Below are 57671 nucleotides of genomic sequence, written 5' to 3'. Positions count from 1 at the left end.
AGGAAATCTTCCTGCGCGAGCTGATCTCGAACGCATCGGATGCGGCCGACAAGCTGCGCTTCGAAGCGATCGAAAACAGCGCGCTGTACGAAAGCGATCCGAACCTGCGCATCCGCGTGTCGTACGACAAGGAAGCGCGCACCGTCAGCATCGACGATAACGGCATCGGCATGAGCCGCGACGAGGCGATCGCGAACCTCGGCACGATCGCGCGTTCGGGCACGAAGGAATTCTTCGGCAAGCTCTCGGGCGACCAGCAGAAGGACGCGGCGCTGATCGGCCAGTTCGGCGTCGGCTTTTACTCGGGCTTCATCGTCGCGGACAAGATCACGGTCGAAACGCGCCGTGCCGGTGTGCCGGCATCGGAAGGCGTGCGCTGGGTGAGCGGCGGTGAGGGCGATTTCTCGGTCGAGACCATCGAGCGCGCGCAACGCGGCACCACGATCACGCTGCATCTGCGCGCCGAGGAAGACGAACTGCTGTCCACCTACAAGCTGAAGTCGATCATCCAGAAGTATTCGGATCACGTCGCGCTGCCCATCCTGATGCAAAAGGAAGAGTGGGACGCCGAAAAGAGCGAGATGGTCGCGAAGGACGAAGACGAGACCGTCAATCAGGCAAGCGCGCTGTGGACGCGCGCGAAGAGCGACATCACGGATGAGCAGTACAAGCAGTTCTATCAGCATCTGTCGCACGACCATCAGGATCCGCTGACGTGGACGCACAACCGCGTCGAAGGCCGCAGCGAGTACACGCAACTGCTGTACGTGCCGGCGCATGCGCCATTCGACATGTGGAATCGCGATCATCGCGGCGGCCTGAAGCTGTACGTGAAGCGCGTGTTCATCATGGACGACGCCGAGCAATTGCTGCCCACGTATCTGCGTTTCGTGAAGGGCGTAGTCGATTCCGCCGATCTGCCGCTGAATGTGTCGCGCGAACTGCTGCAGGAAAGCCGCGACGTGAAGGCGATCCGCGAAGGCGTGACCAAGCGCGCGCTGTCGATGCTCGAAGAACTGGCGAACTCGGACGACGCCGCTGAGAAGGAAAAGTACACGACGTTCTGGAAGGAATTCGGTCAGGTGCTGAAGGAAGGCATCGGCGAAGACTTCTCGAACAAGGAGCGTATTGCGAAGCTCGCGCGTTTTGCATCGACGCAGAACGACTCGTCGGAGCAGACGGTTGCGCTGGCGGACTACGTTGCGCGCATGAAGCCGGAGCAGTCGAAGATCTATTACGTCACGGCCGATACGTATCAGGCTGCGAAGAACAGCCCGCATCTCGAAGTGTTCCGCAAGAAGGGCGTCGAAGTGCTGCTACTGACGGATCGTGTCGATGAATGGATGCTGTCGTTCCTGAATGAATTCGACGGCAAGCCGTTGCAGAGCGTTGCGCGCGGCGACCTCGATCTCGGTCAGTTGAACGATGAAGAGAAGCAGGCGCAGGAGAAGGTTGGCGAAGAGTTCAAGCCGCTCGTCGAACGCATGAAGGAAGCGCTCAAGGACAAGGCGAAGGATGTGCGTCTGACTTTCCGCCTGACGGATTCGCCGTCGTGTCTCGTCGCGGATGAAGGTGACATGAGCGGCTATCTGCAGCGCATGCTGAAGGCTGCGGGGCAGAATGCGCCGACGTTCCATCCGATTCTCGAAGTGAATCCGGAACACGCACTGCTGAAGAACCTCAGCACGGATAACGCGAATTTCGATGACTGGTGTCATCTGTTGTTCGATCAGGCGTTGCTGGCGGAAGGCGGTTCGCTGGAAGATCCGGCGAGTTTCGTGAAGCGCACGAATGCGTTGTTGCTGGCGCGGTGATGTGCGCGGCTATATAGCCGGATTGTGATCGCGAAAAATGCGCTGCTTTGGCAGCGCATTTTTTTTCGACTACTGAGTGGAAAGGGTGAAAGCTCAACGCTCCATCGAAGCACGCTCGTGCTGCCGCACCTGAGCCAGCACTGAACCCGCCAGCTCCTTCGCCTCGTCGCACGCGTGTCGATCACCCAGCACGTGAGCTGCGACCTTGCCGATCTGGGCGCTCGTATGTTTGCTCGTGTGATGTTGCGCGAGCGCGGAGCCGGCGAGTTCCTTTTCCACCGCCGATGCGTTGGCTCGTCTGAGCACGATCGCGGCGAGATGCGCGATGCGGTCCGATGTCGATTTGTCGTGCACTGTCAATTTCAACTCCCGTGTGAATGGATGATGGTCGAGCGCGATGAATCGCGACACTCGCAGGTCATCTTCTTCGTTCTGGCTGCACATTGAACGTGGAAAGCACTGAAACGCGCAGCCGATCAATCCGCAAATCGATACGACATGTCCGCCTGAAGGCCCGCGTTTTCGGCGCGCCCTATAATGCGCCTCATGCCTATCCGTTTCGATGCTGCCGACGCGCACTGGCGCGTCGCGTCCCTTCCGGCTTTCTCGCCTGACCAAAAAGACTGGCTCACGCGCGGCGGTTCGCTGACTGCGCATTTGCGCACGCTCGGCGCGGTCGCGGTGCGGGTTACGCGCGAGTCCGTCGATTTGCCCTTCGACGACGAATACGCGGCGCTCGCCATCGCGCCGCGCACGCCCGTGTGGGTGCGTGAAGTGGTGCTGTCGGTCGACAACGTGCCGTTCGTCGCCGCACACAGCATCGTGCCGCTCGCGGCGAGCACAGGCGTGTGGCAGGCAATGCGGCGTCTGCGCACGCGGCCGCTTGCCGAACTGCTGTACAGCGACAGCAGCGTGTCGCGTTCGTCTCTCGTGAGCCGGCGCGTGACGGCGCGGCATCCGCTCTATCGAATGGCGTCGAAAGAAGCAGGCGAGCACACTCTGGCTGCACGACGCTCAGTCTTCGAGCGATACGGCGCGCCGCTGATGGTCACGGAAGTCATGTTGCCCGCGCTGTGGACGCATCTCGCGATGCGCGATCACACGCACGCGGTCGCGCATGCCGTACCGCGCGATCATGGTCAGGCGCTCGATCACACGGCATCGCGTGCCGATAGCAACGCGAAACGCGCCGGCAAACACAGCGAGGCACGTTGATGTTGCGCGGCTTTCCACCCGTCGTCGCCGAGAGCACGCACACGCTGATACTCGGGAGCTTTCCCGGCGAAGCATCGTTGCAGGCGACGCAGTACTACGCGCATCCGCGCAACCAGTTCTGGCGTCTGCTTGGCGCGGTGATCGGCGAGCCGTTGCCGGAGCTCGATTACCCGACGCGGCTCGAACGCGTGCTGAAACATGGCATCGGCGTGTGGGACGTGCTGGCCGCGTGCACGCGCGAGGGCAGTCTCGACGTAGCGATCCGCAATGCAACCCCAAACGACTTCGCGTCGTTCCGCGAGTACGCACCGAAGCTGAAAAAGGTGTGCTTCAACGGCAAGACGGCAGGGCGCTTTGCCCCCGTGATTGCCGAAGCGGGCTACGAAACGCTGGTGCTGCCGTCCTCCAGTCCCGCCAATGCTATGCTCTCGTTCGACCAAAAATTGCTTCTCTGGAACGACATCCTCACATGACGAAACTGATCAAGCGCGCTTCGGCCGAGGCGCGTGCTTTCCGCAACAGGCAGTCCGCTGCACCGAAGCACTCCATCTCGCGCGCAAAGACGCGTGCGTCGCGTGACGAAGACGACTTCAGCGACGTCGCGAAAGCATCGCTGATCGAAGCGCCGCGCAAGCCGCGCTTCGCGCCCGTGACGTTCTCGGAAGAAGGCGGCGTGCGCTATCTGCATTTCGGCACGGAGTGGGTGCAAGGCGCGATGCGTCTGTCGAAGCCCGATCACATCGAACTCGAATACGCGCAGCAGATGATGGCGTGGCTGCTGTTCCTCGAAACACCGGATCGCCTCGTGCAGCTCGGCCTCGGCACCGGCTCGCTCACCAAGTTCGCGCATCGCTTCCTGAAGCGCGCGCACGTCGAAGCGGTCGAACTGAATCCGGCTGTCGTGATCGCGGCGCGCACCATGTTCAGCCTGCCCGCCGACGACGCGCGCCTCACCATTCGCGAAACCGACGCCTGGGAATTCGTCAACGACGCCGCGAACCACGGCACGATCGGCGCATTGCAGATCGATCTGTACGACGCGACGGCGCGCGGTCCGGTGCTCGACAGCGTCGCGTTCTACCGCGCCGCGCGCGCGTGCCTGACGCAAGCGGGCATCGTCACGGTCAATCTGTTCGGCGATCATCCGAGCTTCGTGCGCAACATGAAGCGCCTGAACGAAGCGTTCGATGGCCGCGTGGTCGCGCTGCCCGAAGTGCATGACGGCAACCGCATCGCGATTGCGTTCTCGGGTCCGGCAATCGACGTGCCGTTCGCGCAGTTGCTGGAACGCGCGAAGCTGATCGAAGCCAAGCTCGCGCTGCCCGCGCGCAAATGGGTCAAAGGCTTGCAGGAAACGACCGGCCAGAAGGACACGTTCGCGATCTGACGCGCATCGGATCATAAGACTGATCCACAAGCAATAAGCCCCGCGCTGGTGCAACGCCCGCGCGTCCGCGCAACCGCCATGCCCCAGCCGGCATGGCGGCCTTGCGGAACGGCAGTCAACCCTCCATTCAGCCGGCATCGCGCCGCGCATCTCAACGAAGCAGCGGACCTCTCTGCTTTCGTGCCCGATCTCACACTCTGCGACGTTTCGCCTATTGACAACACTGTTGCGTCTAGGGTCAGCCCTGCTTGACCGGTCGTTCGCCGCTCCGATACTCTTTCGATGCTTTCGGGGCGCCCAGCCTGCTATCCGCAGCCGGGTCCATCTGCCCGCCAGACGCGGGGACACAATTCAATAAAAGGTAAGAGGAGACGTCATGGCTCACGACGCCGACGCCAACAAGGCCAGCAAGCACTGGCTGTGGCTGTTGCTGTTACCCTGGATCGCGATGATCTGGGTGCCGTCCTACAACAAGATCGAACCCGTGCTGTTCGACTTCCCGTTCTTCTACTGGTATCAGCTCCTGTGGGTGCTGATCAGCGCGGTGATCACGGCGCTCGTGTACTTCAAGACCAAGACCCGCTCGAAAGGGGGCGCACGATGAATGCAACTGCAACCTTCGTTTTTGTTCTGTTCTTCATCGGCGTCACGATTCTCGGCTTCATTGCTGCGCACTGGCGTAAAGGCGATCTCGCCCATCTCGAAGAGTGGGGCCTCGGCGGCCGCCGCTTTGGCACGATCGTCACGTGGTTCCTGCTGGGTGGCGACCTCTACACCGCGTACACGTTCATCGCCGTCCCCGCGCTCGTATTCGGTGCAGGCGCAACGGGTTTCTTCGCGCTGCCCTATACGATCCTGATCTATCCGTTCGCGTTCGTCGTGTTCCCGAAGCTGTGGAGCATCTCGAAGCGTCAAGGCTACGTCACGTCCGCCGACTTCGTCAGCGCGCGCTACGGCAGCCGCATGCTCGCGCTTGCCGTCGCCGTGACGGGCATCGTCGCGACGATGCCGTACATCGCGCTGCAACTGGTCGGTATCGAAGTGGTGATCGGTGCGCTCGGGTTCGACACGAAGGGTTTCGTCGGCGATCTGCCGCTGATCATCGCGTTCGCGATTCTCGCCGCCTACACGTACACGTCGGGTCTGCGCGCGCCGGCGATGATCGCGGTCGTCAAGGATGTGCTGATCTACATCACGATCGCCGCCGCGATCATCGTGATTCCGCCGCAACTGGGCGGCTTCGGCCATATCTTCAGCGCGGTGCCGCCTGCCAAGCTGCTGCTCAAGGCACCCGACGTATCGAGTCTGAACGGCTATAGCGCGTACGCGACGCTGGCGATGGGATCGGCGCTCGCGCTGTTCCTGTATCCGCACTCGATCACGGCGGTTCTGTCGTCGTCGTCGGGCAACACGATCCGTCGCAACATGGCGATGCTGCCCGCGTACTCGCTGGTGCTCGGTCTGCTCGCGCTGCTCGGCTTCATGGCGCTGGCGGCTGGCGTGAAGGACATGCCGGAATTCGCGCCGTACTTCAAGGCGTTCGGTCCGAACTTCGCGGTGCCCGCGCTGTTCCTGCACTTCTTCCCGTCGTGGTTCGTCGGCGTCGCGTTCGCGGCGATCGGCATCGGCGCGCTGGTGCCCGCCGCGATCATGTCGATTGCAGCAGCGAATCTGTACACGCGCAACATCCACAAGGAGTTCGTGAACCGCAACATGTCGCACGAGCAGGAGACGAACATCGCCAAGCTGGTGTCGCTGATCGTGAAGGTCGGCGCCGTCGCGTTCATTCTCGGCCTGCCGTTGACGTACGCGATCCAGCTGCAACTGCTCGGCGGTATCTGGATCATCCAGACGCTGCCTGCCATCGTGCTCGGTCTCTACACGCGCGTGCTCGACTATCGCGGTCTGCTGCTCGGCTGGGCGGTGGGTATTGCCGTCGGCACGTGGATGGCGATTTCGCTGAAGCTGGCCGGTTCGATCTACACGATCCATATCGGCGGCCTGGCGATTCCGGGTTACGCCGCCGTGTGGTCGCTGATCGTCAACCTGATCGTGTCGGTTGTCGCGAGCCTCGTGGTCCGCGCAGTCGGTATGAAGCACGCCGAAGACCGCACGCGTCCGGAAGATTATCTGGACGTGCACGAAGCCTGATTGCGTTCGACGGTTTGTGCCTGACACGAAAGCCCGCATTGACAGCTGCGGGCTTTTTTGTTGGCGCGGTGGTCTGCTGTCGGCGCTGAGGTCCTGACGGGACGGGCACGCTGCGTTCCTGTAGCGAGATCGTTTATGCTCGTGTGGTGGCTGTCTCTGCAAGCGCGCTCGCAACTCGCGCCGACCCAACCGGGGATAACCGATGGCTCTCGACGACCCGCAACCGAATCCGCCGAGCAACGGCACGAACGACGCCGTCGCCGCGCGTCTCGCACCGCGCCGCACGCGTATCGGCCGGCTCGTGCGCGCGGTCACGTCGCCGTACTACCGCTATCGCCACGCGAAGTTCTTCCACAGCCTGCGCGTCGGCCTCGCGATGCTCGTGTCGATTCTCGCGACCACGGGTATCGACATTCCGCATGGCATCTGGGCGTCGGTGACGCTGGTGGTGGTGATCGGCGGCTTGCAGCATCACGGCAATATCCGCAAGAAAGCGGCCGAACGCGCGGCGGGCACGCTGCTCGGCGCGGCGCTCGGGCTTGCGCTGATCCTGCAACAGAACCTGTTCGATTCGCTCGCGCTCACGTACGTGCTGATGTCGGTGATTGCGGCCATCTGCGCGTGGTTCGCGATCGGCGCCGCGGGTTACGTCGCGCTGCTGACGGCGATCACGATGTGCATCGTCGCGGGTCACGGCGACAACATGATCGACACCGGTCTCTGGCGCACGCTGAATGTGCTGATCGGTATCGTGATCGCACTGGCTTTTTCGTTCGCGCTGCCGTTGCATGCAACGTATTCGTGGCGCTATCTGCTCGCCGACAACCTGCGCGAATGCGCGCGCGTCTATACGCGAATGACGTCGGGCGTGCCGATCGGTTCCGACGAACAGGTTGCCACATTCATTCGCATGGGCAAGCGGCTCGTGCAGTTGCGCTCGCTGATGCCGTCGGTGGCGAAAGAGATCGATGTGCCCATTGCGAAGCTCGACGAGATCCAGCGTCTGCATCGTTCGATGCTGAGCGCGCTCGAAATGCTGTCGACAGGCACGCTTGCGCATCCCGAACTGCGCGACGATTTCGCACAGCAGTGCGGCGAGGACGCGAACGCGGTGCGCATGACGCTGCTCGGCGCGGCGCGGGCGTTGCGCTTCGCGGGCACGACGCAGTTCAGGATGCCGGATGCAGCGACGCAGCAGGCGGAGCAGGGCGCGCCGACGCCCTGCAAAGAAATGACCCCTGATTTACAGGGGCCGGTCTGGCTTTCGCAACGCTTCGCGGAGCAGGTGGAGCGTATGCGCGTACTGCTCGCGGCGAGCGAGCGGAACTGGAACATTGAAGGCGGTGCGCGCGAGTTGGCGAAAAGCGGGTGACGAATCAGCTCGGGTGCTTGTCGCCTTCGTGCGGATTGGTCACCATCCACAGCACGCCGAATTTGTCGACGACCATGCCGAAACCCGTGCTCCAGAACGTCGCCTGCCAGGGCATCACGACATTGCCGCCTTCCGAAATCGCGTTGAAAGTCTTCTCGCCTTGCGACGGATCGTCGACGGTGATCGACAGCCCATAGCCCGTGTGCGTGCCGGGCGTCGTATCGCAGTTGCCGTCGGACGCCATCAGTTCCGTCGCGCCAATGCGCACGCTCGCATGCATGATCTTGTCTTCGGTGCCGGGGCGAATGGGTTGTTGCGGGTTCGGCGGTGCATCCTTGAAGCGCATCTGGAACAGCACCTGCGCGCCGATCTTTTCGCCGTAGAACGTCAGCGCTTCCTCACAACGGCCATTGAAAAACAGATAGGGCTGAACTTGCATCGATGTCTCCTTTCGTTTGATCGATACGTCTCGATACCTCATTTCGCGCGAAATGCTCGCGTGTCAACGATTGTAGTCACGGCAAAAGCATCGAATGTGAAACTGTGTTGACCGAAGTAAAAGGTGCTGCGACGCTCGGGCAGGGCGGCAAAACTGACGCCTTAAACAAAAAGCGCGCGTGCCCTTGCGGGCCACGCGCGCTTTCTGCTCTTTCAGCGAGCCGCTTTAACGCAGCGCTTCGATCACCTTTTCCAGCTTGACTGCGTCCGCTGCGAACACGCGGATGCCTTCCGACAGCTTCTCGGTTGCCATCGCTTCGTCGTTGAGGAGGAAGCGGAACGACGCTTCGTCCGTCGGCACACGCGCGATATCGGCGTCCTTGCTGGCTTCCGGCGACAGCTTGCGCTCGACCGTGTCGGTGCTGTCCTGCAGCTTTTGCAGCAGGTCGGGGCTGATCGTCAGCAGATCGCAGCCGGCCAGTTCGAGAATCTGGCTGGTCGTGCGGAAGCTCGCGCCCATCACTTCCGTCTTGTAGCCGAACTTCTTGTAGTACGCGTAGATGCGGCGCACCGACTGCACGCCCGGATCGTTCGCGCCGCCGTCGCGCGCTTCGTCCCAGTTGCTGCCGGCGTTCTTCTTGTACCAGTCGTAGATGCGGCCGACGAACGGCGAAATCAGTTGCGCGCCCGCTTCCGCGCAGGCCACCGCTTGCGCCAGCGAGAACAGCAGCGTCATGTTGCAGCGGATGCCGTCCTTCTGCAGCACTTCGGCGGCGCGGATGCCTTCCCACGTCGACGCGAGCTTGATCAGCACGCGCTCGCGGCCGATGCCTTGCGACTCGTACATCTTGATGAGTTCACGGCCCTTTTCGATCGACGCCTTCGTGTCGAACGACAGACGCGCGTCGACTTCCGTCGATACGCGGCCCGGCACGATCTTCAGGATTTCGGTGCCGAAAGCGATCAGCAGGTTGTCGATGATCGCGCCGACCGGCTTCGATGCGTGATCGCGCACGGTCTTTTCGAGCAGCGGCTTGTATTCGTCCTTCTGCACGGCCTTCAGGACGAGCGACGGGTTGGTCGTCGCGTCCTGCGGCTTGTACTGCGCGAGTTGCTGGAAGTCGCCGGTATCCGCGACGACCGTGGTGTATTGCTTGAGTTGATCGAGTGCAGTAGTCATGTCGAGCCTTCGCTTCGAGGCGCACGCGCGCCATGGTCCAGGAAATGATGACGCCACGCAGGCGGCACAATGCGGCGTCATCCGCAGTGTCCACGTTGCAGCCGGAAATGTTACCGTGGATCGCTGCCCGATACTTCTATTCTATGGCGGATCGAGTGATGCTGGTTTGACAGGGGGCGTGCAATCCGTCGCCCGGCCGTCGGTTCGCGCCATGTCGCCAGGCGGTTTGCGCCGCTGGCTTTCGGCGCGTGGCTTTCAGGTTCATTCAGCCGCGCCGCGCGTTCAGCACGACGTGCGTGACCAGTCCCGCGACGAGTCCCCAGAACGCCGGGCCGATCGACAGCAGCGTCAGGCCCGACGCCGTCACCATGAACGTGACGAGCGCGGCTTCGCGCTGGCGTGCGTCCTGCATCGCGTTGGTGAGCCCGCTCATGATCGAGCCGAACAGCGCGAGCGCGGCCACCGACACCACCAGCGCCTTCGGCAGCGAGCCGAACAGCGCGGCGATCGTGGCGCCGAAAATGCCGGCGATCAGATAGAACACGCCGCACCAGACTGCCGCCATATAGCGTTTCGTCTTGTCTTCGTGTGCTTCGCGCCCCGTGCAGATCGCGGCGGTGATCGCCGCGAGATTCACGCCATGCGAGCCGAACGGCGCGAGCAACAGCGAAGCCACGCCCGTCGTCGAAATCAGCGGGGCGGACGGCGTGTCGTAGCCGTCTGCGCGCAGCACGGCGATGCCCGGCACGTTCTGCGACGCCATCGCCACCACGAACAGCGGAATTCCGATGCTGATCACCGCCGACAGCGAGAACGCCGGCACCGTCAGCACGGGCACGGCAAACGCGACGTGAAAGCGGCTGAAATCGAGCAGCCCAAGCGCACCCGCGACGACCGTGCCGACGACGAGCGTCGTGACGATCGCATAGCGCGATGCAACACGTTTGATGATCAGATAGGTGAAGAACATCGCCAGCACAAGGGCTGTCTGGAATTGCGCAGCGCGGAAAATCTCGATGCCGATCTCGAACAGGATGCCCGCCAGCAGCGCGGCGGCGATGCCCGACGGAATGCGCTTCATCAGCGTGTCGAACCAGCCGGTGAGGCCGACCAGCGTCAGCAGCAGCCCGCACACGACGAACGCGCCGATCGCTTCGGGATACGCGACGTGAGGCAGCGACGCAACCAGCAGCGCCGCGCCCGGCGTCGACCACGCGATCACGATGGGCGCGCGAAAGCGCAGCGACAGGCCGATCGTGCACAGCGCCATGCCCATCGACAGCGCCCAGATCCACGACGAAATCTGCGCGTCGCTCAGATGCGCGGCGCGGCCCGCCTGGAACATCAATACGAGCGAACTGGTGTAACCCGTCATCATCGCGACGAAACCGGCGACCACGGCGGACAGTGACGTATCGGCGAACGGCCGCAACGGCGTGCGCGCGGCCCGGGAGAGGTTGGGGGAAGAAGAGGTCATCCTGCGAGTCTCTGTGAAGCGTGTAGGTGTAATAGGGCGCTCGCCTGGCGGCGCGCGCAATGCCGCTGCGGCCACGGCGGCTGATGCGCCACGGCTCGTCAGGCAGGCGGGAAAACCTGAAATTTTACTTGCTTAGCATGCGCATCGCCGTTTCGAGGCCGGCGAGCGTGAGCGGATACATCCGGTGGCCAAGCACTTCACGTATAACCGACACCGACTGCCGATATTCCCACAAGCCTTCCGGCTCCGGGTTCAGCCACACGTGATGCGGGAAATGGTCGGCGATTCGCCGCAGCCACACGGCGCCCGCTTCGGCGTTGTTATATTCGACCGAGCCACCCGGTTGCAGCACTTCGTACGGGCTCATCGTCGCGTCGCCGACGAAGATCAGTTTGTAGTCAGGCGTGAACTTGTGAAGCATGTCCCACGTCGCCAGCCGCTCGACATGGCGGCGCCGGTTGTTCTTCCACAGGAAGTCGTAGACGCAGTTGTGGAAGTAGTAGAACTCGAGGTGTTTGAACTCGGCTTTGGCGGCGGAGAAAAGCTCTTCCGTGCGCCGGATGTGATCGTCCATCGATCCACCCACATCGAGCAGCATCAGCACCTTCACGTTGTTGTGCCGCTCGGGCACCATCTTCAGGTCGAGCCAGCCGGCGTTCGCGGCCGTGCTGCGGATCGTGTCGGGCAGGTCGAGTTCTTCGGCGGCGCCTTCGCGCGCAAAGCGTCGCAGACGCCGCAGTGCGACCTTGATATTGCGCGTGCCGATTTCGACCTGATCGTCGTAATCGCGGTATGCGCGCTGATCCCACACCTTGGTGGCCGTGCGGTTTCCCGACGATTCCCCGCCGATACGTATGCCTTCCGGGTTGTAGCCGCCGTTGCCGAACGGCGACGTGCCGCCCGTGCCGATCCATTTGTTGCCGCCTTCGTGGCGGCCTTTCTGCTCGTCGAGCAGTTCTTTCAGGCGCTCCATCAGCTTGTCGAGGCCGCCCATCTTTTCGATCTGGGCTTTCTCTTCCGCGCTGAGATCGCGTTGCAACTTCTTTTTCAGCCAGTCGAGCGGCACATCGAGCGCGAGATCGGCCTTCTGCGCGACGCCGTTGAAATACGCGCCGAACGCCTGATCGAACTTGTCGAAATACTGCTCGTCCTTCACGAGCGTCATGCGCGCGAGGTAGTAGAACTCGTCGAGCGACGGCGCGATCACGCTTTCCTTCAGCGCTTCGAGCAGCGTCAGATATTCCTTCACGGAAACGGGCAGCTTCGCGGCGCGCAGCGTGTAGAAAAAGTCGATCAGCATGCCGGTGTCTCCGATCCGTGTTCGCCTGACTTGAATGGCGCCAGTGGCGCGATCAGCGGTTGATCAGCGGTTGTTGCGATTCATGAACACGAGCCGCTCGAACAGGGCGACGTCCTGTTCGTTCTTCAGCAGCGCGCCATGCAGCGGCGGCACGATCTGCTTCTGATCCTTCGAGCGCAGCGCTTCGGGCGGAATGTCTTCGGCGAGCAGCAGCTTGAGCCAGTCGAGCAGCTCGGACGTGGACGGCTTCTTCTTCAGGCCCGACACGTTGCGCAACTCGAAGAAGCTTTCCATCGCGGCGCGCAGCAGGTCCTGCTTGATGCCGGGATAGTGGACTTCGACGATCTGCTGCATGGTCGACGGATCGGGAAACTTGATGTAGTGAAAGAAGCAGCGGCGCAGGAACGCGTCGGGCAGTTCTTTCTCGTTGTTCGACGTGATGATGACGAGTGGCCGATGCTTCGCCTTCACGAGTTCGCGCGTCTCGTACACGTAGAACTCCATGCGGTCGAGTTCGCGCAGCAGATCGTTCGGAAACTCGATGTCGGCCTTGTCGATTTCGTCAATCAGCAGCACGGATTGCTGCTCCGACTCGAACGCCTGCCACAGCACGCCCTTGACGATGTAGTTGCCAATGTCTTTCACGCGCTCGTCGCCGAGCTGCGAATCGCGCAGGCGCGACACGGCGTCGTATTCGTACAGACCCTGCTGCGCCTTCGTGGTGGACTTGATGTGCCACTGCAGCAGCGGCATGTTGAGCGCCGCCGCCACTTCTTCCGCGAGCATCGTCTTGCCCGTTCCCGGCTCGCCCTTGATGAGCAGCGGCCGCCTGAGCGTCATGGCGGCGTTGACGGCGAGTTTGAGGTCGTCGGTGGCGACGTATTGCGATGAGCCTTCGAAACGCATGACAGGACGCTCGTTCGGGAAAAATTCCAGTATAAGTCAGAAGCCCTGTTGTGCTCCCGCGGGCTCGCGTAAGGTGTCAGCCGCGTCGGATGGTGCGTGCGGTGAGTGCAAGAGGCGGATTTCCGCATGCGGCAATCCGCCGCGCCCGGGCGGGCGCCGGTGTGGCTATCCCGTTGCGGCATTTCGTGCGGCGGCTTCGTTTCGGCCTTGTGGCGCGGCGCTTTGCCGGGGCGGGGGTCGGGTCCCGTCCGGTGGACGTTTGGCGCGGCGTCGCGGTACAATTGGGCCGATTTTTTTGGCCTGCGTGGCAACCCAGACAAGTAAAACGGCGCAGGCCGTAGCCTTTTTGGGCGCCCGTTCCCCCTCAAGCCAGGTTAAAAGAGCTATGAACAAAATCGTCGGCAAACAGGTCGTGATCGCAGCGATGTCGTTGCTCGCGGGTTTTGCGGCAACTTCGGCAACTGCGCAGGTAGTGGATGTCGTGGGTAGTGCCAAGGCGGGCCAGGGCAAGGTCGCGATGTGTATCGGCTGTCACGGTATTCCAGACTATCGGACGGCCTATCCCGAGGTGTATCGGGTGCCGATGCTGGGCGGGCAGAACCAGACCTATCTGTCGAACGCGCTGCACGCGTACAAGAAGGGCGACCGCCATTTCGACACGATGCACGCGATCGCCGTGACGCTGTCGGATCAGGACATCGCCGATATCGCCGCGTACTACTCGGCGCAGACAGCCGCTTCCAAAAACAATCCGGACAAGTGATCGGCGACGTGCGACAGCACGTTATCGGCTGATCGACTTCGCAGCTGCAACCAGTTTGCATGGGACGGAGGTCAGCGCAACAGCGCAACTCCCGTCGACACAGGAGAATCCATGAACAAGCATCCCCACGCACTTCATACGGTGGTCAAGGCTGCATGCGCGGCGCTCGCGCTGGCCGGTTTTGTCGTCGCATCGAACGCGCACGCGGCGGATGCCGGCAACGGCAAGGTGCTCTCCGAGAGCCACAACTGCGCGGCCTGTCACGGCCCGAACCTGAACAAGCCCGTGAGCCCGGAATATCCGAAGCTGGCCGGCCAGCATGCCGACTACATCTACTGGGCGCTGCGCCAGTACCAGATGGGCACGGGCAACCCGCACCTCGGCCGCAACAACGCGATCATGCAGGCGCAGGTGCAGAGCCTGTCGCAGAGCGACATGAAGGATATTGCCGCTTACATCGAATCGCTGGATGGCGATCTCGTGCAGAAGAAGTAAGCTGCGCCACGCTCGCTGACGGATCACGACAAACACCCCGCAACTGCGGGGTGTTTGTTTTCGTGCGACGGTTGTTGCGTGAGAGACGTTCGCAGAAGTTCGCAGAACGACGTCGATCAGTCGCGCGATGCGCGGCGCTCGATGCGTTGCAGATAGGCGTCGGTATCGGGCGGCGTGTTGGTGCGCTGCGCTTCCCAGATCGTTTCGCCAAGGCATTCCATGATCGCGTGCTGCGCGTCGTGCGTCGAACCGAGGCGCGCGGCGAGCCGGTCATGTGCGGCGCGAATGCCGGGCGGCTGATCGATGGACAGTTGCTCGCTAATGGCGAGATGCATCGACAGATGCAGGAACGGGTTGGTCTGTCCGCGCTCGGGCGAGTAGTCCTGAGCCGTGGCTGCCTCGGCGTCCGTAAGCTCGGCGTGATACTCGGGATGCTCGATGATCCAGTCGGCGGCAATCGCTTCGAGCGGCGTCAGGATTTCACCCGCGCGCTGCTTGCGCCAGGTGTCGGTGAAAAAACGGCGGACTTCGTCGCGGCTGGGATTGAACATCGTGGACTTCGGATGGTGAAAGCGAGTGGGGTGCGCTCTGCCGGCTTGGGCGAACGTTTGGGCCATTTTACGCCGCGCCCGCGAGGCACGCAGACGGATGGCGCCGACGCCGCGCCACGCTAGAGGACGTCAAAGATCAGGCGGCGGCGTCTTCGGCTTGAACTCGCACAGCGGCTCGATCACGCAATGCCAGCACTCCGGCCGGCGCGCCTTGCACACATAGCGTCCGTGCAGGATCAGCCAGTGGTGCGCGTCCTGCAGAAACTCGGCCGGCGTGAACTTCTCAAGCGCGAGTTCGACGGCGCGCACGTCCTTGCCCGGCGCGAGCCCCGTTCGGTTGGCAACCCGAAAGATGTGCGTATCGACGGCAATGGTCGGCTGGCCGAATGCCGTGTTCAGCACCACATTCGCCGTCTTACGGCCGACGCCCGGCAGGCTTTCCAGCGCCTCTCTCCCGGCAGGCACTTCGCCGCCGTATTGATCGAGCAGGATGCGGCACGTCGCGATCACGTTCTTCGCTTTCGTGCGATACAGGCCGATGGTCTTGATGTAATCGGCGACGCCTTCCTCGCCGAGGTCGAATACCTTCTGCGGCGTATTCGCGACGGGGAACATCCGGCGCATCGCCTTGTTCACGGAGACGTCCGTTGCTTGCGCGGACAACATCACGGCGATCAGCAATTCGAACGGCGTCGAGTATTCGAGCTCCGTCGTCGGATGCGGATTCAGGCTCTGGAGCGTCTCGTAGATCGCACGTCGTTTGGTCGCGTTCATCCGGCGAGTCAGGACTTGTTAGGTTGATCGACGTCTTGCTTGGGTGTTGATTCGGAATGGTCAGTCGCAAGGCCCAGCCGGCGACGGCGCGCTTCAGCCTCGTCGATCTGTGCCTGGGTGTCTGCGCTGACATTCGTGGTGTTCTTCGGCCCCAGGCCTTGCGCGGCGTTTTCCTCTTTCTTCTTGCGGGCGCGTTCGAGCGCCGCCTGAATGATCGCGCGTTTCTTCGCTTCGGCGTCGCTGACGGGCGCGGCGGCCGCTTCGGCCGCCGCTGTTGGTGCGGACCCAACCACTGGCGCAGCCGGCGTTGCCGGGCCGGACGGGTTTGTCGCCGCTGCCCGCCTGGCTGCCGCGCGTGCTTCCGCAGCCTCGCGCTCTGCCGCGATGCGCGCGCGTCGCTGTTCGTGGCGCGTGCGTGCGCCTTCGGCCTGCGGCTCGCTCCACGCGTCCCAGCCGGTGTGATCGCCCGTGACGGGGATCATCTCGATGCAATCGACGGGGCAGGGGGGCACGCACAGATCGCAGCCCGTGCACAGATCGGCGACGATCGTGTGCATCTGCTTCGGCGCACCGACGATGGCTTCGACAGGACACGCCTGCATGCACAGCGTGCAACCGATGCACAGGCTTTCGTCGATGAACGCAACGGGCCGCGCGCGCTCGACGCCATTGTCGGGATTGAGCGGAATCACGGGCTTGCCGAGCAGCTTCGCGAGCCGCGCGACGCCTTCCGCGCCGCCCGGCGGGCACTGGTTGTAGCTGGCGCCGCCTTGCGCGATGGCTTCGGCGTAAGCGCGGCAGTCAGGGTAGCCGCACTTCGTGCATTGTGTCTGGGGCAGCAGATCTTCGATGAGATCCGCGAATGTTTTGGACTCTGTCACGGTCAAGACGTGGGGGACATGCTGTCGCCGTCTACAGGCGCGGCGAATGCTTGTGATGCAATGGATGCGGTTTCAACCGCACCGTCGATGTGCGCATCGGCCTATGCCAATGCGCTTGCGCAGAACGTCGCGCGGACCACGCGAGACACAGGGTGCCCTGGGGCAACCACTAGCGCGGCTCGGCAGATGCACGCGGCTATCGGTCAAATGCACGGTCAATTGCGTATTATCGCCGATTTCCCCAGTTGTTATTACCGAAGCATGTGCCATAATCGAAGCGCTTTTTTGTAAGACCGCAGGACGGTGATCCACCAACCAGCCCCGCTCAGCGCTGCCGTTGCAAGGCCAGGCAATCGGACGGCGAGCGATCCGGATAACGCGGCTCACGAAGGCACATGCCACCATGAATCAGCCGAAAATCAAAAGAGATCCTGAAGGCACCCGGCGCCGCATTCTGCTTGCGGCGGCCGAAGAGTTTGCGAATGGTGGGTTGTTCGGCGCACGCGTCGACCAGATTGCCCGCCGCGCGGAGACCAATGAGCGCATGCTCTATTACTACTTCGGTAGCAAGGAGCAGCTTTTCACGGCAGTACTCGAACACGCGTTCAGCGCACTGACGGAAGCCGAACGTACGCTCGATCTCGCGGGCGTCGCGCCTGTCGAGGCCGTGACACGGCTCGCGCATTTCGTGTGGGACTACTATCGCGATCACCCCGAACTGCTGAGACTCGTGAACAACGAGAATCTGCACGAGGCGCGCTACATGCAGAAGTCCACGCGCATCCGCGAAATGATCTCGCCCATCGTTGCCACACTCGGCTCGATTCTCGAGCGTGGTCAGCGCGCCGGTCTGTTTCGCACGAATGTCGATCCGCTGCGCTTCTATGTGACGCTGTCGGGGATGGGCTACTACATCGTGTCGAACCGCTTCACGCTCGAAGCGACGCTGGGCCGCGACTTCAGCGCGGCGGCAGAGCGCAGCGAAGTGATCCAGATGAACACGGAAATCCTGCTCGCGTATCTGATGCGGCGCTAAACCCGCCGAACACGCTCGCCAGACGAAAAAACGGCCTCGCAAGAGGCCGTTGTCATATCCGGGTCGATGCAGGCGCAACAATGGCTGCGCCTGCCGCGCGAAGCTTACGCTTCGACGCGTTCTTCTGTCTTGCTGCGCGTCGCCTTCGGCGTGTGTTCGAGGATGAAGTCGCGCAGTTGCGGATAGATGATGGTGCGCCAGCGGCGGCCCGAGAAAATGCCGTAGTGTCCGCACTTTTCCGCCGTGAAGTGGCGACGGTTCTTCTCCGGGATGCCCGTGCACAGCTCGTGCGCGGCACGCGTCTGGCCGCTTCCGGAGATGTCGTCGAGTTCGCCTTCGATCGTGAAGAGGGCGGTCTTCTTGATGTCCTGCGGGCGTACCAGCTCGCCGTTCACTTCCCACGTGCCTTCGGCCAGGCTGAATTCCTGGAACACGACGCGGATGGTCTGCAGATAGTATTCCGCGGCCATGTCGAGCACCGCGTTGTATTCGTCATAGAAACGGCGATGCGCTTCGGCATCTTCTTCGTCGCCGCGCAGCAGGCTTTGATAGAAATCCCAGTGCGACGCCGCGTGACGCTCCGGATTCATCGCGACGAAACCCGTGTGCTGCAGGAAGCCCGGATAGACCTTGCGGCCGAAGCCCGGATAGTTCGGCGGCACGTTGTAGATGACGTTGTTCTCGAACCATTCGATCGAATGTTGCGTCGCCAGCGAATTGACGGCCGTGGGGCTCTTACGCGCGTCGATCGGGCCGCCCATCATCGTCATCGTGCGCGGCGTGTCTTCGCCGCGGCTCGCCATCAGCGAAATGGCGGCGAGCACGGGTACGGTCGGCTGGCACACCGAAATCACGTGCAGGTTCTTCGCGCCGATATGGCGGATGAATTCCTGGATGTACGCGATGTAATCGTCGAGATCGAACGGACCGTCTTCGATCGGCACCATGCGCGCGTCGATCCAGTCCGTGATGTAGACCTTGTGATCCTGCAGCAGCGTCTTGACGGTGTCGCGCAGCAGCGTCGAATGGTGGCCCGACAGTGGCGCGCATACCAGCACCACGGGTTCTTCTTTCAACTGGGTGACGGCATCGCTGTCATCCGAATAGCGCTTGAAGCGCATCAGCCGGCAGAACGGCTTTTCCACGATCGTCTGCTCGACGATGGGAATGTTGTGGCCGTCCTTGATGATCTGGTGCAGGTTGAACTCGGGCTTCTCGTAATCCTTGCCGAGACGGTACAGCAACTCGTAGCCTGCGGACAGGCGCGTGGCGCCCGGCACATAGGCGAGCGGACTGGCCGGATTCGCAAACGATTTCGAGGCAGCCTGAGCCCAGGCGGTGAGCGGGCTCAAAAGTGCCCGCTGGAATTCGTGGATTTGATAGAGCATGGGTGCTCCAGCGTTATGCGGTTCGCGCAGGGCAGCGTGTGTTGGACGCGCCGCGACGAGGCTGGCCGGTTCTGGTTACGTGTGGAATTGTTGGTGGCGACGATTATCGGCCGTCTGGTTCGCTTGATGATATAGAAGGCATACGATTTGTGCAATGCAACAACAGTGCGTTTGCACACTCATCGCGTGTCATATCCAGGTCATCGACATTTCGTCCGCTTTCTTTAGATGACGGGTGACGCTGGCATATCAGCATCTGACATGCCAGCGGGCGGCTGACCGGGTTGTTCACCCTGGCCGTCGTGGGGCGGCTGGCCTGTCGCGTGGGCCATTTCCTGCTCGTGCTTCATCAGGTTCAGCCCAGTGTGAACAAGGGCCACATGGGAAAACCCCTGTGGGAAATTCCCGACAAGCCGCCCGCCCACGGGGTCGTATTCCTCCGCAAGCAGCCCGACATCGTTCGCCAGCGACAAAAGCCGTTCGTACATCTCGCGCGCGTCGTCGATACGGCCTTGCAGCGCGAGGTTGTCGACCATCCAGAAGCTGCAGGCGAGGAAGGTGCCTTCGCCGGGCGGCAGACCGTCGTCGAATTCGGTCGTGCGGTAGCGCATCACGAAGCCGTCGTGCATCAGATCCTTTTCGATCGCGTTGACGGTGCCGGCAATGCGCGGATCCGAAGGCGGCAGGAAGCCGAGCAGCGGCATCAGCAGCACGCTCGCGTCGAGTTCGTCGCCGCCGTAGGTCTGCGTGAACGCGTTGAGTTGCGCGTTCCAGCTTTTCGCGCAGACGTCCTCGTGAATCTGCGCGCGCACCGCGTACCAGTGTTCGAGCGGCGCGGGCAGATCGAATTTTTCCGCCGACTTGATCGCGCGGTCGAACGCGACCCACGCCATCACCTTGGAGAACGTGAAGTGCTGGCGCCCGCCGCGCGTCTCCCAGATGCCTTCGTCGCGTTCCTGCCAGATCGTTTCGAGGTGGCGCAGCATTTCGCACTGTACGTTCCATGCAGTCTCGTCGTTCTGCAGGCCACCGACGCGCGCCAGATGCAGCGCGTTCATCACTTCGCCATACACGTCGAGTTGCAATTGCCCGACCGCGTTATTGCCGATGCGCACGGGCGCCGAATTCTCATAGCCCGGCAACCAGTCGATTTCAAACTCCGGCAAACGCCGTTCGCCCGCGAGGCCGTACATGATCTGCAACTGCTCGGGCGAGCCCGCCATCACGCGGCCCAGCCACGAACGCCACGCGCGCGCTTCGTCGTAATAGCCGCCGCGCATCATCGCGAGCAGCGTGATGGTGGCGTCGCGCAGCCAAACGTAGCGGTAGTCCCAGTTGCGCGTGCCGCCGATCTGCTCAGGCAGCGACGTGGTCGGGGCGGCGACGATGCCGCCCGTCGGCTCGTAGGCGAGCGCCTTGAGCGTCAGCAGAGAGCGGCGGATCGGACCCGCGTATTTACCTTCGACGGTGCCGCGCGCCGACCATTCGAGCCAGTAGTTCTCGGTACGGGCGAGGGCGGAATGCGGATCGCGCACGGGCGGAATGCGCAGATGCGATTCCGAGTAGGTGAGCGAGAACGGCACGCGCTCGCCTTCCGTGACAGTGAATTCGGCGACCGTTTTCATGTTCTCGCCGCGCAGATCGACGGGCGTGCGCAGCGCGACGGTATCCGGCCCGACGATCGCCTTGACGCCGCTGTCGTCGGCGAGGCGGCTGACCCAAGGAATTGAAAAGCCATAGTCGAAGCGCAGCACGAGTTCCATGCGCATCTTCACGGTGCCGCGCTTGCCCACGACGATTCGCACCATCTCCGACCAGCCGTTGCCGGGCGGCATGAAGTCGATCAGCGTGACCGCGCCGTCGGGTGTCTCGAAGTCGGTTTCGAGGATCAGCGTTTCGCCGCGATAGCGGCGGCGCGTCGCGCGCGCAAAGCCGGGCTGAATCTTCGGTTCGCTGTCGGTACGCGTTTCCGTGCGGGCGGCTTCGGCTTGCGTGTCTGTTTCGGCCGCCTTTTCGCGCCGTGCCGGACGTGCGGCCGTTGCCGGCTTGTCGGCCTGGCGCGGCACCGGCTTGTCACAGGGCCTCGCGCGCCGATCGTCGCGCGTGCCGTCTTGCGGTTTCGCTTGATCGCCCCCGGTTTCGACGTCTTCAGCGGGCGCGATCAGCCAGCGGCCGTTGTCCTCCGTGCCGAGCAGCGCGGCGAAGCATGCGCCGGAGTCGAAACGCGGCCAGCACAGCCAGTCGACGGAGCCGTCGCGCGAAACCAGCGCGGCCGTGTGGCCGTCGCCGATGAGTGCATAGTCTTCGATAAGTGCGGGCATGGTAAAGCGGTCGGTCAGTGTGTAATAAGTACACTCCTGCACGGCGCCAAAACGGTACGCGAGCGTCGTAGTTACCTGACTTGCGCGATGCGTTCTGGTTCGCACGCCAGCGAGCATTCAGGGTATTGGCAATCCGATTTTTTGATGCTTACAATCGGTTTTTGAACGTGACACTTCTGACGAATCGCAGCCCACCGGCGGCCGCCGTTGCCACCCGCAGCTTAGGCCCCGTTTTCGAGGATAAGCCATGCTGAACCCGTCGAAATCTGACTGCATCACGATTCTCTCCGCCGCGAGCCAACTGCCTGACGACTCGCTTCTCCCACTCGACTTCCGCACGCTCGGCCTCTCACGCAACGGGATGGAAACGGCCGCAGCATTTCTGATCGAACGTGCCTGCTTCAAGCGCTATAGCGAAGCCGACGGACATTATGCCGTCGGCGGGCTGTCCTTGCAGGGGCGCTGGCGTCTCGAGCAACTGTCGAACGGCTGACACGCCTGAGGCAACGGGTTTCGTTCGAGACCGCCCGCGCTTCACGACATACACGCGCAGCACCGCACGGACCGCGAGAGCGGCCCGCGTGGTGCTGCGCGTCGTTTTTGCGCTCAGAAGTGCGCGGTGCCGCCGACACCGAACAGACCGATCAACCCGATAATGATCAGATACAGCGCGACGATGAAGTTGAGCAGGCGCGGCATGATCAGAATGAGAATGCCGGCGATCAGCGCGACGAGCGGACCGAGCGTGAGATGGATGTTCATGGCAACTCCTTTTGTTTGAATTCTTCGAATTGACGACGGTGAGAGACAACCTGCCGGTTAGCCTGCGTTCGCCGATGCGACTGGGCGAGCGCGGGCAACGCTCTTATACTTGCCGCAACTACGACATTGACGACCGGCCGCGAGGGCGCAGTGCGAAGGCCGCAGCCGTCAGGCATGAGACACACGACCACGGCACGCTTCGATCGAGCCGCGCGGCAGACCAGCGACACATACGAACCGAATAACCGTCTCGCCAGGAGGTCGTCATGCAGCGTCGTACACGAGCTTTAGCGTGTGCCGTGCCACAGTCTTTTAGTTCCCATCCGCAGTCCCGCTTGTCCGTCTGTTCGATCATGAGAGGTTTGACACTGATGGTATCGATTGCCGCCACGCAGGCTTTCGCCCAGGGCACGCCCGCTGCGCCCGCCGACGGCGTCTACGATCTGATCGTCGGTACTTACACCGGCCCGAAGAGCGAAGGCATCTACGTCTATCGTTTCGACACGAAGTCGGGCGACGCCACGCAGGTATCGTCGGCGAAGACCGATAACCCGTCGTATGTGATCGCGTCGCGCGACGGCCGCTACGTGTACTCCGTCAACGAGCAACCCGGCGACAACGGTCCGGCCGACCAGCGTGGCGGTATCAGCGCGTTCAGTTTAGATGCGAAAAGCGGGCAATTAACGTTCCTGAACCGCGTGTCGTCGGACGGCAACGATCCGTGCTATCTGAGCATTTCGCCCGACGGCAAATATCTGACGACGGCCAATTACTCGGTCGCCGCCAACCCCGGCGGCAGCTTCGCGGTGTTTCCATTGCAGGCGAACGGGCAGGTGGGCGCATCGGTGCTGACCGTGCATCACGACGGCGGCGGCCCGGTGAAGGGACGCCAGGATAATGCGCACGTCCATTCGACCGTTTTTTCGCCAGACGGCAAGTATCTGTTCGCACAGGATCTCGGCACCGACAAGCTGTACGCGTACCGCTACACGCCCGACGGCAGCCGCGGCCTGTTCGGTCCGACGGAGAAGCGCTACACGGACGTGAAGGCGGGCTCGGGTCCGCGTCATCTGGTGTTCAGCGCCGATGGCAGGCGCGCGTATCTGACGAGCGAACTGACGGCGACCGTCACCGCGTTCAGCTACGACGACGGCAAGCTCACGCAACTGCAGGTCGTGCCAATGACGAAGCCCGGCTTCAAGGGGCAGGTGGGCGCGGCCGCGATCCATCTGTCGCCGGATGGGCGCTTTCTGTACGCGAGCAATCGCGGCGACGCGAACGAGATCGTGATCTACGCGGTCGATCCCGCCAACGGCCATATCCGCGAAGTGGGCCGTCAGTCGAGTCTTGGGAAAGCGCCGAGAGAGTTCTCAATCGATCCGACCGGGAAATGGCTGATCGTCGGCAATCAGAACAGCGATACGGCTTACGTGTTCCGTCGCGATCCGCAAAGCGGACTGCTGGAAGCGAACCCGAAGCGCATCGATATCGGCTCGCCCGTGGACTTCAAGTGGGTGTCGCCGTCGTGACGGTCGCGGTTTGAGAAAGGGCGGGCGACGCTGCCCGTCCTTTGGGTCTGATACGTCTTACTCCGCCGGTCCCGGTGCGAGTACTTCGCGGCTGCCGTTGATGCCCATCGCCGACACGAGGCCTGCCGTCTCCATCTGTTCGACCAGCCGCGCCGCGCGGTTATAGCCGATACGCAACTGCCGCTGCACAGCCGAAATCGACGCGCGCCGCGTGCGCACGACGAACGCGACGGCTTCGTCGTAAAGCGGATCGGCTTCGGCATCCGGCGTTTCGCCGAACAGATCCTGCGTGGCGCCGCCATCCGTCGCGGGGCCGTCGAGAATCCCTTCAACGTATTCCGGTTCGCCGAACTGCTTCAGATGCTCGACGATGCGATGCACTTCCTCGTCGGCAACGAACGCGCCGTGCACGCGCTGCGGATAACCGGTGCCGGGCGGCAGGAACAGCATGTCGCCCTGACCGAGCAGCGACTCGGCGCCCATCTGGTCGAGAATCGTGCGCGAGTCGATCTTCGACGACACCTGGAACGCGACCCGCGTCGGAATGTTCGCTTTGATGAGACCCGTGATCACGTCGACGGAAGGGCGCTGCGTCGCGAGAATCAGGTGGATGCCGGCGGCGCGCGCCTTCTGCGCGAGGCGCGCGATCAGCTCTTCGATCTTCTTGCCCGCGACCATCATCAGGTCGGCCAGCTCGTCGATCACGACGACGATCAGCGGCAGCGACGACAGCGGCTCGGGTGCATCGGGCGTCAGCGAAAACGGATTGCCGATCTTCTTTTCTTTCGCGGCGGCGTCGCGGATCTTCTGGTTGAAGCCTTGCAGGTTTCGCACGCCGACGGCCGACATCAGCCGGTAGCGCTTTTCCATTTCGCCGACACACCAGTTCAGCGCGTTCGCGGCGAGTTTCATGTCCGTCACGACGGGCGCGAGCAGATGCGGAATGCCTTCGTACACGGAAAGCTCCAGCATCTTCGGGTCGATCATGATCATGCGCACGTCTTCGGGCGTCGCCTTGTACAGCAGCGAGACGATCATCGCGTTGATCGCCACCGACTTGCCCGAGCCCGTGGTACCTGCGACCAGCATGTGCGGCGCTTTCGCGAGATCGGTGACGACGGGGTGGCCGGTGATGTCTTTGCCCATCGCGAGCGTCAGATTCGACGTGGAGTTCTGATAGACGCTGGCTTCCAGAATCTCGGACAGACGGATGGTCTGACGCTTCGCATTTGGCAGTTCGAGACCCATGCAGGTCTTGCCAGGAATCGTCTCAACGACGCGAATCGACGTCAGGCCGAGACCGCGCGACAGATCTTTCATCAGCCCGACGATCTGGCTGCCGCGCACGCCGAGCGCGGGCTCGACTTCGAAGCGCGTGATGACGGGACCGGCCGATGCGCCGACCACCGTCACGGGCACCTTGAATTCCTGCAGGCGCTGTTCGATCAGTGCGCCTGTTTCGGCGAGCTTTTCTTCGCTGACGGGTTCGGCGTCGGACGACGCGGGCGCGAGCAGATCGAGCGCCGGCAGTTCGATGTATGAGGCCGCGGGCGCGTGGAACTCGAAGGCGGGGCCGCTGTGGCCGCGCACGGCAGGGCGGGGCGGGGTAGCGGGCGTTGGTTCGGATTGTGTGTCTGGCTGCGTGCCGGGCTGCGCCTCTTGCGCGGCGGCGGTATCGGCTTGCGGCGGCAGATCGGGTTCGAACCCGCTCGCGATGTTTTGCTCAGGCGTTTGCGCGACGGGAAGCGCGCCCGGGAAACGCACGATGTTCGATGGCGCCTCGGAGGCATCGTCGTTCGTTTCTTCGTCGACGATTGCCGAACTGGCGACGGGTTCGAGCGGCGCTACTGCATCGCTATCGCTATCGCTATACGCAGGAGCATTCGACACGGGCGTGCCATGCGCCTGCATCGACGGACCGTTTGCCGCCGCCACGCGCAGCAGCGATACGGATTGCGTGATGGCTTCCCATGGCGCCGGCGGAGCAGGGTGCGTTTCCAGCTCTTCGGCGGGCGCAGTCGTGTCGTCTTCGACGACGTCCGCAGGTGTGGCCGGCGTATCCGGTTGTGATGCCGTCTCGACCTGGTGAGCCGCTGTCACATCCTCGACGACGGGCGTTGCCGGGGCATTCGCCTCGATTTCGTTGTCGTCGCTTTGCGGCGGCGTGGGTTGTGCAGCCGACGTTTCGATCGGTTCGGCCAGCGCGGAGTCGACGGAAGGCGTGGAGGCAATGACAGAGCTCGAGACAGCCTGTTCGGGCGCCGGTGCCGGTGTCGCCGGCACAGACGTTGGCACAGCGGGAGCCGCGCTTTGCGCCGCTGATTGCGTTTGCGTCTCGGTCCGCTCGTCGACGATTTGCGGCTGGAGCGCTTCGACTGCCTCGGGCATTGCCGCTGCGCGGGTCGTTTCGATCACCGGCGCGACTGCATGTCCGGCGGCGATCGGTGGTGTCTGCGGCTCGACTGCTGCAACCGGCGCTTCTGCCACGACTGCTGGTAGCTCGACAGACGATGTCGCATCGCCCGTGTTGACGTGCGTCACTGCCGGCTCGGCCGCCGCGACCTGCATTTGCGTTGCGGCCGACGATGCAGCAGGCTGCCCGGCGATGACCGTCGCAACGTCTTCTTCGTTTCGTTCCTGTTGGTCTGCTGCTGCCGGCAACGCAGGCGTCGGCGCGACCGGTGTCGTTTGCGAGGCAATCGCGGCTTCCAGTGCCGACACAGCCTGATCGACTGCGGCGACCGCCGCAGCACCGGCGACAGCAGTGCCAGCCGTCACAGCCGGAGCCCCCGGCGCGACGGCCGCAGACACAGCGGGCGCAAGAGCCGCATCAAATGCGGCCGGAGCGCTACGTGTCTCGACCACTCTGGCGGGGTCGCTTGCGGTGCGCCGGGCGAGGCTCGCACCCGCGAGCGTCGTCCAGCGTGCTGCATTTTCCTCGATGCTGCGCAAGGTTTCCTGCACGCTCGCGGCGGGTGCCGTCGGCGCTGTAGGCTGGTGGGCGGACGCGTTGGCTCGCGTGTAGGCGGGCACCTTGAGATTCGGCGCGGCACCGCGCATGCCGGTCGAACCATTCGACGCGACACCTCGCCTCGTCTGCGTCGCAGGGGTTGTCGCGCTCACGGCAGCCGATTGACGCATGTGTGCCAGCGTTGCCGCGCGCAATGCCGCCGAGCGCGCCGACGTCACGGCAGGACTCGTCGACGCGCCGCGTGCAGCGGCATTGGCTGCTGCCGCCTTCGACGACTGCAACGCAGCCGTGCTGCCGAACACCGTAGGCGGCGTGGCGGCCACGCGGGCGGCTTCCATTGTCGCGGGCGCGATTTCCCGATGCTGCACGCGAACCGGCTCCGGGTTGAGCCAGCCCGAGGGCGCGACAGGCTCAGCGGGTATGCGTGGCATAGGCACGCTCGTCCGATGACTCGGCGCCTGGCTTGCCGCAGGAACACCCGCTGAATGGCCCGCACCGTTGCGCGCGAAGCCGCCGTCGCCGACACCCATCGCTGGCCCCGTCTGCATGCCCATCGCTTCGCCTGCCACGGCTGCGGCGCCCGCGGCGCCTGCTGCGCGCTTCATCGCGGGCGGGCGCCAGACGGTTGGCCGCGCGTAACGTCCATTGGCCTTCGGCGCCATCGTGTTGATGGGCGCGCTGCTATGCGACGGCGTCGATTCAGCGGCGATACGCGATGAAACGCGCGACTCGCGTGCTTCATCGTCGCGCGCGCGGCGCGACAGGCCAAGCCCGAACGCGTCGTTGGCCCAGCCGACGAACGACGACCATTTGAAATCGATCAGCCACGGCAGTGAAATCACGAACAGGCCGAGCATCACGAGCGGCGTCGCGATGCGCCCCATCAGATGGGTCAGCCCAGCCGACAGCGCATGCCCGAAGCCGTCGATCCCCTGCACGTTGACGAGCGACGCTTCGAGCGTGCAGCTTGCCACCAGCACGCAGATAAAGCCGAGCCACAGCCGGATCGTGCCGGGGCCGCGCAGGCCCGCGCCGCCCGGCAGCACGGACTTCACGAGACGCCACACGAGGGGAAGAAACCAGACGGCGGAAGCGCCGAACCAGCCGAAAACTACCGTTTGCATGCTAGACATCAACGAATGACGGATGCGCGTGCGCGCGACCCGTCGAGTTTAACCGGGCGAAGCGGGCCAGCCGCGCAGCGCGCATCCGCGAGGGCACGCGGTCGTGCCGTCATTGGGCGCGCCGTGCGAACACGAGCGTGTCGCCGTTGTCGAGGATCAACTGGAGTTGCTGCGGTTTGCGCATGTCGACGCCCGTGTGTTCGATATGCGAAAGCGCGTCGAGATACGCGCCTTCAATCTTGCCGCCCGGCGTCGCGCACGCCATGCGCGTGCCCGCGAGCGGGCCGAAGCCCAGCTTGCCGTCCTTCAGCGTGTAGCTGCCCGTATAGCGGTTGCAGCCGGAGAAGCCGCTGGCGCGGCGAAGTCCCGTTTGCGTCGACAGCACCAGTGTGATCGGCTCGCCGTTCGCGCCGCCGGGCACGTCGCGTGTGGCGCCGCCTGCTACCTTCCAGTTGCTCAGCTGCCAGTCGGTGTTGTCGAGCAGTTGCGTGGCGGCGGGATTGAACGGATCGGGCGGCGGGGCTTCCGAATCGGCGTGCTTCGGCATCGCACAGGCGGCGACGAGCAGGGACAGCGACGCAGCCATCGACACGGCGGTGAATGCACGACCCGCACGCTGGCGGAGCGACGCGCGCGCGGCCGCGCCAGGTGCATGCGACGATGCGTCGGGTGTTGCGCTCGAGCGCGTGTCGCGTTGCGTGGCGGACGTGGGCTGCATATCGTCGTTCCTCTCTAAACTGGCGAAGGCGTAAGGGTATCGCACTACGCTCGCCGCATGCGAGCGCAAACGCGGGTGACGAACGGCATAAGGCAAAACGCCGCCGTGTTCGCCGGTTGCCCGCGGCGCGCGGCGGCTGGCTGAAAGCACGGCCCTCAGCATGGGTTATCGGCACGCAGACGGCGCGGCCACAGGGGCCGCGCATGTTAACATCGGCGCAGTCATTCATTCCACCCGCTTTTTGTCACAAATTCTCTGGAGCTTTCATGCAGATCGGCCAACGCATCGGCACACCGCTTTCGACCTCGGCTACGCGCGTCATGCTGCTCGGCGCGGGTGAACTGGGCAAGGAAGTGATCATCGCGCTGCAACGGCTCGGCGTCGAAGTGATCGCGGTGGACCGTTATCCGAACGCGCCGGGACATCAGGTTGCGCATCGCTCGCACGTGATCGACATGACGGACGCGAAAGCGTTGCGCGCGCTCGTCGAAAAAGAGCGGCCGCATCTGATCGTGCCGGAAATCGAAGCCATTGCCACGGACGCGCTCGCCGCGATCGAAACCGAACGCGTCGCTGAAGTGATCCCGACCGCACGCGCCACGCAACTGACGATGAACCGCGAAGGCATCCGCCGTCTTGCTGCCGAAGAACTCGGCATTCCGACGTCGCCGTATGCGTTCGCCGATTCCATCGACGAACTGAAGGCGGGCATCGCGAAGGTCGGTTATCCGTGCGTCGTGAAGCCGGTGATGTCGTCGTCGGGCAAAGGCCAGTCGGTGCTGCGTAGCGACGCCGACGTCGAACCCGCATGGCAGTACGCGATGGCGGGCGGCCGCGTGAATCATGGGCGCGTGATCGTCGAAGGCTTTATCAACTTCGAATACGAGATCACGCAACTGACCGTACGCGCGATCGACCCGGCCACGCAGCAGACGGCCACGTACTTCTGCGAGCCGATCGGCCACGTGCAGGTAGCGGGCGATTACGTCGAATCCTGGCAGCCGCAGCCGATGAGTCCGCTCGCGCTGGAACGCTCGCGCGAGATCGCCGACAAGGTGACGACGGCGCTCGGCGGCCGTGGCCTGTTCGGTGTGGAACTTTTCGTGCGCGGCGATGACGTATGGTTCTCGGAAGTGAGCCCGCGTCCGCACGACACCGGCCTCGTTACGCTCGCGTCGCAGCGTTTCTCCGAATTCGAGCTGCATGCACGCGCGATTCTCGGCTTGCCTGTCGATACGACCTTGCGCGCGCCGGGTGCATCGGCCGTGATCTACGGCGGGCTCGACGAGGAAGGCATTGCGTTCGAAGGCGTTGCGCAGGCGCTGGCGGTGCCGGGCGCGGACCTGCGCCTGTTCGGCAAGCCCGAGAGCTTCGTCAAGCGTCGCATGGGCGTGGCGCTCGCGACGGGCGACGATATCGGCGAAGCGCTGCAGCGCGCGAAGCAGGCGGCGGGCGCCGTCAAGCCGGTGTCGGCGAAGTAAACCGGCGCAAAGCCTGGCGGCGTAGCGCGCAAGGAGTGTTGAAGGTGAAAGCGAACCACTCAGGCCGCACGATTGCGCGTCGAGTCGCGCTATGCGCATCGGTTTTCGCGCTCGTGAGTGCGTTGGGCGGTTGCGGGCTGGCTGCGGCGCCGTGCCGCGTCGCGTCGGCTGGGCTGAAGATCGTGCCCGTGGTCGGTCACGTCGCCGCCGCGCCGACCGATGCCTGCGCCGAGGTCATCGATCCGTAATCGGCAAACCTCGCCGCAAACTTCGGCACGCGCGAGCAGTCATACGAAAGGGCATCAGCAAACGAGGCATTCGATGAGCAGACGGTGGTGGGCATACGTGGGCGTGCTGGCGTTGGTGGCGGTATCGGGCGCGGCGCGCGCCGCGGAGTTGCTGCCGTTGCCCGATATCCGTACTTCGCATCGCGTGATGCAGAAGTACACCTGCGCAACGGGCCGCATCCTGCAAGTCACCTATCTGAATGCTACCAACGGTCAGAGCTTCGCGATCTTGCCGGTGAAAGGCCGGCAGATGCTGTTCGTCAACGTGATGTCCGGCTCCGGCGCGAAATATCAGGCGGGCAGCTATACGTGGTGGACCAAGGGTCCGCAGGCCACGCTCTACGACGCCATGCTCGGCGAGGATGCGCCGCCGCTGCTGTCCGATTGCGTGACGATCGTCCGCTGATCGTTGCCGGCGTCGCGACGCTTATCTTTCTCGCTTTTCATCATGGCTCGCGAGGCGCGCGACGACGCTGCCCGCGAACCGACACGTTTTCATCTCCGGTAGTAAGCTGTGTGCCACGCACAGGCCGCGCCCCCGTTTCGATGCATTGGCGCGGCTGTCATCGTCTTCGATCATCCTTGTCCGCGTGCTGCCCATTCACAATATGGCGGCCCGGTCTGCGTTCGTTCGTCAAGCGAGACTTCCCATGAAAGCATCGGATCTGTTCGTCAAATCGCTGGAAGCTGAAGGCGTCGAGTACGTGTTCGGCATTCCCGGCGAAGAAAATCTCGATCTCCTCGAATCGCTGCGCCGCTCCAGAATCAAACTCGTGCTGACCCGCCATGAACAGGCGGCCGGTTTCATGGCCGCGACCTATGGCCGTCTGACAGGGCGCACGGGCGTGTGTCTCGCGACGCTCGGCCCCGGCGCCACCAACTTCGTGACGGCCGCCGCGTATGCGCAGCTCGGCGGCATGCCGATGCTGATGGTCACGGGCCAGAAACCGATCAAGTCGAGCAAGCAGGGCCACTTCCAGATCGTCGACGTGGTGCGGATGATGGAGCCGCTCACCAAGTACACGCGGCAGATCGTGTCGATCGGCAATATTCCGGCGTCGGTGCGCGAAGCGTTCCGGCAGGCCGAGGAAGAACGGCCCGGCGCCACGCATCTCGAACTGCCCGAAGACGTCGCGCATGAAGAGGGCGACGGCAAGCCGATTCCGAAGAGCTACAGCCGCCGGCCTGTCGCTGAGGAAAAGGCCGTCGCGCATGCCGTGAAGGCGATCGTCGAAGCGAAGCATCCGGTGCTGATGATCGGCGCGGGCGGCAACCGCAAGACTACGCGCAAGATGCTGCGCGAGTTCGTCGACCAGATCGGCATTCCGTTCTTCACGACGCAGATGGGCAAGGGCGTGATCGACGAGTCGCATCCGCTGTGGCTCGGCAACGCGACGCTGTCGGATGGCGACTTCGTGCACCGCGCGATCGATCACGCGGACTGCATCATCAACGTCGGCCACGACGTGATCGAAAAGCCGCCGTTCTTCATGCGCGGCGCGGATGCCGGCGAAAAGACGGTAATCCACGTCAACTTTCTCGGCGCGGAAGTGGACACGGTGTATTTCCCGCAGATCGAAGTAGTCGGCGATATCGCGAATGCTGTCTGGCAGATGAAAGAAGCGCTGCAAGGCAAGGGCGAGCATTGGGACTTCGCGCGCTTCAAGGAAATCAAGGAACATTTCGAGGCGCATCTGGCGAAAGGCCAGCACGACGACCGCTTCCCGATGTATCCCGTGCGCGTCGTGCACGATGTGTACGAGACGATGCCCGTGGACGGCATCATCTGTCTCGACAACGGCATGTACAAGATCTGGTTCGCGCGTTACTACCGCGCGCACGAGCCGAATTCGCTGCTGCTCGATAACGCGCTCGCTTCGATGGGCGCGGGGTTGCCGTCGGCGATTGCGACCAAGATCGTGCATCCCGAGCGAAAAGTGATGGCCGTGTGCGGTGACGGCGGCTTCATGATGAACTCGCAGGAACTGGAGACGGCCGTGCGGATGAAGCTCGACCTCGTCGTGATGATTGTGCGCGACGACGCGTTCGGCATGATTCGCTGGAAGCAGGAAAACATGAATTTCCCCGACTATGGGATGACACTGAGCAACCCGGATTTCGTCGACTACGCGCAAAGTTATGGGGCGCAGGGACATCGCGTGGCGTCGGCGGCGGAACTCGCGCCGCTCGTGCGCGAGTGTTTCGCGACGCCGGGCGTGCATGTGATCGATGTTCCCATTGATTACTCGGACAACGAGCGCGTGCTCAATCGCGAGATCAAGCGGCTTTCGGCGCAGCTCTGAGCGTTGCGCTTTCTTCTTCGGCGCGCGGCGCCGCCGTCACGGTACGGCCTATGCTGCGCTAACCGATTGCGAAAAAGGAGAACGAGTCATGCTGCAAAAGAGTTATCCGTACTACCTCGCCAACGAAGCCGTCGCCGCGAACACCGATCTCGAAGTCACCGATAAATTCAGCGGCGAAGTGGCCACGCGCGTCGCCATGGCCGACGCGAAGGCGATCGACAAGGCCATCGCCGCGGCCGTCGATGCAATGCCCGCAATGCGCGCGTTTCCGCCGTTCAAGCGCCAGGCCGTGCTCGAGCATTGCGTAAAGCGCTTTCGCGAGCGCTTCGACGAACTGGCGATGGCGCTGTGCATCGAGGCGGGCAAGCCGATCAACGATTCGCGCGGCGAAGCGACGCGGCTGATCGATACGTTCAAGGTCGCGGCGGAAGAATCGGTGCGTATCGACGGCGAGATCGTCAATCTGGAGATTTCGCCTCGCGCGAAGGGTTATCACGCGTATGTAAAGCGCGTGCCGATCGGGCCTTGCTCGTTCATCTCGCCATTCAATTTTCCGTTGAATCTGGCCGCGCATAAGGTGGCGCCGGCGCTCGCGGCGGGCGTGCCATTCGTGCTGAAGCCGGCGAGCCGCACGCCTGTGGGTGCGCTGATCATCGGCGAGATTCTGGCGGAGACCGATCTGCCAAAAGGCGCGTTCTCGATTCTGCCCGCGCATCGGGACGGCGCCGATCTCTTCACCACGGATGAACGCTTCAAGCTGCTGTCGTTTACCGGGTCGCCCGCTGTCGGCTGGGATCTGAAGGCGAAGGCGGGCAAGAAGAAGGTGATTCTGGAGCTGGGCGGCAATGCGGCGGCAGTGGTCGACGCGGATCAGCGCGACAAGCTCGATTACGTCGTCGACCGGCTTGCGTTCGGCGCGTTCTATCAGTCGGGGCAAAGCTGCATCGGCGTGCAGCGGATTCTCGTGCATGCGTCGCTGTACGACGCGGTGCGTGAAAAGCTGATCGCGAAGACGAAGTCGCTGAAGATGGGTGACCCGAAGGACGAAAAGACCTTCGTCGGGCCGATGATCTCCGAATCTGAGTCTCGACGTCTGGCCGGCTGGATGGACAGCGCGGTGAAGGCGGGCGCGAAAATCGTCGCGGGCGGCAAGGTAGACGGCGCGATGTTCGAGGCGACGCTGCTGGAAAACGTCGGGCGCGAGACCGACCTGTATCGCAAGGAAGCCTTCGGGCCCGTGGCGATCCTCGAAAAGTTCGACGACTTCAAAAGCGCGCTCGCGACCGTCAACGACAGCGACTTTGGCCTGCAGGCGGGGGTGTTCACGGACTCGCTCGCGCACGCGCATCAGGCGTGGGATGAACTCGACGTGGGCGGCGTGGTCATCAACGATGTACCGTCGTTTCGCGTCGACAACATGCCGTATGGCGGCGTGAAGGATTCCGGGCTGGGGCGCGAGGGCATCCGATACGCGATCGAAGACATGACGGAACTGCGGCTGATGGTGATGCGCGAAACGTGGTGAACCCGGCGTCTTAAATGGGGTCGGGCGGCGTCCGGCGCGTTGTCACCAGATTGACTCATCGCGCGACTACGCTGCCCGCGTCGGGTATGGTCCGTCCCCGCTTGAAATATGCCGTCATACGCTGCTGCAGCGTAGGTAAGGTAGTAACCCTGGGTGCGCGCCGAGGGCTTGTATGCCGAAGTGCTACAATACCGCCCTTTCCGGCGGATATTTCCGCCGGCCGGAGCCGGCCGCATGCTTGCCCATAGTCGTTGATCGTCGCTGATAACTGTCACAGCGAGATCGGGCCTTGTGCGGATTGCCGTGGCTCCGCCTTCATCCTGATGCCCTCCGCGGCCCCGGCCGTTGCAAAAGAAGCTGCAGAACCAGTTTGAGCGGACGCCACCGCGCCCGTCTTTGGCAACGCGCAAGCGGCACGAGCGCAGGCGCATTTTTAGCGAAAGCCACCATGTCCGACACAACAACCACGCCTACCGACGCGACCTTCGACCGGTTCGGCCTTCACGCCGACATTCTCAAAGCCATCGCGGAGCAGGGCTACACGACGCCAACGCCGATCCAGGCACAGGCGATTCCCGTCGTGCTGGGCGGCCGGGACGTGATGGGCGCGGCCCAGACGGGCACAGGCAAGACGGCGAGCTTCTCGCTGCCGATCATCCAGCGCCTGTTGCCGCTCGCGAACACGAGCGCGTCGCCCGCCCGCCATCCTGTCCGTGCGCTGATTCTCACGCCGACGCGCGAACTCGCCGACCAGGTCGCCGCGAACGTGCAGTCGTACGCGAAGCACACGGCGCTGCGCAGCGCGGTGGTGTTCGGCGGCGTCGACATGAATCCGCAATCGGCGGAACTGCGGCGCGGCGTCGAAATCCTGATTGCTACACCGGGCCGTCTGCTCGATCACGTGCAGCAAAAGACGGCCAATCTCGGCCAGGTGCAGATGCTCGTGCTCGACGAAGCCGACCGGATGCTGGACATGGGCTTCCTGCCCGATCTGCAGCGCATCCTGAACCTGCTGCCCGCCGAGCGTCAGACGCTGTTGTTCTCGGCGACTTTCTCGCCCGAAATCAAGAAGCTTGCTTCGACGTACCTGCGCAATCCGCAGACGATCGAAGTGGCGCGCAGCAATTCGACGGCGACCAACGTCACGCAGATCGTCTACGAAGTCGCTGAAGGCGACAAAACGGGCGCGGTCGTGCAACTGATCCGCGAGCGCAGCCTCAAGCAGGTGATCGTCTTCTGTAACAGCAAGATCGGCGCGAGCCGTCTGGCGCGTCAACTGGAGCGCGACGGCGTGGTTGCCACCGCGATTCACGGCGACCGCACGCAGAGCGAACGGATGCAGGCGCTCGAGGCGTTCAAGCGCGGCGAGATCGAAGCGCTCGTCGCAACTGACGTGGCCGCGCGCGGTCTCGATATCGCTGAACTGCCCGCTGTGATCAATTTCGATCTGCCGTTCAACGCGGAAGACTATGTACACCGGATCGGCCGGACGGGACGCGCGGGTGCATCGGGCGATGCGCTGTCGCTGTTCAGCCCGAACGAGCGCAAGCAACTCGCCGATATCGAGAAGCTGATCAAGCGTCCGCTCGACGTGCAACGCCTGACGGTCGATGCGCCCGTACGTCATCATCATGAAGAGCGCGGCGCGCGGCGTGATCGCGACGATCGCGGCAGCCGTCGACGCACGACGGGGGCGCATGAGCGTCCGGCGCATGGCACGCATCATCGTCAGCAACCGGTTGATGATTTCTTCTTCAAGCCTTATGAGCCGTCGCCTTCGGCTGCCAGTAAGCGTGAGGAAGTGCCTGCGGCGCCGCAGAAGCCAGCTTCTAAACAGCCGCTCGCTGCGTTGTTGGGCGGGTTTGGGATGCCTAGGAAGACGACTTCGTCGAATTGATGGTTTTGGTTTTTGGTTTGGTTTTGCTTTCGCTTTGCGCTGGCATCCGCGTTTTGTTATCGGTTCTTCAGGCGTGGCCCCTGTGCGGGGCGGCACTTACTTTCTTTGCCGCCGCAAAGAAAGTAAGCAAAGAAAGCGGGCTAACACCGCCCGCTCTTGACCACCGCCTGAGGGCCCCCAACGGGTCCTCCGCTTCACACGGCGTTCTGCTATTCACTGCCCGTTGCCAGCGCCTTGAATCGGCGCCTCACCCGCTTCAATCACCCGTAACGCAGCCAGCGGCAGCGAACGGTCACTGCCGCCCAGGTGGCAAACTATGTGTAGGTCGTAGTGCTTCACACGGCAGCGCTCCTGCGACACCGATCGTGTTTCCCAGTCCGGAGTGGTGCGCATACGGCGCGAAAGCCGACACAGAGTTGGCCGCTATAGAACGTGGGCAAATTGATCGCGTAGGCGGCGACGCGGGAGTGTGAAGCGGGTGAGGCGCTCAGTAAGAGCGTTGGCAGCGGGCATCAAGAAGAACGATGCCGCGAACAGGACGGGGCCGTTGGGGGCCCGTGGGCAAAGAGAAGAGCTGGCGGTGTTCAGCGGCTTTCTTTTGCCTACTTTTCTTTGCCGCGGCAAAGAAAAGTAGGTGCCGCCCCGCACAGGGGCGACGCGTGAAGCACGAAGGCATAGCGCGGATGCCAGCGAATAAACAAGCAAACCAAACCAGCGTCGCAAGACAAGCCAAAAATCAAATGCCGCCCCGCACAGGGGGCAACGCCTGAAGCACCGATAACAAACCGCGGATGCCAGTACAAAGGCCCAAACAAAAACCCAAAACCATCAAAAGCACATTCACCGTTTCACCCGCTCCGCCCACGCAGCGACAGCTTCCGAATAAAACACATCAAGCGACGTCGCCGCCGCGCCGGTCAGGCGCAAACCAAGATGCCTCGCAGCATCGTTCAGCGCAACGAGCGGCTCGGCCGCATTCAGCGCCAGTGCGCCTGTCTGCTTGCTGAGCTTTTCACCGTCGGCATTTGTCACAACGGGTACATGCAGATAAGCGGGCGTCGGCACCCCCAGACACTGCTGCAAATAAATCTGCCGCGCCGTCGAATCGAGCAGATCCGCGCCACGCACGATATGCGTGATGCCCTGATCCGCATCGTCGACGACAACAGCCAGTTGATAAGCCCATTGATCGTCCGCGCGACGCAAGACGAAATCACCGACCTCCGTGGCGAGATTCTGCGTCTGCGGGCCTTGCCAGCCGTCGTCGAACGTGATGACAGCGGCGTCGCCATCAGGCACGCGCAGCCGCCATGCACGCGCGGGCTTGCCGTTCAGGCCGTTGCGGCAGGTGCCGGGATATGCGAGGGTAGTGTGGCGGGCGTGGGCCCGAACGAGCGAATCAGCGATCTCTTTGCGCGTGCAGCCGCATGGATAGACGAGACCCGCAGCCTGCAGGCGTTCAAGAGCCTGCTGATAGAGCGGCATGCGCAGGCTCTGCCAGACGGGCGGCTCATCGGCCACCATACCGAAGCGCGCGAGCGTGTCGATAATGTCTTCCGCTGCGCCCGGCACCGTGCGCGGTGCGTCGATGTCCTCGATGCGTATGAGCCACACGCCGCGGTTGGCGCGCGCATCGAGCCAGCTTGCGAGTGCGCTGACCAGCGAGCCGAAATGCAGCGGGCCCGTGGGCGAGGGCGCGAAACGGCCGCGATAGAAATCGTGAACCTCAGTCATGCGAGACTGCCACGAGCCTCAGCGCGCGGCTCATGCTGAACAATTTCATGCGAGCGATGATGGCGCGCCGCGTGACTACGCCGCGTGCGCCGTACCGGCTTGCTGCTGCGCTTCCGGATGACAGGACGCGCAAGTCTTGCCCGGCACGTACAACGGCGACTGCTGACCTTCCGGCGTGACGACGGCGCGGCAGCCGAAGCATTGCACGGTCGCCGTGGGCTGCAGATTCGGGTCGAGCGCAGTGCGATAGTCGAACACGAAACACTCGCCGTTGTAGTGCGCGCCGCCCACTTCCTCGAAATACTTCAGGATGCCGCCTTCGAGCTGATAGACGTGCTCGATGCCGACGTCCTTCATGTGAATCGCCGCTTTCTCGCAGCGGATGCCGCCCGTGCAGAACGATACGACGGTCTTGCCTTCTAGGTCGGCACGGTTCTGTTCGATCACCTCAGGAAACTCGCTGAACTTCGTGATCCGGTAGTCGAGCGCGTTGTCAAACGTGCCGACGTCGACTTCGAACGCATTGCGCGTGTCGAGCATCACGACGGGGCGGCCCGCGTCGTCGTGGCCGCGGTCGAGCCATTCCTTCAGCGTGTGCGCGCTGACGGAAGGAGCGCGGCCCAGTTCCGGCTGGATAGCCGGTTTTTTCATCGTGATGATTTCGCGCTTGAGTTTGACCAGCATGCGGCGAAACGGCTGCTTCTCCGACAGGCTCTCCTTGAACTGCAGTTCGGCGAATTTGCCTTCGAAGAGCGGATCCGTGCGCATGTAGTCGATGAATGCGCGCACTTGCGGGATTTCGCCCGCTACAAACAGGTTGATGCCCTCCGGCGCGAGCAGGATCGTGCCGCGCAGACCCAGTTCGTTGCAGCGCGCGGTGACGAGCGGCCGCCATTCGACGGTTTTGTCGAGCGTGACGAACTGATAGGACGAAAGATTCAGGATATTCATGCTGGTCCAGCGATAAAGCGCCGTGCCCGGCGCGCGCATCGGGGCGGGCGCAGCACGCGTACGGCAGAAAATGGATTCGAACGCGTATTATCCCTCATCCTGAGAATCGGCCCGCAATCCGCCGAACGGCATATTGATCTGCGTCTAAATAGCCGGGCGGCCGACCCCGATTCGCACAAAGAACCGTTGACAAAGGCTCGCACGCAGATGCGCCTGGCCAGATGGCCAACGCGGCCTTTCAGCGCCGCTTTGGCCGAAAATTTTCGGGAGGGCGGGGTTACAATGTCGCCCATGTCAGATCCCCGCTTCGTCCATCTCCGCGTTCACTCCGAATTCTCGATTGCCGATGGCATCGTGCGTATCGACGACGTCGTCGATTCCGCTGCCAAAGACGGTCAGGGCGCACTCGCGCTCACCGATCTCGGCAACGCATTCGGTCTCGTTCGTTTCTATCAGGAAGCCCGTGGCAAAGGGGTCAAACCCATTGCCGGCTGCGACGTCTGGATCACGAATCCCGACGACCGCGACAAGCCTTCTCGCCTTCTGCTGCTGGTCAGGAACAAGACCGGCTATCTGAATCTTTGCGAATTGCTGTCGAAGGCGTGGCTTACGAACCAGTATCGCGGACGTGCCGAAGTGGAGCCGGCGTGGCTCGAAAGCGGACTTGCCGAAGGGTTGCTCGCGCTGTCGGGCGCGCAGCATGGCGACGTCGGCATGGCGCTCGCGGCGGGCAACGAAGAAGCGGCGCGGCGCAACGCGCAGCGCTGGTCGGCGATCTTCCCGAACGGTTTCTATATCGAACTGCAGCGCGGCGGCCAGCCGGGTGCGGAAGCATATGTGCAGCAGGCGGTTGCGCTCGCTGCAGCGCTGAAGCTGCCCGTGGTCGCCACGCATCCGCTGCAGTTCATGACGCCCGACGACTTCACCGCGCACGAAGCGCGCGTATGTATTTCGGAAGGGGACATCCTCGCGAATCCGCGTCGTCAGAAGCGCTTCTCGACGGATCAGTTTTTCCGCACGCAGGACGAAATGGCGGCGCTGTTCGCCGACATTCCGTCGGCGATCGCGAACACGGTTGAAATCGCCAAGCGCTGCAACCTCACGCTCGAACTCGGCAAGCCCAAGTTGCCGCTGTTCCCGACGCCGGACGGCATGTCGCTCGACGACTACCTCGTGCAACTGTCGAAAGAAGGCCTCGAAAAGCGTCTTGAGCAACTGTTCCCCGAGCAGGCCGAACGCGACGCGCAGCGCGAGACGTACTACGCGCGCCTCGACTTCGAGTGCGGCACGATCATCAAGATGGGCTTTCCGGGCTACTTCCTGATCGTTGCGGACTTCATCAACTGGGCGAAGAACAACGGCGTGCCCGTTGGGCCGGGCCGGGGTTCGGGTGCTGGCTCGCTGGTCGCGTACGCGCTCGGCATTACCGATCTCGATCCGCTGCGCTACAACCTGCTGTTCGAGCGTTTTCTGAATCCGGAGCGGGTGTCGATGCCCGACTTCGACATCGACTTCTGCCAGCACGGCCGCGATCGCGTGATCCAGTACGTGAAGGAGAAGTACGGGGCGGATGCCGTCTCGCAGATCGCCACGTTCGGCACGATGGCCGCGAAGGCCGCCGTGCGCGATATCGGCCGCGTGCTCGATCTCGGCTACATGTTCACGGACGGCGTCGCCAAGCTGATTCCGTTCAAGCCGGGCAAGCACGTCACCATCGCCGACGCGATGAAGGAAGAGCCGCTTCTGCAGGAGCGCTTCGACAACGAAGACGAAGTGCGCCAGCTGCTCGAACTCGCGCAGCGCGTGGAGGGCTTGACGCGTAACGTCGGCATGCACGCGGGCGGCGTGCTGATCGCGCCCGGCAAGCTGACGGATTTCTGTCCGCTCTACACGCAGGGCGACGAAAGCGGCGTCGTGAGCCAGTACGACAAGGACGACGTCGAAGCCGTCGGTCTGGTGAAGTTCGACTTCCTGGGTCTGACTACGCTGACCATTCTCGACTGGGCCGAGCGCTATATTCGCCGTCTCGATCCGTCGAAGGAAAACTGGTCGCTCGCGCAGGTGCCGCTGGACGATCCCGCGTCGTTCTCGATTCTCAAGAAAGCGAATACGGTCGCTGTGTTCCAGCTGGAAAGCCGCGGCATGCAGGGCATGCTGAAGGACGCACAGCCTGACCGCTTCGAGGACATCATCGCGCTGGTGGCGTTGTATCGTCCGGGCCCGATGGACCTGATTCCGAGCTTCTGCGCGCGTAAGCACGGCCGCGAAACGGTCGAGTATCCGGATCCGCGCGTCGAACCTGTTCTGAAAGAGACCTACGGCATCATGGTCTACCAGGAGCAGGTGATGCAGATGGCGCAGATCATCGGCGGCTACTCGCTGGGCGGCGCCGACCTGCTGCGCCGCGCGATGGGTAAGAAGAAGCCCGAGGAAATGGCCAAGCACCGCGAGATCTTCGCGGAAGGCGCCGCCAAGAATGGGCTGACGCGTGAAAAGGCGGACGAAACGTTCGACCTGATGGAGAAGTTCGCGGGCTACGGCTTCAACAAGTCGCACGCGGCCGCCTATGCGCTGCTTGCGTACCACACCGCGTGGCTGAAGGCGCACCATCCGGCCGAATTCATGGCAGCGAATATGTCGCTGGCCATGGACGATACGGACAAGGTCAAGATCCTGTTCGAAGACTGTCTCGCGAACAAGATGGCCGTTCTGCCGCCGGACATCAATCTGTCCGCGTACCGTTTCGAGCCGGTCGCGGAAGCCGACGGCAAGCGCTCGCGCACGATCCGCTATGGTCTCGGCGCGATCAAGGGTAGCGGCCAGAACGCGATCGAAGAAATTCTCCGCGCGCGCGAAGAAGGCAAGTTTGTCGATATCTTCGATTTCTGCAACCGGATCGATCGCCGCGTCGTCAATCGTCGCACGATCGAGGCGCTGATTCGCGCGGGTGCGTTCGATTCGCTGCACGACAATCGCGCGCAACTGATCGCGTCGGTATCGCTCGCGATGGAAGCCGCCGATCAGGCGAGCGCTAACGCACTGCAAGCCGGTTTGTTCGACATGGGCGACGCGCCGTCGCAAGGTCACGAACTGGTCGACGAACCCGCGTGGCCGGAAAAACGCCGCTTGCAGGAAGAAAAGACCGCGCTCGGCTTCTACCTGTCGGGCCATCTGTTCGATGCGTACAAGGACGAAGTGCGCCGCTTCGTGCGCCAGAAGATCGGCGAACTGAAGGAAGGGCGCGACAAGCTGGTCGCTGGCGTGATCGTGTCGCTGCGCACGCAGATGACCCAACGCGGCAAGATGCTGATCGCGCTGCTCGACGACGGCACGGGCCAATGCGAAGTGACCGTCTTCAACGAGCAGTTCGAGGCGCACAAGCAGCTGTTCAAGGAAGACGAACTGCTGGTCGTGCAAGGTCAGGCGCGCAACGACGCATTCACGGGCGGCATCCGCTTCACCGTCGATACGCCGATGGACCTCGGCCGCGCGCGCACGCGCTACGCGCAGGCTGTGAAGGTGCAGATGAACGGCAACGCGAATGCGCTTGCGTTGCGCACGGTGCTCGAAGCGTATCGCGCGAGGCCGGAAGATGCGGAAGTGGTCGCGCCGGCGCCTGCTGCCCGAGGCGGCGGACGGGGCGGGTTTGGCGGTAACGGCGATTCACGTTCGCAGCGGCCTTCTGCGCCGATGCCGAATGGCCTTGCCGTGCAGATCGTCTATCGCAGCGACAACGCGGAAGGCGAAGTGCGGCTCGGCGATGCGTGGCGTGTGAAGCCCACCGACGAATTGCTCGCCGCGTTGCGCAGCGAGTTTTCAGGCAGCGCGATCGAGATCGTCTACTGAGCGTGAGAGCGTGACGCCACGCCTGCGTGGCGCTTACCAATGCTCACACTCACTGCTCAGTAACATCCTTGCGGCCAAGCTGCGCCAGCTTCATGAACCGGTAGTAGACGGTTTCGGCATTGAACATCGCGATCATGAAGCCCGCGCGGCCATCCAGAAAGCCACGCCTGAGCAGATACGTGCGCACGAACGCCCATGCGCCCCGGCCGACGGCCTTGCCGAAACTGCCTCGCTGTCCCGCCGCATGCCGCTGTTGCGCGCCCGCCGTCGAATACGCGTCGAGCTTGCGCAGCACGGTCTCGAAGTCTTCGTACGAGTGGTGCATCAGCTTGCCCTCCAGCCGTTTCGCGGGTGTATCGAACACAAGGCGCTCGTGCACGAGGTCGTCGGAAAAACGCGCCATGCCGCGTTTGAAAAGGCGCGGGATCCAGTCGGGATACCAGCCGCTGTGGCGCACCCAATGTCCGCAGAAGGCCGACAGGCGGTCGATCGCATAGACGTCGGCGGCAGGTATTGCGAGCGCGCCCGCAATCGATACGGCCAGTTCCGGCGTGACGATTTCGTCGGCGTCGATCGACAGTACCCACGTCGTGCCGAGTGCGTCCAGCGCGCGGTTCTTCTGTGGCCCAAAGCCGGGCCAGTCGGTGTGCGTGAGCACGCGGGCGCCATGCGCGCGGGCGATGTCGACGGTGGCATCGGTGCTGCCGCTGTCGACGACGACGATTTCGTCGGCGAACGCGACGGCGCGCAGGCATTCATCGAGCCGGAGCTCCGCATTCTTCGTGATGATGGCGACGCCGAGTGTGGGTTGTGTCATGCGAATCGAGGCCGGAAGGGACGGCGCACGGTCCACGCAGCCTGCTGCCGAGGCACCGTCGCCCTGCGAAAGTTGCGCAAGTATACACAGCGGCGCACCTCGGAGGCAGGCGCAAACCGTTGATGAACGGGCGTGTCGGGCCGGTATGCCCGCGTGGTGCCGGGAAAATCCGCAAACGCGTGGATTTCCAATCATTTAGCGGCGCCGGGATGACATGCCGGACGGTTTAGAATGTCGCATTTGCAATCCGCCCGTGGGGGCGGCCAGGGGCGCCGTGAAGCGCGCCCGCATTCCCAGAGGAACTCTTGAGCGCCAAGCCAACGTTAAGCAAGCCCATCGGCTCCGGTGAAACCACGTCGACGATCGTCGTCCTGCGCCGTCTGTGGCCGTATGTGAAGCCGCTCATGTGGACCTTTATTGCCGCCATCGTCACGATGGGCGTTGTTGCCGCCACCGAGGCGGGGATTCCCGCGCTGCTCAAGCCGCTGCTCGACCACGGTTTCGGCACGCATGGCAGTGACAGCGCGAAGTGGTACGTGCCGCTCGCCGTGATCGGCCTGGCGCTGGTGCGCGGCGTCACGCAATACGCGTCTGGGTACCTGCTGTCCTACGTGTCGAACCGCATCCTGCTGGAACTGCGGCTGACCATGTTCAACCGGATGATTCACAGCAGCGTCTCGTTCTTCCAGCGCGAGACGGCGAGCACGGTCATCAACGCGATTGTCTTCGAGGTCAACCAGATCCTGAACGTGCTGCTGGGCGTGATGGTCACGCTCGTGCGCGATTCGCTGACGGTCGTCTTCCTGCTGGGCTATCTGTTCTATCTGAACTGGCGCCTGACGCTGATCGTCGCCGTGCTGCTGCCGGGTATCGGCTGGCTGGTGGGCAAGATCAACCGCCGGCTGCGCCGCCTGAATCGCGAGCACCAGACGCTCACCAACGAACTGTCCTATATCGTCGAGGAGACGGTGGGCGGCTACAAGGTCGTCAAGGTGCACAACGGCGAGCAGTACGAAATCGACCGCTTCACCGAGATGAGCAAGCAGCTGCGCGGCTACTCGATGCGCATGACAGTGTCGGGCGGTCTTGCGCAGCCGCTCACGCAGTTTCTGGCGTCGATTGCGCTTGCCGTGGTGATCACAATCGCCGTGGTGCAGTCGTCGCACGATCAGACGACGGTCGGCGGTTTCGTCGCGTTCGTTACGTCGATGCTGCTGATCATTTCGCCCCTCAAGCATCTGATGGACGTGAACCAGCCGCTGCAGCGCGGCATGACGGCCGCCGAGCTGATTTTCGGGCTGATCGACGAACCGTCGGAGCCGGCAGGCGGCGGGCGCAAGCTCGAGCGCTCAAGCGGCGAGGTCGAGTTCCGCGATGTGTCGTTCATGTACGGCGCAAGCGGCCCGATGCAGCGGCAGACGCTCGACCGCGTGTCGTTCAAGGTCGCGCCGGGCGAGATGGTCGCGCTGGCTGGCCCGTCTGGCAGCGGCAAGACGACGCTCGTGAACCTGTTGCCGCGCTTCTTCGATCCAAGCAGCGGCGAGATTCTCGTCGACGGCGTCGCGCTGCCCGAGTACGGCATTCACGCGCTGCGCAGCCAGATCGCGATGGTGAGCCAGGATGTCGTGCTGTTCAACGACACGATCGCGAACAACGTCGCTTACGGCAAGACAGCGGACACCGAGCGCGTGAAGGCGGCGCTGCACGCCGCCAATCTGTGGGACACGGTTGCCGCGATGCCGAACGGCATCGACACGCTCATCGGCGATAACGGCATGATGCTGTCGGGCGGCCAGCGGCAACGTCTTGCCATCGCGCGCGCGGTCTACAAGGACGCGCCCATTCTGATTCTGGACGAAGCCACGTCGGCGCTCGATTCCGAATCCGAGCGCCATGTGCAGGCCGCGCTCGAAACCCTGATGAAGGGCCGCACGACGCTCGTGATCGCGCACCGGTTGTCGACCATCGAGCGCGCGGACCGCATTCTGGTGCTGGAGGCGGGGCGCATCGTCGAGCGCGGCAGCCATCGCGAGCTGCTTGCGCAGAACGGGCTTTACGCGCATCTGCATCGGATCCAGTTCCAGCAGCATGCGGCATGACGGCCGCGTGAGTCCCCGATAGAGAGAACGCCCGCGCGGCTTCGCGCCGCACACGGGCGCACCCGCCGCTGCCATGCGTGCGATGCAGGCGACGACCATTCAGACAGAAGGCATGATTCACATCTTCAACGGGTTTCACAATCCGAACGGCGGAAGCGAGCAGGAGGCGCTGCGCCTGTACGAGCTGCTACATGACAAGAGCGATGTGCGGCTCTGGAGCACGTCGTCGCGGACCTCTACGGAACTGTCGGCGGCATATCCGATCCGCCCGCTTGCGCCGTTCAAGGCCAGCATGCCGCGCGGCGGCACGTATGTGTTCGTGGGTGCGCACTGGCGCCACCGTCTGTGGCCGTATTTCGCGGGTCGTCCGGAGCGGCTGGTGTACGTGTTCAACACGTTTCATCCGAAGCTGCTCGCACTGACGTCGTCGCCGCCGGCGCTGCTGCGCTGGCCCGCGACCGAGTTCGTGCTGATCTCGTCGTTTCAGGCGCAGCTGCTCGGCGTCAAGGGCGAGATCCAGCCGTCGCCGATCGATGTCGACCGTTTTGCGCCGCGCATGCGGGAAGCGCACGCGCAGCCGGTGATCGGTCGTCTGAGCCGCGATACGGCCGACAAGCATCATCCCGACGATATCCCCGTGTACAAGACGCTCGCCGCGCGTGGCTGCAAGCTGCTGCTGCAGGGCGCAACAACGCTCGCGGGCGCGCTGCCGCAAGACGACGCGATCCGCCTGTTACCCGAAGGCGCGATGACTGCGCCGGATTTCCTGCACGAGCTCGATATCTTCTATTACCGCACGGGCGAGCATGTCGAGACGTTCGGTCGCGTGGTGCTCGAGGCGATGGCGTGCGGCTTGCCTGTCGTGTGTCACCGCCACGGCGGCTACGCGGATGTCATTCGTCACGGCGAGAACGGCTTTCTGTTCGATACATCCGAAGAGGCGCTGGCCATGCTCGCCCAGTTGATCGAGCAGCCTGCGTTGCGCGAAAAGATCGGTGGCGCGGCGCGCAAGACGGTCGAGCAGCTGTATTCGCCTGCAGCGCTCGAGTCACGTACGGCTTTCTACCTGCGCGGACCCGCGGGATGAATTTCACCGCCTTACCGTTGCTTGCGATGCGGGCGGCCGCACAGCCAAATCGCATGGCCGCCATGAGATGATGGCAATGGCGTGATCCGTCGTTCGGGCGCGGATATCAGCAGTTGAAGCAAGCAGGAACACCAAGATCAACTAAAGGCACCGGTCACGGAAATCGGGCCATCGACGCAGCGAGTTCTCGGTCCAAGGCTACGCGAGCGCAATTCGTCATTGAGAGTAGAAGCACACATGCAACACGCTACAAGAGAATCGTATCCGTTGATCCTTGCGCGAACTTTCGCGCTTCTGGTGCTGTTTGCGGTGCCGCTGTCGACGGCGGGCGTGAACATCGCAGCGACGCTGTTCGCGGTGTGCGCGCTGCTGTCTCCCGAAGTGTGGCGTAACTGGCGCTCGCTCTTCACGGACCGCGTGAGCGTCGCGGCGCTGCTCCTTGTCGGCGCGCTGGCGCTGAGCCTCGTTTGGACGACGGCAAGCCGCGCGGACGCGCTCGACTTTCTGATGAAGTATCGCAAGCTGATCTATTTGCCGCTGCTGCTCCTGACGTTCCGGGATTGCCGCACGACTGCGTGGACGACGGCCGCCAAGTGGGTGCTGTTCAGTGCGCTGACCTTGTTGATGCTGCTGTCGTGCTCGAATTACCTGGGCTGGACGTCGATCGGGCCGTGGCACTCGAATACGGATCCGATCCGCCGTGCGTGGGTATTCAAGGACCACATATCCGCGGGTATTGTGACGGCGCTGCTGTTCTATCTGGCGCTGAACTTCGCGCGACACGCGCGCGCCCGCGCCGCGAAGATCGCGCTCTACGCCATCGCGCTGCTCGCGATTATCAACGTGTTGCTGATGATGCAGGGACGCACGGGTCAGGTCATCGCGATCTGCTACATCGTGATCTGTTTCGTGACGTATTTCAGGTCGCTGCACAGCGTGAAGCCGTGGATGAGGTGGGGCGGCGGTGCCGTGCTGGTGGCCGTCGCGGGCGGCCTCGTGTATGCGGCACTGCATTCGCACAGTTCACGTCTTGCGGAAACGCATGAGGAAATCAGCGCATACGAAACATCGAACAAGGACACGTCGATGGGCGTGCGCATCGTGTTCTACCGCCGCAGCGTCGAGCTGATCGCCGAGCGTCCGATCATCGGTCATGGCGTGGGCACCGTGCGCACAGAGTTCGATGCGCTTGCGCGCAACAATACGGGCGCGGCGGCGGCAACCGCGGGCAATCCGCATAACGAGTTCCTGCTGATGGGCGTTCAGCTGGGCATCGTGGGCATTGCGCTGTTCGTGTTTATGCTCGTGCAGATCGCGCGATCCATGCTTGAACTGCGCGAGCCAGCGCGCACGATCGTGTTCGCCTACCTGTTCGCGTTTGTGGTGGGCTGTTTTGCGAATTCGCTGTTGCTCAACTTTACCGAAGGCAATCTGTTCATATTCCTCGTCGGCATTTTTCTGAGTTGCCGGAGCGGCACGCCTACGCAAGCCGAAGAGCGCGCGGCCACGTTACGCGCAAATTAAGGCGAGTCGAATCCGCTCACACTCCGCTCGTCACCAGCGACAGCACCGACAGATCAGGATGGGTGCCTTCGACGATGCTCTTGCCGACATGCACCGCTTCGTAGGTTGCATCGTCGAGTGTCTTGAACGACTCCTCGCCGTCCGCATGAAAATGCACCGCGTGGCCGGGCAGTTTGGGATCGGCACCGGGATGGCAGACATAGCCGACGTACGTATAGCGTTCACTGCCGTCTTTTAGCGACGGCGCGACGTAAATCTCGAAGCCTTCATAGTCGACTTTTTGCCAGCTCAGCGTTGCGGCGTCGTCGGGCATGATTGTCTCCGTGCGGAGCGGCGGGGCGGGCGGCCTGAGAATGACGGGCGACGCTGACGCTTGCCGCGTATCGTGCGCCGCAGCGCGCGGCGCGATGCGATGTGTCGAGGGTTTCAGTGCCGGTGGCGCAGGCGTTCCCACCAGCGATGCCCGTCGTAGCGGCCCGACATCCCCTCACGAACGTGATGCGAGTGATGCTCGCGCCGCAACTGATGCGACAACAGCGTCGCGATGACCGCCAGCACGACGATGCCGACCACGATGCCAACCATTGATTCAGCCATGGCAGCCTCCGTCTATTGCAACTGCATACTGCAAGTCTAGTTGATTTGCCGGTTCAGGGCGTTGGCTAGCCTGTCACGCCTCTCGCGTTCCGCCGCTCCGCGCCCCGAGAGACCGCGATCGATGAATCTCTGTAACCTCTACACGGAAGTCATTGAAATTTCGTATCGGCGATTGATGCGCGTTGCATCGGCGGGTCAGATTTCGTCGTCGGAAAGCAGCGCTTCGAGGCCGAAGAGCCACGCGATGCCGAAGGTCAGCAGGCCCCCGATCGAGCGTTTCGGAAGCGCGTCCTCCTGCTGCGCGGCCGGGCGGTAAGGCCCGTCGTAGCAGGGGTTTGGCAGGGGTGTCTGATCGTCGTTGTAGTCGTATTGTTCGGAGCGCATGGCGCCTCCCGCGTGCGGTGTCGAATGCTGTACAGCAAACGTTGTGCCACGGGAGGGGCGATGGCGTCGGGGACGGTTACATCAGCACAATGTCGTACTGCTCCTGACTCAGATTCGACTCCACCTGCAACGACACCGGCTTGCCGATGAAATCGATCAGCATGGCCAGATGTTGGGATTCTTCTTCGAGAAACAGATCGATCACCTGCTGCGACGCGACCACGCGAAACTCGCGCGGATTGAATTGCCGCGACTCGCGCAGAATTTCCCGCAGCACGTCATAGCAGACCGTGCGCGCCGTCTTGACCTGGCCCTTGCCCTGACAAACGGGGCAGGGTTCGCACAGCACATGCGCAAGCGATTCACGCGTGCGTTTGCGCGTCATCTCGACCAGCCCGAGTTGCGAGAAGCCGTTGACCGTCACGCGCGTGCGGTCGCGTGACAGCGCCTTCTTCAACTCGCCGAGCACCTGATCGCGATGCTCGGTGTTTTCCATGTCGATGAAGTCGATGATGATCACGCCGCCCAGATTGCGCAGGCGCAACTGGCGCGCGATGGTGTGCGCCGCTTCGAGATTCGTCTTGAAGATCGTGTCATCGAAATTGCGTGCGCCGACGTAGCCGCCCGTGTTCACGTCTATGGTCGTCATGGCTTCCGTCTGGTCGATCACCAGATAGCCGCCCGACTTCAGATCGACGCGCCGCGACAACGCGCGCTGGATTTCCGTCTCGATGTTGTACAGGTCGAAGAGGGGGCGCTCGCCCGTGTAGTGATGCAGCTTCGACGACACGGCAGGCGTGAACTCGGCCGCGAACTCCGACAGCATCTGGTACGTCTCACGCGAATCGACCTGAATACGCGTGGTCTCGTCGTTGACGAAGTCGCGCAGCACGCGCTGCGCGAGATTCAGATCCTGATAGAGCAGGCTGGTGGGCGGCATGCGCTGCCCCTGCGAAAGTATCGTCGCCCATGTCTTGCGCAGATACGCGACATCGCCGGCCAGCTCTTCGCTGGTTGCGTCTTCGGCGATGGTGCGCACGATATAGCCGCCTTTTTCGTCGACGGGCAACACCGACGTGAGCCGCGCACGCACGGCCTCGCGCTCGGCTTCGCTTTCGATCTTTTGCGAAATGCCGATATGCGGTTCCTGCGGCAGATAGACGAGCGTGCGCCCGGCGATGCTCACTTGCGTCGACAACCGCGCGCCTTTCGTGCCGATGGGATCCTTGACGACCTGCACCATCAGCGTCTGCCCTTCGAAGACGATCTTCTCGATAGGCTGATGCGGCACCGGCTGTTGCGTTTCGCCCGCGAGCCGCGGATGCCAGATATCGGCGACGTGCAGGAACGCTGCGCGCTCCAGACCGATATCGATGAACGCGGACTGCATGCCCGGCAGCACGCGTACCACCTTGCCGAGATAGACATTGCCGACCCGCCCGCGCGACAGCGTGCGTTCGACATGAAGCTCCTGCACTGCGCCCTGCTGGACCAACGCTACGCGCGTCTCCTGTGGCGTAACGTTAATCAGGATTTCTTCGTTCATGGTGTTGTTCTAGAAGTCGATGCGCGCCGCACGGAGTAGGGCAGCGGTTTCAAACAATGGCAAACCCATGATACCTGAATAGGACCCGTCGATATGCTCGATGAACTCCGCTGCGCGCCCCTGAATGCCATATGCGCCCGCCTTGCCAAGCGGCTCGCCGCTAGCGGCATAGCGGCGCAGCGCATTGCTTTGCACTGCAGCAAATCGCACGCGCGATGTCGATAGCGCGGGCGCGAGCAATTCGCCTTGCGCATCGACCGCGGCCACGGCCGTCAGGACCTCATGATCGCGGCCTGCAAGGCGCGTGAGCATCGCGACGGCGTCGTCGGCATCGATTGGCTTGCCGAGAATCGCATCGTCGATCGTGACGGTTGTATCTGCAACGAGAATGGGTGCGTTCGGGTGTCCACCCGCGACGAGCCGCGCGCGCGCCGCTTGCGCCTTCGCGATACACACGCGCATCACATAGTCGTGCGCCCGCTCGCCGGGCAACTCGGCTTCGAGTGCTTCGGCGTCTTCATCGGGACGCGGCAACAGCAATTCAAAGCGCACGCCCAGTTGTGTGAGCAACTCCTGGCGGCGCGGGCTTTGCGACGCGAGATAGACGAACGGAAAGACAGCGGCGGACTGATTGGACATGGATCGGTCTTAAAGAAAGGGGGCGCGCGGTTTTGCGGACACACAACGCAAAGGCAAAACCGACGGTACGGGCTGAGCGTAACAGAGCAGGCGGGCGGCGCGCACCTGGCCATTCGGCCAGGTTGTGCCCGTCGATGCACGTCCGCAAGATGGGCGGCGTGTTCAGACCCGGAGTTCAGGCCCGATGATACGGATGATTCTGCGTGATGGTCCACGCGCGATACAGTTGTTCAGCCAGCAGCACGCGGACCATCGCGTGCGGCAGCGTGAGGCTCGACAGGCGCAGCAGCATGTCCGCGCGTGCCTTCAGCTCAGGGTCGAGCCCGTCCGCGCCGCCAATCAGAAACGCGACGTCGCGCCCGTCCTGTTGCCACGAAGGCAGCGCGTTGGCGAGCTGCATCGTGGTCCAGTCCTTGCCACGTTCGTCGAGTGCAACGATGCGCGCGTTCTTCGGCAACGCCGTTTCGATTTTCTGGCGCTCGGCGGCCATCACGCTTTCGGCGGAACGGCCCGACGAGCGCTGCTCGGGCTTGAGCTCGCGCAGTTCGATACGCAGCTCGGGCGGCATGCGCTTCGCGTACTCGTCGAAACCCGTGGCGATCCAGTCGGGCATCTTGTGGCCGACGGCGACGATGTGCAGTTTCATCGGCAGCCTCGCGTGCTGTCAGGCACGTCGGCTACAGCAGGCGCGAACCATAACATCGACGACCGCGTGCTCACGAGCGGCGGCGTGCGGGCGCCTTGCGCGCGGGACGTGCAACGGGTGCTTCGTCTTCCTCGTCTTCGTCATCGAGCGGCTCGGACGGACGGGCGCCGCCGAACGGATTCGGCGTCGACAGCTTCACGCGCACCGGCTTGTCGCCCCAGATCTCTTCGAGGTTGTAGTACTGGCGCAGCGCCGGCTGCAGGATGTGCACGACGGCATCGCCGCAATCCACCAGCACCCATTCGCCGATGTCTTCGCCTTCCGTGCTGACGATGTCACCTCCCGCTTCCTTGACCTTCTCGCGCACGCTGGAGGCGAGCGCCTTGGTCTGGCGGTTCGACGTGCCGCTCGCGACGATCACGCGGTCGAACAGCTCGGTGAGGTGGCTGGTGTTGAACACCCGAATGTCTTGCGCCTTGACGTCTTCGAGTCCGTCGACGATCGCGCGTTGAAGCTTGCGTATATCCATGGTTTACCGATGGTACAGATGATGTTGAACAATATAGTCCCACACAGCGGCGGGGACATGATCGGGTGCGGACTGGCCGTGGGCCGCCGCGTGACTTGCGGACGTATCCGCGTTGTTTTCGAACCACGCGCGCAGATGCGCGCGGATGTCGGTGGCCGACACGTCGAACGCAAGCGACGTGTCGATCAGCAAATGGCCGGCGGGCGTCGCCTGCAACGTTTCGGCGTTCGCCGCGCGCTCTGCGATAACGGCGGCGACGGCGGTTGGCACCGTCGCCACGTCAAAGCCGGGGCGCGTCGCTGCAGCAATATGCGCGTAGTCGAACAGGCGCGGCCAGTCTCGCCACGTGTCGAGCCGCACCAGCTGGTCGGCGCCGATCAGCAGCGAGATCGAGACATCGGCGCCTTCGCGCTCGCGCCAGCGCCGCAGCGTTTCGACGGTGTAGGTCGGGCCGTCGTGTTCGATCTCGTCCGTGGCGACGCTGACAGTCACGCCCGGCAGCGCCAGCGACGCAGCCGCCGCGCGCGTCATGGCGAGCCGGTGTTCGGCCGCCGAGACGTCCGCTTTCTGCCAGGGCTGCCCGGCCGGCATCAGCACCAGTTCGGTCAGATCGAGTGCGTCGGCGAAGCGTCGCGCGAGCGCCAGATGGGCGTCGTGGATCGGGTCGAACGTGCCGCCGAGTATGCCGATGCGTCGGCGCAATGCCCGTTGGGGCGCGACGGGTTGAGCGGTTGGATTCAGTTGCGGTTCCTTTGCCTTTTGGTTGAAGCGGGTAGGGCGCGATGCTACGCGTCAGACCCACTCGCGCTGGACGAGGAAGTCGCTGTACAGGCGCGCTTCCGGCGTGCCCGGCTCGGGCTGCCAGTTATAACGCCAGTTCACGACGGGCGGCATCGACATCAGGATCGATTCCGTGCGGCCGCCGCTTTGCAGCCCGAACAGTGTGCCACGGTCGAACACCAGGTTGAATTCGACGTAGCGGCCGCGCCGGTAGGCCTGGAAGTCGCGCTGGGCGTCGCCGTACGGCATGTCGCGACGCTTCTCGATGATGGGCAGATAGGCGTACAGGAACGCATCGCCGACGCTCTGGGCCATCGCGAACGACTGTTCGAAGCCCGGCTCCGCAAAATCGTCGAAGAAAATTCCGCCGATTCCACGCGGCTCGTTGCGGTGCTTCAGGAAAAAGTAGTCATCGCACCAGCGCTTGAAGCGCGGGTACAGATCGTCGCCGTACGGCTGCAGCGCATCGCGGCAGACGCGATGAAAATGCTGCGCGTCTTCCTCGAAGCCGTAGTAGGGCGTGAGATCCATGCCGCCGCCGAACCAGAACACCGGCGCTTCGCCCGCTTTCGTCGCGCACAGCAGCCGCACGTTCATGTGCACCGTCGGGCAATAGGGGTTGCGCGGATGCAGCACCAGCGACACGCCCATCGCCTCGAACCCGCGCCCTGCCAGTTGCGGGCGCAGCGCGCTCGCCGAACCGGGCAGCGCGTCGCCTTGCACGTCCGAAAAACCGATGCCCGCGCGCTCGAAGAACTGGCCGTCTTCCAGAATGCGCGTACAGCCGCCGCCGCGCAGCTTTTCGCCGGGGGCGCGCCGCCAGCTATCGGTGGCGAGCGGCGTGCCGTCGAACGCGCCGAGCGCATCGGCGATCCGCGTCTGCAGCCCTTGCATCCAGGCGCGGACTGTCTGGGTATCGTGAGCGTCGTGAATCGAATCGGTCATGGTGTGTGGGGCGCGGCAGCTACAAAACGCTGGCGCGGTGGGGTCTCAATAGGACGGATCGGGCGTGATGCAATGCCGGCGGCTTGCGGGGCAACAGGCGCCGTCGTGGGCGAGTTGCCATTTTTTACATCGTCGCCCGCAGCAGCGAACCTTTGCCGACAGACCCAAGTGTAGCGCCGGCGCGGCCAACTGGCCCTGAAAGGCCGGACCGCTGGGGCAGACCACCGGTCCGGGGCGTGTCCGGACGCAATGCCCGGACCCCACGCCGCACGGCGCTTTCAGTAAAACGCGACGGGCTTACCCGTGCTTGCGATTGGCCGCGCGATAACCGATGTCGCGACGATACTGCATGCCGTCGAACGAGATGTGGTTGATCGCTTCATAGGCGACGGATTGCGCGCTGCGCACCGAATCCGCCAGACCGACCACGCACAGCACGCGTCCGCCCGAGGTCGTCAGCTTGCCGTCCTTGAGCGTCGTGCCTGCGTGGAACGTCACCGCGTCGGCCGTCTCGGCGGGAATGCCGCTGATGAAATCGCCCTTGCGCGGCGCTTCCGGATAGTTGTGCGCGGCCAGCACGACGCCCAGCGCAGTGCGGCGATCCCACTCCAGTTCCACCGTATCCAGCGTGCCCGCGATCGCGTGTTCGACGACCTTCGAGAAGTCGCCCTTCAGACGCGCCATGATCGGCTGCGTTTCCGGGTCGCCCATGCGGCAGTTGAATTCGAGTGTCTTCGGGTTGCCTTGCGCGTCGATCATCAGGCCGGCGTACAGGAAGCCCGTGAAACGGATGCCTTCTTTCTCCATGCCGCGCACGGTCGGCAGGATGATTTCGCGCATCACGCGTGCGTGCAGCTGCGGCGTGACGATGGGTGCGGGCGAGTAAGCGCCCATGCCGCCCGTGTTCGGGCCCTGATCGCCGTCGAGCAGTCGCTTGTGGTCCTGGCTCGATGCCAGCGCCAGCACGTTCTTGCCGTCGACCATCACGATGAAGCTCGCTTCCTCGCCGGCCAGGAACTCTTCGATCACGACGCGCGCGCCGGCATCGCCGAGTTTGTTGTCCGACAGCATCATGTCGACGGCCTGATGCGCTTCGTCGAGCGTCTGCGCGACGACCACGCCCTTGCCGGCCGCAAGACCGTCGGCCTTGATGACGATGGGCGCGCCCTTGGCGTCGATGTACGCGTGCGCGGCGGCGACGTCCGCGAAAGTCTCGTATTCAGCCGTCGGAATCGCGTGGCGTTTCATGAACGACTTCGCGAAGTCCTTCGAGCTTTCGAGCTGTGCCGCTTCCTTCGACGGCCCGAAAATCTTCAGACCACGCGCGCGGAACACGTTGACGATGCCGGCTGCAAGCGGCTGCTCCGGGCCGACCAGCGTGAACGCGATCTGCTCTTTCTCGACGAAGTCGGCGAGCGCGTTCAGGTCAGTGATGTCGATGTTGCGCAGGCGGTCGTCCTGCGCGGTGCCGCCGTTGCCGGGTGCGACATAGACGAGCTGCACGCGCTCCGATTGCGCGAGCTTCCACGCGAGCGCATGTTCGCGACCGCCGGAACCGACGACGAGTAACTTCATGAGATTCCCCGAATGCTTAAAACCGTGAACGGCCCGCGCTGGGGCGCGAGCCGTGGAAATTCAACTTCGCACAACGCGAGGGCGTTGCGTGTGCCGCAGGCCACAAAGCTGGGCCATGTGGCTGGAAATGCAGCGGAACCGGCCGCTGAGGACGAGTGCGCGTTCAGGCTGCAACGCCTGTGCAGCGGAGGCAGAAGAAGCGCAGCGACGGCCGCGGGGTCGAAGGGGACCGGAACCTGACCGGAAACCCTGACCGCGGCGGCGCGCTCACTTGCCGCCCCATTTGCTGCGTCACTCGTCGGCGATGGCCGCGTTCGTGTAGACCTCTTGCACGTCGTCCAGATTTTCCAGCGCGTCGAGCAGCTTTTGCATCTTGACGGCGTCGTCGCCCGTGAATTCGACTTCCGTTTGCGGCTTCATCGTCACTTCCGCTAGTTCGGCCTTGAAGCTGGCTGCCTCGAGCGCGGCTTTGACCTTCGGGAAGTCGTTCGGCGGGCAGATCACTTCGATGCTGCCGTCTTCGTTCGTGACGACGTCGTCGGCGCCTGCTTCGAGCGCGGCTTCCATCAGCTTGTCTTCCGGCGTGCCGGGCGCGAACAGGAACTGGCCGACGTGATCGAACATGAACGACACCGAGCCGTCCGTGCCCATGTTGCCGCCGAACTTCGAGAACGCGTGGCGCACTTCCGCGACCGTGCGGGTGCGGTTGTCCGTCATCGTGTCGACGATGATGGCTGCGCCGCCGATGCCGTAGCCTTCGTAGCGGATTTCTTCGTAGTTCGCGCCATCCACGCCGCCGACGCCGCGCTGGATGGCGCGGTTGATGTTGTCCTTCGGCATGTTGGCGTCGTACGCCTTGTCGACGGCGAGCCGCAGGCGCGGGTTCGAGTCGATGTCGCCGCCGCCCATGCGGGCCGCGACCTGGATTTCCTTGATGAGCCGCGTCCAGACCTTGCCTTTCTTGGCATCGGCCGCTGCTTTCTTATGCTTGATGTTGGCCCATTTCGAATGACCCGCCATACCTTTCTCCGTCGCGCGCGCCAGTGGGGCGCACGCATTGTGCAAATGTCGTTGCGTTTGTCGGGCGGTGCGGATGTTGCGCTCGCGCCCTGATGTCAGTCTGGTCGCACCCTTTTGCGCGTCTGGGGTGACGCTGCGCTAGCGTCGTGAGACCGACGGAAGCGGTTGGAGCGGTTCAAGCGCTGCCGCTGGGGTGCACTGCCCGAGTCGGTGGGCAGACCGAGATTTTATCATGGAGGAGGGGCCACACAGGGGTGTGGGGTGAGTGCAGGGTTTGGTTTGTTTTGGCTTCTCTGCTGGCATCCGCGTGATGTATCTGGTTTGCTAGCGTCGCCCCTGTGCGGGGCGGCACCTACTTTTCTTTGCCGCGGCAAAGAAAAGTAGGCAAAAGAAAGCCGCTGAACACCGCTAGTCCTTGTCCTTGCCCACGGGCCCCCAACGGCCCCGTCCTGTTCGCGACATCGCTCTTCTCGATGCCCGCTGCCAACGCTCTTATTGAGCGCCTCACCCGCTTCATACTCTCGCGTCGCCGCACGCGCGATCAAATCGCCCGCGTTCTACAGCGGCAAACTGTGTGTAGGCTTTCGCCGCGTATGCGCTTCACTCCGGACGGAAAAGCACGGTCGGTGTCGTAAGAGCGCCGACGTGTGAAGTACTGCGACCTACACACAGTTTGCCACCTGGGCGGCATCAACCATTCGCTGCCGCTGGCTGCGCTACGGGTGATTGAAGTGGGTGAGGCGCTAATTCAGAGTGTTGGCAACGGGTGGGGACTGAGAGGTTGCCGTGTGAAGGATAAGACCCGTTGGGGGCCCTCAGGCGGAGGTCAAGAACGGGCGGTGTTAGCCCGCTTTCTTTGCTTACTTTCTTTGCGGCGGCAAAGAAAGTAAGTGCCGCCCCGCACAG

At 63.3% G+C, this 57671-nt stretch carries 49 protein-coding genes and 2 pseudogenes (1 of these 51 running past the window's edge); 22 read left to right on the top strand and 29 right to left on the bottom strand.

Annotation, left to right across the window (positions count from 1 at the left end; all coding sequences use genetic code 11):
- Window positions 1-1814, top strand: the 3' portion of a protein-coding gene (gene htpG / locus G3O01_RS31570) for a molecular chaperone HtpG (RefSeq protein ID WP_205810909.1). Its footprint begins 79 nt before the window's first position; 1814 of the gene's 1893 nt are visible here — the last part of the coding sequence; the start codon falls outside the window, past its left edge; its stop codon occupies window positions 1812-1814.
- Window positions 1815-1907: 93 nt separating this feature from the next.
- On the opposite strand, the gene G3O01_RS31565 is transcribed toward htpG, so the two are convergent.
- Window positions 1908-2174, bottom strand: a complete 267-nt coding sequence (locus G3O01_RS31565) for a hypothetical protein (protein WP_205810908.1) — start codon at window positions 2172-2174, stop codon at window positions 1908-1910.
- A gap of 186 nt (window positions 2175-2360) precedes the next feature.
- On the opposite strand from G3O01_RS31565, the gene G3O01_RS31560 reads away from it, so the two are divergent.
- From G3O01_RS31560 to G3O01_RS31535, 6 genes are all read left to right on the top strand, one after another.
- Window positions 2361-3029: a chorismate lyase gene (locus tag G3O01_RS31560; protein ID WP_205810970.1), complete on the top strand. Its 669-nt coding sequence runs from the start codon at window positions 2361-2363 to the stop codon at window positions 3027-3029.
- Window positions 3029-3502, top strand: a complete 474-nt coding sequence (locus G3O01_RS31555; protein WP_205810907.1) for a DNA-deoxyinosine glycosylase — start codon at window positions 3029-3031, stop codon at window positions 3500-3502. The genes G3O01_RS31560 and G3O01_RS31555 overlap by 1 nt, the downstream gene beginning before the upstream one ends.
- Window positions 3499-4416: a spermidine synthase gene (locus tag G3O01_RS31550; RefSeq protein ID WP_205810906.1), complete on the top strand. Its 918-nt coding sequence runs from the start codon at window positions 3499-3501 to the stop codon at window positions 4414-4416. Before G3O01_RS31555 ends, G3O01_RS31550 begins: the two co-directional genes overlap by 4 nt.
- Window positions 4417-4792: 376 nt before the next feature.
- Complete coding sequence (locus G3O01_RS31545; protein ID WP_205810905.1) at window positions 4793-5020, top strand: DUF3311 domain-containing protein; 228 nt, start codon at window positions 4793-4795, stop codon at window positions 5018-5020.
- Window positions 5017-6567, top strand: a complete 1551-nt coding sequence (locus G3O01_RS31540) for a sodium:solute symporter (protein WP_205810904.1) — start codon at window positions 5017-5019, stop codon at window positions 6565-6567. Before G3O01_RS31545 ends, G3O01_RS31540 begins: the two co-directional genes overlap by 4 nt.
- A gap of 202 nt (window positions 6568-6769) precedes the next feature.
- The gene (locus G3O01_RS31535) at window positions 6770-7939 is read left to right on the top strand and encodes an FUSC family protein (protein WP_205810903.1); all 1170 of its coding nucleotides are present in this window, start codon (window positions 6770-6772) and stop codon (window positions 7937-7939) included.
- Between the two features lie 4 nt (window positions 7940-7943).
- Here the strand turns inward: G3O01_RS31535 and G3O01_RS31530 are convergent, their stop codons facing one another.
- The 5 genes from G3O01_RS31530 to G3O01_RS31510 all read right to left on the bottom strand — a co-directional run bounded on the left by G3O01_RS31530 (window position 7944) and on the right by G3O01_RS31510 (window position 13240).
- A complete protein-coding gene (locus tag G3O01_RS31530; protein WP_205810902.1) occupies window positions 7944-8378 on the bottom strand; it encodes a VOC family protein in 435 nt (144 codons plus the stop codon).
- Between the two features lie 225 nt (window positions 8379-8603).
- Window positions 8604-9557, bottom strand: a complete 954-nt coding sequence (tal, locus tag G3O01_RS31525) for a transaldolase (RefSeq protein WP_205810901.1) — start codon at window positions 9555-9557, stop codon at window positions 8604-8606.
- A gap of 265 nt (window positions 9558-9822) precedes the next feature.
- Window positions 9823-11034: a benzoate/H(+) symporter BenE family transporter gene (locus tag G3O01_RS31520; protein WP_205810900.1), complete on the bottom strand. Its 1212-nt coding sequence runs from the start codon at window positions 11032-11034 to the stop codon at window positions 9823-9825.
- Between the two features lie 124 nt (window positions 11035-11158).
- Window positions 11159-12334 (bottom strand): VWA domain-containing protein, encoded by a 1176-nt coding sequence (locus G3O01_RS31515; RefSeq protein WP_205810899.1) that lies wholly within the window; start codon window positions 12332-12334, stop codon window positions 11159-11161.
- A 63-nt stretch (window positions 12335-12397) separates the two neighbouring features.
- The gene (locus tag G3O01_RS31510; RefSeq protein WP_205810898.1) at window positions 12398-13240 is read right to left on the bottom strand and encodes a MoxR family ATPase; all 843 of its coding nucleotides are present in this window, start codon (window positions 13238-13240) and stop codon (window positions 12398-12400) included.
- Between the two features lie 385 nt (window positions 13241-13625).
- Here G3O01_RS31510 and G3O01_RS31505 point away from each other — a divergent pair, with 385 nt between their 5' ends.
- Window positions 13626-14003 carry a cytochrome c gene (locus tag G3O01_RS31505; protein WP_205810897.1) on the top strand — a complete coding sequence of 126 codons (378 nt, stop codon included), beginning with the start codon at window positions 13626-13628 and terminating at the stop codon, window positions 14001-14003.
- 111 nt (window positions 14004-14114) lie between these two features.
- Window positions 14115-14498: a cytochrome c gene (locus G3O01_RS31500; RefSeq protein ID WP_205810896.1), complete on the top strand. Its 384-nt coding sequence runs from the start codon at window positions 14115-14117 to the stop codon at window positions 14496-14498.
- Window positions 14499-14614: 116 nt separating this feature from the next.
- Here G3O01_RS31500 and G3O01_RS31495 read toward each other — a convergent pair whose 3' ends face one another.
- The 3 genes from G3O01_RS31495 to rsxB all read right to left on the bottom strand — a co-directional run bounded on the left by G3O01_RS31495 (window position 14615) and on the right by rsxB (window position 16710).
- Window positions 14615-15049: a DUF1841 family protein gene (locus G3O01_RS31495; RefSeq protein WP_205810895.1), complete on the bottom strand. Its 435-nt coding sequence runs from the start codon at window positions 15047-15049 to the stop codon at window positions 14615-14617.
- A 129-nt stretch (window positions 15050-15178) separates the two neighbouring features.
- The gene (nth, locus tag G3O01_RS31490; protein ID WP_205810894.1) at window positions 15179-15823 is read right to left on the bottom strand and encodes an endonuclease III; all 645 of its coding nucleotides are present in this window, start codon (window positions 15821-15823) and stop codon (window positions 15179-15181) included.
- Between the two features lie 8 nt (window positions 15824-15831).
- Window positions 15832-16710 carry an electron transport complex subunit RsxB gene (rsxB, locus tag G3O01_RS31485; protein ID WP_205810893.1) on the bottom strand — a complete coding sequence of 293 codons (879 nt, stop codon included), beginning with the start codon at window positions 16708-16710 and terminating at the stop codon, window positions 15832-15834.
- 397 nt (window positions 16711-17107) lie between these two features.
- Here rsxB and G3O01_RS31480 point away from each other — a divergent pair, with 397 nt between their 5' ends.
- Complete coding sequence (locus tag G3O01_RS31480) at window positions 17108-17740, top strand: TetR family transcriptional regulator (RefSeq protein WP_007583389.1); 633 nt, start codon at window positions 17108-17110, stop codon at window positions 17738-17740.
- 104 nt (window positions 17741-17844) lie between these two features.
- Here the strand turns inward: G3O01_RS31480 and phaZ are convergent, their stop codons facing one another.
- From phaZ to G3O01_RS45790, 3 genes and pseudogenes are all read right to left on the bottom strand, one after another.
- The gene (gene phaZ / locus G3O01_RS31475) at window positions 17845-19128 is read right to left on the bottom strand and encodes a polyhydroxyalkanoate depolymerase (protein WP_205810892.1); all 1284 of its coding nucleotides are present in this window, start codon (window positions 19126-19128) and stop codon (window positions 17845-17847) included.
- Window positions 19129-19352: 224 nt separating this feature from the next.
- Window positions 19353-21050, bottom strand: a pseudogene (locus G3O01_RS31470) (glycoside hydrolase family 15 protein); the annotation flags it as partial.
- Between the two features lie 219 nt (window positions 21051-21269).
- Window positions 21270-21449: pseudogene (locus G3O01_RS45790) on the bottom strand (trehalase-like domain-containing protein); the annotation flags it as partial.
- Window positions 21450-21696: 247 nt separating this feature from the next.
- On the opposite strand from G3O01_RS45790, the gene G3O01_RS31465 reads away from it, so the two are divergent.
- Window positions 21697-21942: a hypothetical protein gene (locus G3O01_RS31465; RefSeq protein ID WP_012401476.1), complete on the top strand. Its 246-nt coding sequence runs from the start codon at window positions 21697-21699 to the stop codon at window positions 21940-21942.
- 113 nt (window positions 21943-22055) lie between these two features.
- On the opposite strand, the gene G3O01_RS31460 is transcribed toward G3O01_RS31465, so the two are convergent.
- Window positions 22056-22211: a DUF3096 domain-containing protein gene (locus G3O01_RS31460; protein WP_205810890.1), complete on the bottom strand. Its 156-nt coding sequence runs from the start codon at window positions 22209-22211 to the stop codon at window positions 22056-22058.
- 353 nt (window positions 22212-22564) lie between these two features.
- On the opposite strand from G3O01_RS31460, the gene G3O01_RS31455 reads away from it, so the two are divergent.
- Entirely contained in the window at window positions 22565-23740 is a 1176-nt protein-coding gene (locus tag G3O01_RS31455; protein ID WP_241024418.1) for a lactonase family protein, read from the top strand.
- 57 nt (window positions 23741-23797) lie between these two features.
- Here the strand turns inward: G3O01_RS31455 and G3O01_RS45610 are convergent, their stop codons facing one another.
- Window positions 23798-27835 (bottom strand): DNA translocase FtsK, encoded by a 4038-nt coding sequence (locus G3O01_RS45610; protein WP_205810889.1) that lies wholly within the window; start codon window positions 27833-27835, stop codon window positions 23798-23800.
- A 109-nt stretch (window positions 27836-27944) separates the two neighbouring features.
- Window positions 27945-28553, bottom strand: a complete 609-nt coding sequence (locus G3O01_RS31445; RefSeq protein WP_205810888.1) for an META domain-containing protein — start codon at window positions 28551-28553, stop codon at window positions 27945-27947.
- A 266-nt stretch (window positions 28554-28819) separates the two neighbouring features.
- On the opposite strand from G3O01_RS31445, the gene purT reads away from it, so the two are divergent.
- The 6 genes from purT to G3O01_RS31415 all read left to right on the top strand — a co-directional run bounded on the left by purT (window position 28820) and on the right by G3O01_RS31415 (window position 36046).
- The gene (purT, locus tag G3O01_RS31440) at window positions 28820-30034 is read left to right on the top strand and encodes a formate-dependent phosphoribosylglycinamide formyltransferase (protein ID WP_205810887.1); all 1215 of its coding nucleotides are present in this window, start codon (window positions 28820-28822) and stop codon (window positions 30032-30034) included.
- A gap of 71 nt (window positions 30035-30105) precedes the next feature.
- Window positions 30106-30282, top strand: coding sequence for a DUF6726 family protein (locus tag G3O01_RS31435; RefSeq protein ID WP_346779232.1), 177 nt, complete (start codon window positions 30106-30108; stop codon window positions 30280-30282).
- A 73-nt stretch (window positions 30283-30355) separates the two neighbouring features.
- Window positions 30356-30727, top strand: coding sequence for an MliC family protein (locus tag G3O01_RS31430; RefSeq protein ID WP_205810886.1), 372 nt, complete (start codon window positions 30356-30358; stop codon window positions 30725-30727).
- Between the two features lie 244 nt (window positions 30728-30971).
- A complete protein-coding gene (locus G3O01_RS31425) occupies window positions 30972-32624 on the top strand; it encodes an acetolactate synthase large subunit (RefSeq protein WP_205810885.1) in 1653 nt (550 codons plus the stop codon).
- A gap of 88 nt (window positions 32625-32712) precedes the next feature.
- Window positions 32713-34149 (top strand): aldehyde dehydrogenase family protein, encoded by a 1437-nt coding sequence (locus G3O01_RS31420; RefSeq protein ID WP_205810884.1) that lies wholly within the window; start codon window positions 32713-32715, stop codon window positions 34147-34149.
- A gap of 448 nt (window positions 34150-34597) precedes the next feature.
- A complete protein-coding gene (locus G3O01_RS31415; RefSeq protein WP_205810883.1) occupies window positions 34598-36046 on the top strand; it encodes a DEAD/DEAH box helicase in 1449 nt (482 codons plus the stop codon).
- A gap of 840 nt (window positions 36047-36886) precedes the next feature.
- Here G3O01_RS31415 and gluQRS read toward each other — a convergent pair.
- Complete coding sequence (gene gluQRS / locus G3O01_RS31410; RefSeq protein ID WP_205810882.1) at window positions 36887-37780, bottom strand: tRNA glutamyl-Q(34) synthetase GluQRS; 894 nt, start codon at window positions 37778-37780, stop codon at window positions 36887-36889.
- A 75-nt stretch (window positions 37781-37855) separates the two neighbouring features.
- A complete protein-coding gene (locus tag G3O01_RS31405; protein ID WP_205810881.1) occupies window positions 37856-38731 on the bottom strand; it encodes a sulfurtransferase in 876 nt (291 codons plus the stop codon).
- Between the two features lie 282 nt (window positions 38732-39013).
- Between G3O01_RS31405 and dnaE the strand changes: the two genes are divergently transcribed.
- Window positions 39014-42577 carry a DNA polymerase III subunit alpha gene (gene dnaE / locus G3O01_RS31400; RefSeq protein ID WP_205810880.1) on the top strand — a complete coding sequence of 1188 codons (3564 nt, stop codon included), beginning with the start codon at window positions 39014-39016 and terminating at the stop codon, window positions 42575-42577.
- Window positions 42578-42626: 49 nt separating this feature from the next.
- On the opposite strand, the gene G3O01_RS31395 is transcribed toward dnaE, so the two are convergent.
- Window positions 42627-43394 carry a glycosyltransferase family 2 protein gene (locus G3O01_RS31395; protein ID WP_205810879.1) on the bottom strand — a complete coding sequence of 256 codons (768 nt, stop codon included), beginning with the start codon at window positions 43392-43394 and terminating at the stop codon, window positions 42627-42629.
- Window positions 43395-43699: 305 nt separating this feature from the next.
- Here G3O01_RS31395 and msbA point away from each other — a divergent pair, with 305 nt between their 5' ends.
- From msbA to G3O01_RS31380, 3 genes are all read left to right on the top strand, one after another.
- Entirely contained in the window at window positions 43700-45493 is a 1794-nt protein-coding gene (gene msbA / locus G3O01_RS31390) for a lipid A export permease/ATP-binding protein MsbA (RefSeq protein WP_205810878.1), read from the top strand.
- A 73-nt stretch (window positions 45494-45566) separates the two neighbouring features.
- Window positions 45567-46580 carry a glycosyltransferase family 4 protein gene (locus G3O01_RS31385; protein WP_205810877.1) on the top strand — a complete coding sequence of 338 codons (1014 nt, stop codon included), beginning with the start codon at window positions 45567-45569 and terminating at the stop codon, window positions 46578-46580.
- A gap of 237 nt (window positions 46581-46817) precedes the next feature.
- Window positions 46818-48104 (top strand): O-antigen ligase family protein, encoded by a 1287-nt coding sequence (locus G3O01_RS31380; RefSeq protein WP_205810876.1) that lies wholly within the window; start codon window positions 46818-46820, stop codon window positions 48102-48104.
- 16 nt (window positions 48105-48120) lie between these two features.
- On the opposite strand, the gene G3O01_RS31375 is transcribed toward G3O01_RS31380, so the two are convergent.
- The 11 genes from G3O01_RS31375 to G3O01_RS31325 all read right to left on the bottom strand — a co-directional run bounded on the left by G3O01_RS31375 (window position 48121) and on the right by G3O01_RS31325 (window position 56765).
- Complete coding sequence (locus tag G3O01_RS31375; RefSeq protein ID WP_205810875.1) at window positions 48121-48417, bottom strand: hypothetical protein; 297 nt, start codon at window positions 48415-48417, stop codon at window positions 48121-48123.
- A 113-nt stretch (window positions 48418-48530) separates the two neighbouring features.
- Window positions 48531-48701, bottom strand: coding sequence for a hypothetical protein (locus G3O01_RS31370; protein WP_205810874.1), 171 nt, complete (start codon window positions 48699-48701; stop codon window positions 48531-48533).
- Window positions 48702-48896: 195 nt separating this feature from the next.
- On the bottom strand, window positions 48897-49085 hold the full coding sequence (locus G3O01_RS31365) for a hypothetical protein (RefSeq protein ID WP_205810873.1): 189 nt from the start codon (window positions 49083-49085) through the stop codon (window positions 48897-48899).
- Window positions 49086-49161: 76 nt separating this feature from the next.
- The gene (gene rng, locus G3O01_RS31360; RefSeq protein ID WP_205810872.1) at window positions 49162-50631 is read right to left on the bottom strand and encodes a ribonuclease G; all 1470 of its coding nucleotides are present in this window, start codon (window positions 50629-50631) and stop codon (window positions 49162-49164) included.
- Window positions 50632-50640: 9 nt separating this feature from the next.
- On the bottom strand, window positions 50641-51270 hold the full coding sequence (locus G3O01_RS31355; RefSeq protein ID WP_205810871.1) for a Maf family protein: 630 nt from the start codon (window positions 51268-51270) through the stop codon (window positions 50641-50643).
- 175 nt (window positions 51271-51445) lie between these two features.
- On the bottom strand, window positions 51446-51916 hold the full coding sequence (gene rlmH, locus G3O01_RS31350) for a 23S rRNA (pseudouridine(1915)-N(3))-methyltransferase RlmH (protein ID WP_205810870.1): 471 nt from the start codon (window positions 51914-51916) through the stop codon (window positions 51446-51448).
- Between the two features lie 70 nt (window positions 51917-51986).
- Window positions 51987-52445, bottom strand: coding sequence for a ribosome silencing factor (gene rsfS / locus G3O01_RS31345; protein ID WP_205810869.1), 459 nt, complete (start codon window positions 52443-52445; stop codon window positions 51987-51989).
- A 3-nt stretch (window positions 52446-52448) separates the two neighbouring features.
- Window positions 52449-53186, bottom strand: a complete 738-nt coding sequence (locus tag G3O01_RS31340) for a nicotinate-nucleotide adenylyltransferase (protein ID WP_205810968.1) — start codon at window positions 53184-53186, stop codon at window positions 52449-52451.
- Between the two features lie 51 nt (window positions 53187-53237).
- Window positions 53238-54170: an oxygen-dependent coproporphyrinogen oxidase gene (hemF, locus tag G3O01_RS31335; RefSeq protein WP_205810868.1), complete on the bottom strand. Its 933-nt coding sequence runs from the start codon at window positions 54168-54170 to the stop codon at window positions 53238-53240.
- Window positions 54171-54467: 297 nt separating this feature from the next.
- Window positions 54468-55745 carry a phosphoribosylamine--glycine ligase gene (purD, locus tag G3O01_RS31330; protein ID WP_205810867.1) on the bottom strand — a complete coding sequence of 426 codons (1278 nt, stop codon included), beginning with the start codon at window positions 55743-55745 and terminating at the stop codon, window positions 54468-54470.
- Between the two features lie 291 nt (window positions 55746-56036).
- Window positions 56037-56765, bottom strand: a complete 729-nt coding sequence (locus G3O01_RS31325; RefSeq protein ID WP_205810866.1) for a YebC/PmpR family DNA-binding transcriptional regulator — start codon at window positions 56763-56765, stop codon at window positions 56037-56039.
- Window positions 56766-57671: the final 906 nt, after the last annotated feature.

The organism is Burkholderia sp. Ac-20365, from assembly GCF_017104715.1.
Classification (GTDB): domain Bacteria; phylum Pseudomonadota; class Gammaproteobacteria; order Burkholderiales; family Burkholderiaceae; genus Paraburkholderia.
This window is presented reverse-complemented; position numbering and strand designations above follow the sequence as displayed.

Bases quoted from the DNA above. Each gene is read 5' to 3' on its own strand.
- G3O01_RS31560 (WP_205810970.1), top strand. From the start codon at position 2,361: ATGCCTATCCGTTTCGATGCTGCCGACGCGCACTGGCGCGTCGCGTCC.
- G3O01_RS31555 (WP_205810907.1), top strand. From the start codon at position 3,029: ATGTTGCGCGGCTTTCCACCCGTCGTCGCCGAGAGCACGCACACGCTG.
- G3O01_RS31550 (WP_205810906.1), top strand. From the start codon at position 3,499: ATGACGAAACTGATCAAGCGCGCTTCGGCCGAGGCGCGTGCTTTCCGC.
- G3O01_RS31545 (WP_205810905.1), top strand. From the start codon at position 4,793: ATGGCTCACGACGCCGACGCCAACAAGGCCAGCAAGCACTGGCTGTGG.
- G3O01_RS31540 (WP_205810904.1), top strand. From the start codon at position 5,017: ATGAATGCAACTGCAACCTTCGTTTTTGTTCTGTTCTTCATCGGCGTC.
- G3O01_RS31535 (WP_205810903.1), top strand. From the start codon at position 6,770: ATGGCTCTCGACGACCCGCAACCGAATCCGCCGAGCAACGGCACGAAC.
- G3O01_RS31530 (WP_205810902.1), bottom strand. From the start codon at position 8,378: ATGCAAGTTCAGCCCTATCTGTTTTTCAATGGCCGTTGTGAGGAAGCG.
- tal (WP_205810901.1), bottom strand. From the start codon at position 9,557: ATGACTACTGCACTCGATCAACTCAAGCAATACACCACGGTCGTCGCG.
- G3O01_RS31520 (WP_205810900.1), bottom strand. From the start codon at position 11,034: ATGACCTCTTCTTCCCCCAACCTCTCCCGGGCCGCGCGCACGCCGTTG.
- G3O01_RS31515 (WP_205810899.1), bottom strand. From the start codon at position 12,334: ATGCTGATCGACTTTTTCTACACGCTGCGCGCCGCGAAGCTGCCCGTT.
- G3O01_RS31510 (WP_205810898.1), bottom strand. From the start codon at position 13,240: ATGCGTTTCGAAGGCTCATCGCAATACGTCGCCACCGACGACCTCAAA.
- G3O01_RS31505 (WP_205810897.1), top strand. From the start codon at position 13,626: ATGAACAAAATCGTCGGCAAACAGGTCGTGATCGCAGCGATGTCGTTG.
- G3O01_RS31500 (WP_205810896.1), top strand. From the start codon at position 14,115: ATGAACAAGCATCCCCACGCACTTCATACGGTGGTCAAGGCTGCATGC.
- G3O01_RS31495 (WP_205810895.1), bottom strand. From the start codon at position 15,049: ATGTTCAATCCCAGCCGCGACGAAGTCCGCCGTTTTTTCACCGACACC.
- nth (WP_205810894.1), bottom strand. From the start codon at position 15,823: ATGAACGCGACCAAACGACGTGCGATCTACGAGACGCTCCAGAGCCTG.
- G3O01_RS31480 (WP_007583389.1), top strand. From the start codon at position 17,108: ATGAATCAGCCGAAAATCAAAAGAGATCCTGAAGGCACCCGGCGCCGC.
- phaZ (WP_205810892.1), bottom strand. From the start codon at position 19,128: ATGCTCTATCAAATCCACGAATTCCAGCGGGCACTTTTGAGCCCGCTC.
- G3O01_RS31465 (WP_012401476.1), top strand. From the start codon at position 21,697: ATGCTGAACCCGTCGAAATCTGACTGCATCACGATTCTCTCCGCCGCG.
- G3O01_RS31460 (WP_205810890.1), bottom strand. From the start codon at position 22,211: ATGAACATCCATCTCACGCTCGGTCCGCTCGTCGCGCTGATCGCCGGC.
- G3O01_RS31455 (WP_241024418.1), top strand. From the start codon at position 22,565: ATGAGAGGTTTGACACTGATGGTATCGATTGCCGCCACGCAGGCTTTC.
- G3O01_RS45610 (WP_205810889.1), bottom strand. From the start codon at position 27,835: ATGCAAACGGTAGTTTTCGGCTGGTTCGGCGCTTCCGCCGTCTGGTTT.
- G3O01_RS31445 (WP_205810888.1), bottom strand. From the start codon at position 28,553: ATGCAGCCCACGTCCGCCACGCAACGCGACACGCGCTCGAGCGCAACA.
- purT (WP_205810887.1), top strand. From the start codon at position 28,820: ATGCAGATCGGCCAACGCATCGGCACACCGCTTTCGACCTCGGCTACG.
- G3O01_RS31430 (WP_205810886.1), top strand. From the start codon at position 30,356: ATGAGCAGACGGTGGTGGGCATACGTGGGCGTGCTGGCGTTGGTGGCG.
- G3O01_RS31425 (WP_205810885.1), top strand. From the start codon at position 30,972: ATGAAAGCATCGGATCTGTTCGTCAAATCGCTGGAAGCTGAAGGCGTC.
- G3O01_RS31420 (WP_205810884.1), top strand. From the start codon at position 32,713: ATGCTGCAAAAGAGTTATCCGTACTACCTCGCCAACGAAGCCGTCGCC.
- G3O01_RS31415 (WP_205810883.1), top strand. From the start codon at position 34,598: ATGTCCGACACAACAACCACGCCTACCGACGCGACCTTCGACCGGTTC.
- gluQRS (WP_205810882.1), bottom strand. From the start codon at position 37,780: ATGACTGAGGTTCACGATTTCTATCGCGGCCGTTTCGCGCCCTCGCCC.
- G3O01_RS31405 (WP_205810881.1), bottom strand. From the start codon at position 38,731: ATGAATATCCTGAATCTTTCGTCCTATCAGTTCGTCACGCTCGACAAA.
- dnaE (WP_205810880.1), top strand. From the start codon at position 39,014: ATGTCGCCCATGTCAGATCCCCGCTTCGTCCATCTCCGCGTTCACTCC.
- G3O01_RS31395 (WP_205810879.1), bottom strand. From the start codon at position 43,394: ATGACACAACCCACACTCGGCGTCGCCATCATCACGAAGAATGCGGAG.
- G3O01_RS31385 (WP_205810877.1), top strand. From the start codon at position 45,567: ATGCGTGCGATGCAGGCGACGACCATTCAGACAGAAGGCATGATTCAC.
- G3O01_RS31380 (WP_205810876.1), top strand. From the start codon at position 46,818: ATGCAACACGCTACAAGAGAATCGTATCCGTTGATCCTTGCGCGAACT.
- G3O01_RS31375 (WP_205810875.1), bottom strand. From the start codon at position 48,417: ATGCCCGACGACGCCGCAACGCTGAGCTGGCAAAAAGTCGACTATGAA.
- G3O01_RS31370 (WP_205810874.1), bottom strand. From the start codon at position 48,701: ATGGCTGAATCAATGGTTGGCATCGTGGTCGGCATCGTCGTGCTGGCG.
- G3O01_RS31365 (WP_205810873.1), bottom strand. From the start codon at position 49,085: ATGCGCTCCGAACAATACGACTACAACGACGATCAGACACCCCTGCCA.
- rng (WP_205810872.1), bottom strand. From the start codon at position 50,631: ATGAACGAAGAAATCCTGATTAACGTTACGCCACAGGAGACGCGCGTA.
- G3O01_RS31355 (WP_205810871.1), bottom strand. From the start codon at position 51,270: ATGTCCAATCAGTCCGCCGCTGTCTTTCCGTTCGTCTATCTCGCGTCG.
- rlmH (WP_205810870.1), bottom strand. From the start codon at position 51,916: ATGAAACTGCACATCGTCGCCGTCGGCCACAAGATGCCCGACTGGATC.
- rsfS (WP_205810869.1), bottom strand. From the start codon at position 52,445: ATGGATATACGCAAGCTTCAACGCGCGATCGTCGACGGACTCGAAGAC.
- hemF (WP_205810868.1), bottom strand. From the start codon at position 54,170: ATGACCGATTCGATTCACGACGCTCACGATACCCAGACAGTCCGCGCC.
- purD (WP_205810867.1), bottom strand. From the start codon at position 55,745: ATGAAGTTACTCGTCGTCGGTTCCGGCGGTCGCGAACATGCGCTCGCG.
- G3O01_RS31325 (WP_205810866.1), bottom strand. From the start codon at position 56,765: ATGGCGGGTCATTCGAAATGGGCCAACATCAAGCATAAGAAAGCAGCG.